The sequence below is a fragment of the Xanthomonas rydalmerensis genome, from assembly GCF_033170385.1.
Classification (GTDB): domain Bacteria; phylum Pseudomonadota; class Gammaproteobacteria; order Xanthomonadales; family Xanthomonadaceae; genus Xanthomonas_A; species Xanthomonas_A rydalmerensis.
Map to the genome: position 1 here is coordinate 112,359 of NZ_CP126170.1, position 42,642 is coordinate 155,000.

The 42,642-nt window shown below is 69.7% G+C and carries 29 protein-coding genes and 1 rRNA gene (2 of these 30 running past the window's edge); 18 read left to right on the forward strand and 12 right to left on the reverse strand.

From position 1 onward, the window contains the following. Window positions 1-87 carry the 5' portion of an MlaE family lipid ABC transporter permease subunit gene (locus QN245_RS00520; protein ID WP_017909945.1) on the reverse strand. 663 nt of this gene lie to the left of the window's left edge, so 87 of the gene's 750 nt are visible here — the first part of the coding sequence; it begins with the start codon at window positions 85-87; its stop codon lies beyond the left edge, outside the window. Beyond that, window positions 87-878, reverse strand: a complete 792-nt coding sequence (locus QN245_RS00525; RefSeq protein ID WP_184450466.1) for an ABC transporter ATP-binding protein — start codon at window positions 876-878, stop codon at window positions 87-89. The genes QN245_RS00520 and QN245_RS00525 overlap by 1 nt, the downstream gene beginning before the upstream one ends. Before the next feature lie 214 nt (window positions 879-1,092). Between QN245_RS00525 and recC the strand changes: the two genes are divergently transcribed. The 3 genes from recC to recD all read left to right on the forward strand — a co-directional run bounded on the left by recC (window position 1,093) and on the right by recD (window position 10,515). Then, window positions 1,093-4,500, forward strand: a complete 3,408-nt coding sequence (recC, locus tag QN245_RS00530; protein WP_317844254.1) for an exodeoxyribonuclease V subunit gamma — start codon at window positions 1,093-1,095, stop codon at window positions 4,498-4,500. Continuing rightward, on the forward strand, window positions 4,497-8,381 hold the full coding sequence (recB, locus tag QN245_RS00535) for an exodeoxyribonuclease V subunit beta (protein WP_317844255.1): 3,885 nt from the start codon (window positions 4,497-4,499) through the stop codon (window positions 8,379-8,381). The genes recC and recB overlap by 4 nt, the downstream gene beginning before the upstream one ends. Before the next feature lie 121 nt (window positions 8,382-8,502). After that, the gene (recD, locus tag QN245_RS00540; RefSeq protein ID WP_317844256.1) at window positions 8,503-10,515 is read left to right on the forward strand and encodes an exodeoxyribonuclease V subunit alpha; all 2,013 of its coding nucleotides are present in this window, start codon (window positions 8,503-8,505) and stop codon (window positions 10,513-10,515) included. A gap of 299 nt (window positions 10,516-10,814) precedes the next feature. On the opposite strand, the gene QN245_RS00545 is transcribed toward recD, so the two are convergent. Beyond that, window positions 10,815-11,558, reverse strand: a complete 744-nt coding sequence (locus QN245_RS00545) for an SDR family NAD(P)-dependent oxidoreductase (RefSeq protein WP_317844257.1) — start codon at window positions 11,556-11,558, stop codon at window positions 10,815-10,817. A gap of 85 nt (window positions 11,559-11,643) precedes the next feature. On the opposite strand from QN245_RS00545, the gene QN245_RS00550 reads away from it, so the two are divergent. Further along, complete coding sequence (locus QN245_RS00550) at window positions 11,644-12,210, forward strand: TetR/AcrR family transcriptional regulator (protein WP_317844258.1); 567 nt, start codon at window positions 11,644-11,646, stop codon at window positions 12,208-12,210. A gap of 227 nt (window positions 12,211-12,437) precedes the next feature. Here QN245_RS00550 and QN245_RS00555 read toward each other — a convergent pair whose 3' ends face one another. Continuing rightward, entirely contained in the window at window positions 12,438-12,770 is a 333-nt protein-coding gene (locus tag QN245_RS00555) for a hypothetical protein (protein ID WP_019797267.1), read from the reverse strand. A 278-nt stretch (window positions 12,771-13,048) separates the two neighbouring features. Here QN245_RS00555 and QN245_RS00560 point away from each other — a divergent pair, with 278 nt between their 5' ends. Then, on the forward strand, window positions 13,049-13,393 hold the full coding sequence (locus tag QN245_RS00560) for a type II toxin-antitoxin system Phd/YefM family antitoxin (protein ID WP_317844259.1): 345 nt from the start codon (window positions 13,049-13,051) through the stop codon (window positions 13,391-13,393). 3 nt (window positions 13,394-13,396) lie between these two features. Further along, window positions 13,397-13,768, forward strand: a complete 372-nt coding sequence (locus QN245_RS00565) for a type II toxin-antitoxin system RelE/ParE family toxin (protein ID WP_317844260.1) — start codon at window positions 13,397-13,399, stop codon at window positions 13,766-13,768. Between the two features lie 207 nt (window positions 13,769-13,975). Here QN245_RS00565 and QN245_RS00570 read toward each other — a convergent pair whose 3' ends face one another. Both QN245_RS00570 and QN245_RS00575 read right to left on the reverse strand, forming a co-directional pair. After that, a complete protein-coding gene (locus QN245_RS00570) occupies window positions 13,976-15,631 on the reverse strand; it encodes an AAA family ATPase (protein WP_209230291.1) in 1,656 nt (551 codons plus the stop codon). A gap of 236 nt (window positions 15,632-15,867) precedes the next feature. Next, window positions 15,868-16,053 carry a hypothetical protein gene (locus QN245_RS00575; RefSeq protein WP_317844261.1) on the reverse strand — a complete coding sequence of 62 codons (186 nt, stop codon included), beginning with the start codon at window positions 16,051-16,053 and terminating at the stop codon, window positions 15,868-15,870. 333 nt (window positions 16,054-16,386) lie between these two features. Here QN245_RS00575 and QN245_RS00580 point away from each other — a divergent pair, with 333 nt between their 5' ends. Then, entirely contained in the window at window positions 16,387-17,088 is a 702-nt protein-coding gene (locus QN245_RS00580) for a DUF2306 domain-containing protein (RefSeq protein ID WP_244663599.1), read from the forward strand. Between the two features lie 308 nt (window positions 17,089-17,396). Here the strand turns inward: QN245_RS00580 and QN245_RS00585 are convergent, their stop codons facing one another. The 4 genes from QN245_RS00585 to QN245_RS00600 form a co-directional block, all read right to left on the reverse strand. After that, window positions 17,397-18,659: an alpha/beta hydrolase gene (locus tag QN245_RS00585; protein ID WP_317844262.1), complete on the reverse strand. Its 1,263-nt coding sequence runs from the start codon at window positions 18,657-18,659 to the stop codon at window positions 17,397-17,399. A gap of 596 nt (window positions 18,660-19,255) precedes the next feature. Continuing rightward, window positions 19,256-19,711: a hypothetical protein gene (locus QN245_RS00590; protein ID WP_160968513.1), complete on the reverse strand. Its 456-nt coding sequence runs from the start codon at window positions 19,709-19,711 to the stop codon at window positions 19,256-19,258. 623 nt (window positions 19,712-20,334) lie between these two features. Beyond that, window positions 20,335-21,240 carry a type II toxin-antitoxin system RelE/ParE family toxin gene (locus QN245_RS00595; protein WP_317844263.1) on the reverse strand — a complete coding sequence of 302 codons (906 nt, stop codon included), beginning with the start codon at window positions 21,238-21,240 and terminating at the stop codon, window positions 20,335-20,337. 232 nt (window positions 21,241-21,472) lie between these two features. Then, complete coding sequence (locus QN245_RS00600; protein ID WP_317844264.1) at window positions 21,473-23,581, reverse strand: methyl-accepting chemotaxis protein; 2,109 nt, start codon at window positions 23,579-23,581, stop codon at window positions 21,473-21,475. Between the two features lie 542 nt (window positions 23,582-24,123). Between QN245_RS00600 and QN245_RS00610 the strand changes: the two genes are divergently transcribed. The 5 genes from QN245_RS00610 (at window position 24,124) to QN245_RS00630 (ending at window position 32,304) form a co-directional block, all read left to right on the forward strand. Continuing rightward, entirely contained in the window at window positions 24,124-25,473 is a 1,350-nt protein-coding gene (locus tag QN245_RS00610; RefSeq protein ID WP_317844265.1) for an MFS transporter, read from the forward strand. Between the two features lie 167 nt (window positions 25,474-25,640). Continuing rightward, window positions 25,641-26,240, forward strand: coding sequence for a GTP cyclohydrolase I FolE (gene folE / locus QN245_RS00615; protein WP_017909619.1), 600 nt, complete (start codon window positions 25,641-25,643; stop codon window positions 26,238-26,240). A 31-nt stretch (window positions 26,241-26,271) separates the two neighbouring features. Continuing rightward, a complete protein-coding gene (locus QN245_RS00620; protein ID WP_317844266.1) occupies window positions 26,272-27,741 on the forward strand; it encodes a DUF3375 domain-containing protein in 1,470 nt (489 codons plus the stop codon). Then, the gene (locus QN245_RS00625) at window positions 27,728-28,411 is read left to right on the forward strand and encodes a DUF4194 domain-containing protein (protein WP_160968503.1); all 684 of its coding nucleotides are present in this window, start codon (window positions 27,728-27,730) and stop codon (window positions 28,409-28,411) included. The genes QN245_RS00620 and QN245_RS00625 overlap by 14 nt, the downstream gene beginning before the upstream one ends. Before the next feature lie 95 nt (window positions 28,412-28,506). Next, entirely contained in the window at window positions 28,507-32,304 is a 3,798-nt protein-coding gene (locus QN245_RS00630; protein ID WP_317844267.1) for an ATP-binding protein, read from the forward strand. Window positions 32,305-32,398: 94 nt separating this feature from the next. Here QN245_RS00630 and QN245_RS00635 read toward each other — a convergent pair whose 3' ends face one another. Then, window positions 32,399-33,172 carry a sulfite exporter TauE/SafE family protein gene (locus QN245_RS00635; RefSeq protein WP_160968499.1) on the reverse strand — a complete coding sequence of 258 codons (774 nt, stop codon included), beginning with the start codon at window positions 33,170-33,172 and terminating at the stop codon, window positions 32,399-32,401. Between the two features lie 96 nt (window positions 33,173-33,268). Here QN245_RS00635 and QN245_RS00640 point away from each other — a divergent pair, with 96 nt between their 5' ends. From QN245_RS00640 to bphP, 5 genes are all read left to right on the forward strand, one after another. Continuing rightward, a complete protein-coding gene (locus tag QN245_RS00640; protein ID WP_184450441.1) occupies window positions 33,269-33,661 on the forward strand; it encodes a YchJ family metal-binding protein in 393 nt (130 codons plus the stop codon). 274 nt (window positions 33,662-33,935) lie between these two features. Then, on the forward strand, window positions 33,936-36,236 hold the full coding sequence (locus QN245_RS00645; RefSeq protein WP_425612975.1) for a lytic murein transglycosylase: 2,301 nt from the start codon (window positions 33,936-33,938) through the stop codon (window positions 36,234-36,236). A 564-nt stretch (window positions 36,237-36,800) separates the two neighbouring features. After that, complete coding sequence (locus QN245_RS00650) at window positions 36,801-38,051, forward strand: TCR/Tet family MFS transporter (RefSeq protein WP_317844269.1); 1,251 nt, start codon at window positions 36,801-36,803, stop codon at window positions 38,049-38,051. A gap of 156 nt (window positions 38,052-38,207) precedes the next feature. Next, window positions 38,208-38,807, forward strand: coding sequence for a biliverdin-producing heme oxygenase (locus QN245_RS00655; protein ID WP_317844270.1), 600 nt, complete (start codon window positions 38,208-38,210; stop codon window positions 38,805-38,807). After that, on the forward strand, window positions 38,804-40,714 hold the full coding sequence (gene bphP, locus QN245_RS00660) for a bacteriophytochrome BphP (protein ID WP_317844271.1): 1,911 nt from the start codon (window positions 38,804-38,806) through the stop codon (window positions 40,712-40,714). The genes QN245_RS00655 and bphP overlap by 4 nt, the downstream gene beginning before the upstream one ends. Window positions 40,715-40,735: 21 nt before the next feature. On the opposite strand, the gene QN245_RS00665 is transcribed toward bphP, so the two are convergent. Next, a complete protein-coding gene (locus QN245_RS00665) occupies window positions 40,736-41,914 on the reverse strand; it encodes a benzoate/H(+) symporter BenE family transporter (protein WP_160968487.1) in 1,179 nt (392 codons plus the stop codon). Between the two features lie 694 nt (window positions 41,915-42,608). Here QN245_RS00665 and QN245_RS00670 point away from each other — a divergent pair. After that, window positions 42,609-42,642 (forward strand): 16S ribosomal RNA (locus QN245_RS00670) (it continues 1,511 nt past the right edge of the window).

Genomic DNA, 42,642 nt, shown 5'->3' on the forward strand with positions numbered 1-42,642 from the left:
GTCGCGGGTCGGCAGCGAACCACGCAGCACGGTCAGGAAGAACAGCCCGGCGCGGCCCAGGGAACGGATCGGGGCAACGATGGCCATCAGGCGGCGCTCCGCGCGCGCTGCGGCGCATCGAACGGGATCGGGCCGTCGGGACGGCCGTGCAGGAACTGCTGCAGCAGCGGGTCGCTGCTGGCCTGCAGGTCCTGCGGGGTGCCGGCGAAGACCACGCCGCCGTTGGCGATGGCCACCGCTTGGTCGCAGATCGGCAGGGTCTCATGGACGTGGTGGCTGACGATGATGCTGGTCAGGCCCAGGGTGTGGTTGAGGCGCTGGATCAGGCTCATGATCACGCCGGAGGCGATCGGGTCCAGGCCGGTCAGGGGTTCGTCGTAGATCATCAGCGGCGGATCCAGGGCCAGGGCCCGCGCCAGCGCCACGCGCCGCGCCATGCCGCCGGATAGCTCGCGCGGCCAGGCATCGGCGGCGGCCAGCAGGCCCACCGCATGCAGCTTTAGCGCCACCAGCCGCTGCAGCACCGGCTCGGGCAGGCGGGTGTGGGCGCGCAACGGCAGCGCCACGTTCTCGGCCACGCTCAGGTCGGTGAGCAGGCCATTGCCCTGCAGCAGCACGCCGATGCTCTTGCGCGTCTCGCGCAGCGCACGGCTGCCGCGCGGCAACGGCTTGCCGAACACCTCCAGCGTGCCAGCCGCGGGCACCAGTTCGCCGGTCAGCGCCGCCAGCAGCGTGGACTTGCCGCTGCCGGAGGGACCCAGCACGGCGGTGATGCTGCCGCGCGGCACGCTCAGCGAGACGTCGCGCAGAATCGCGCGGCCGCCGCGGTCGATGCGCACACCCGACAACTGCACCAGATTGGATTCGGAAGACGCCATTGCGGCCTTTAACGAAAATACAACATAGGATCGATCCGTTCGGCTGAACTTAACCGAACTGGCCCGTCCAGTATTGTGGCACTGCTCACGCCCCTGTGCGCGCCCGGCGCATATGCCCGTCTACGCAACAGCGTGTCGCGTTTGGCGGCCTGTCCGTCACGCCATGCGAGGCGGGCCGGCGCGGGTGGGACGCATCCGGCACAATGCCCGGCACATGCCTGCCCCGTCCGCGCCCGATTTCCGGCTGTATCCGTCCAACGCGCTGGATACCCTGGCCGCCCTGCTCGCCGAAGAACTGCGCCGGCCGCCGCCGGAGCAGCCCTTGCTGGCGCCGGAGGTGGTGCTGATCCCGCAGGTGGCGATGCGGCGCTGGCTGCAGTCGACCCTGGCCGCGGTGCACGGGGTGGCGGCGAACCTGGAATTCCTCACCCCCGGCGAATTCGTCGCGCGCGCGCTGGAGCGCAATCTCGGCGCGGCGGCCGACGATCTGGACATGGCGACCATGCACTGGCGCCTGTACGCCGCGCTGCAGGGCGACCTGGGCACCGATGCGGCGTTGGCGCCGCTGGCCGGGTATCTGGCCGATGGCGATGCGCTCAAGCCGTGGAGCCTGGCCGGCGAGCTGAGCAACGTGTTCGAGAAGTACCAGGCCTGGCGCCGCGACTGGCTGCTGCGCTGGGAAGGCGGCGCCGACCCGGACGATCCGCAGGCACGGCTGTGGCGGCGCATCGCCAGCGGCCGCGCCTACCGCGCGCGGCGCATCGGCCAGTACCTGGACCGCTACGCGCGGCCGGACGGGCCGTTGCCGCAGGGCCTGCCGCGGCGCCTGTTCGCCTTCGCCGTGCTCAACATCTCCCCGGACGTGCTGCGCGTGCTGGCCACGCAGGCGCGCGCCGGCACGCTGCACTTCTACCTGCCGACCCCGGCCCAGGGCTACTGGGGCGATCTGCAGACGCTGTGGCAGCGCCGCCGCGAGGGCGGGGCGGTGGAGCTGTTCGCCGAGCAGGTGCAGGAGAATCCGCTGCTGCAGGCCTGGGGCGCGGCCGGGCGCGACTTCATGGCGCTGATCGGCGACTACGAGGTGGTGCATCCGCTGGCCGAGATCGCGGTCTATGCCGATCCGCTGGAATCGGGCCGGCGCGCGCTGGCCGACGGTGGCCTCGGCGACAGCCTGCTGCGGCGCATGCAGAGCGACCTGTTCCATCGCCGCGCGCCGGCCCGACCGGCGCCGCTGGCCGCGGTGGACCCGCACGATCCCAGCCTGCAGGTGCACGCCTGCCACACCCGCCTGCGCGAACTGCAGGTGCTGCACGACCAGCTGCGCGCGCTGCTGGACGATCCGCGCTTCGAGCCGCCGCTGCAGCCGCGCGAGATCGCGGTGCTGTCGCCGGATATCGACCCCTACGTTCCGTATCTGGATGCGGTGTTCGGCAGCCATGGCGGCGACGACCCCTTGCCCTATGCGCTGGCCGACGCCAGCCCGCTGGCCAGCGAGCCGCTGGCCGAGGTGTTCCTGGCGCTGCTCGGCCTGCCGATCGCGCGGTTCGGCCTGCACGAGATCCTGGACCTGCTCGCCAGCGCGCCGATCGCCGAGGCCGCCGGCCTGGACGAGGCCGGGCTGGAACGCCTGCGCGGCTGGCTGCACGCCGCCGGCGCGCGCTGGGGCCTGGATGCAGCGCACCGGCAGCGTCACCAGGCGCCGGCCGACGACGCCTACACCTGGCGTTTCGCCCTGGACCGGCTGCTGCTCGGCCACGCCAGCGGCGCCGAGGACGACATCGACGGCGTGGCGCCGTGGCCGCAGCTGGAAGGCAGCGCGCTGGCCGCGCTGGACACGCTGCTGCGTCTGTTGCGCGTGCTCGACCGCCACCAGGCCGCGCTGGCCGAGCCGATGCCGCCGGCGCAGTGGCGCGAAGTGCTGCTGGGGCTGCTCGAGGCCTTGTTGCCGCAGAGCCCGTCGGCGCCGCGCCAGCAGCGCGCGCTGGAACGGTTGCGCGCACTGATCGACCAGTTCGCGCGCGACGCCGCCCGCGCCGACTACGCCGACGCGGTGCCGGCCGAGGTGGTGCGCGCGCACTTCGCCGCGGTGCTGGGCGAATCGGACACGCGCGCGCCGCTGCTCACCGGCGGCATCAGCTTCGGCCGCATGGTGCCGATGCGGCTGCTGCCGTTCCGGGTCATCTGCCTGCTGGGCATGAACGACGGCGATTTCCCGCGCCGCGATCCGGCCGCCGGGCTCAACCGCCTCACCGCCGAACTGGGCACCGCGCGCCGCCGCCACGGCGACCGCTCCACCCGCGAGGACGACCGCTTCCTGTTCCTGCAGCTGTTCGCCTCGGCGCAGGAAGTGTTCTACCTCAGCTACCTGGGCGCCGACGCGCGCGACGGCAGCGTGCGGGAACCCTCGCCGCTGGTCGGCGAACTGCTGGCCTGCACCGCGCAGTACCACGCCGATCCGGCCGCGGCCGCAGCGCTGGTGGTGCGGCATCCGCTGCAGCCGTTCGCCGCCGCCGCGTTCGGCGCCACCGGTGCCGAGGATGCCGACCCGCGCCGTTTCAGCTACCGCCGGCAGTGGCGGCCGGCGGTGGACAGCCTGGTCGGCCAGCGCCAGCCGCTGGCGCCGTGGATCGACGCGCTGCCGGCCGCGGCCGACGACGCGCCGCCGGCGCAGTTGTCCATCGACGACCTGCGCCGGCTGCTGGTCGATCCGGCCGGGCAGTTCCTGCGCCAGCGCCTGGGCCTGCGCCTGCCCGATCCGGCGCAGGCCGACAGCGACCTGGAACCGCTGCTGGCAGCCAGCCGCGGGCTCGACCAGTACGGCTTGCAGCAGCAGGTGTTCGAGGCGGTGCTGCGCGAGGATACCGACGCCCTGTACGAGCGCCTGCGCGCCCGCGCGCTGCTGCCGTCCGGGCCGCTGGGCCGGCGCCAGCTCGACGAGCGCGTGCGCCAGTTGCGTCCCTACGCCGAGGCGTTCCGGCAGTGGCGCGGCGCCGCCGCCGCACCGCTGGCGCCGCGGCTGCAGGTGGACCTCGACGGCACCGCGCTGCATGGCCGCCTGCCCGGCTGGTACGCGCCCGGCGTGGCGCGCGTGCAGGTCGGCGCCTTGAGCGGGCGCAGCGCGATTCGCCATGGCCTGGAATGGCTGCTGCTGCGCGCCGCCGGCGAAGCGATGCCCTACGTGCGTTTCTTCGATCACGACGACGGCCTCGGCCCGCATCCGATGGACCGCGAACCGCTGCCCACTGCCCAGGCGCGGCAGGCATTGGGCGAGCTACTGCAGCTGTATCGGCATGGCCGGCAGGCGCCGCTGGCGTTCGCGCCGTACAGCAGCTGGAAGTACTACCAGGCCGCGCGCGCCGGCGATCTCGACAAGGCGATCAAGGACGCCGCCGCGCAATGGCAGGCCGGCTTCGGCTGGAGCGAGGCGGACAGCCCGGAACTGCGCCTGGTCGGCCGTGGCCGCGACCCGTTCGCCGACGCCCAACGCTTCGCCGACTTCGCCGCCACCAGCCAGCGCGTGTTCGGCCTGCTCGAACAGGGCGACGCCGGCCCTGCGCTCGATCCCGAACGGCTGAGCGAAAGCTGGCAGCGCTGGCGCGGCTTGCAGGAGGACGCCGAATGAGCGCCGCGCCCGACCGCGATCCGTACCTGGTCCTGCCGCTGCACGGCGTGCGCCTGATCGAGGCCAGCGCCGGCACCGGCAAGACCTTCACCCTGGCCACCCTGTTCACCCGCCTGGTGGTCGAACGCGGCCTGCGCCTGGGCCAGATCCTCGCCGTCACCTTCACCGAGGCCGCCACCCAGGAGCTGCGCCGGCGCATCCGCGAGCGCCTGGCGCTCGCGGCGACGCTGGTGCCGACGGCCGGAACTGGGTCGGACACGGATCGTGACGCGGTAGGAGCGGCGCTGGTCCCCGGTTCGGGATCGGCCGCGACCGAACGCGCGGACGACCCGTCGCGCTCGCACCAAGACCCGCCCGATGTCGCGTTGACCCGCGCCATCCTGGGCGCGCACCTGGCGACCGGCACCGAAACCGCGACCGCCCTGCGCCGCCGCCTGCAGCAGGCCGCCGAGGACATCGACCTCGCCGCGATCTTCACCATCCACGGCTTCTGCGCGCGCGTGCTGCGCGAGCATGCGCTGGAAAGCGGCCAGGCCTTCGCCGCGCCGCAGTTGCTCACCGATGATCGCGAACTGCTGCGCGATGTCGCCGCCGACCTGTGGCGGCAACGCGCCGCCGATGCGGCGATGGCCGAGGACCTGGTGGCGCTGTGGCCGGGCGGGCCGGACGGCATGGCCATCGATCTGCGCGAACTGGTGCGGCATCCGACCCTGCTGCCGGCCGCGCCGGTCTTCGCCGCCGAAGAAGGCGACGTGCTGCAGCACGCCGCGCAGCGCGCTGGCGTGGCGCTGGCCGAGGCGTTCCGCGCGCACGGCACCGCCTGTTTCGAGGCGATCGTCGCGGCGATCGAGGCCGGCGTGCTGAGCAAGGTCAGCTACAAACCCGACTGGCTGACCGCGCTGTGGCACTGGCTGGACGCGTTCGCCGTGGCGCCGGCGGCGGACGCGCCGCCGCACCCGAAGCTGGTCAAGCTCACCGCCGCCGAGCTGACCGCCGGCACCAACAAGAAGCACGCCGAGCGCACCCCGGCCTCGCCTCTGGGTCATGCCATCGACGGCTACCTGGCCGCGTTGGCGCAGCTGGCGCAGTGGCGCACGCAACGCCGCATCTGCCTGCTGCACGCGCTGCGTGCCGACGCGGCCGAGCGGCTGGCCTATCTCAAGCGCCAGCGCCGCGTGCAGACCTACGACGATCTGGTCGAGGGCGTGGCGCGCGCGCTGGAAGGCCCGCACGGCGACGCATTGGCGCAGCGCCTGCGCGCGCAGTACGCGGTCGCCCTGGTCGACGAATTCCAGGACACCGACGACCGCCAGTGGACGATCTTCCGCAAGGTGTTCGCCCCGGAGACGGTCAATTCCGCTGCGGTGCAGGACGATGCGGCGATCGCGCCATCGCTGCCCGCACCGGACGACGCGCTGCCGCCGTTGCTGGCCCTGATCGGCGATCCCAAGCAGGCCATCTACGGCTTCCGCGGCGGCGACGTGCGCACCTACCTGGCCGCCGCCGCGGACGCCGAACGCGCGCCGCCGCTGGCGCACAACTTCCGCTCGCGCCCGGCGCTGCTGGCGGCGATCGACGCGCTGTACGCGCAGGCCGGCTACGCGGAGGCCTTCCTCACCGACGGCATCGCCTTCCACCCGGTGCAGCCGGGCAGCAAGCGCGTCGATGCCGACCTGCAACGCGACGGCGTGCCGGCCCCGGCGCTGACCGTGTGGCGCGCACCGGAGCCGCCGCCGCCGGCCACCGCCAAGCCGGGCAAGCCCAAGCCATGGAGCGCCGGCCGCGCCCGCGAGCTGTGCACCGCTGCCTGCGTGGCGGCCATCCGCGGCTGGCTGGCCGAGGCCCGCGACGGCAGCGCCAGCTTGCTCGGCCGTCCGGTGCAGGCCGGCGACATCGCGGTGCTGGTGCGCAGTCACGGCGAGGCCACGCGCATCCAGCAGGCGCTGGCCGCGGCCGGCATTCCCGCGGTCGCTGCCGGGCGGCGCAGCCTGTTCGCCACCGACGAGGCACTGGAACTGCTGGCGCTGCTGCAGGCACTGCTCGACCCCGGCGACGACGGCCGCCTGCGCGCGGCGCTGGCCACCGTGCTGATCGGCGAGGACGCCGCGGCCATCGCCGCGCTCGACCACGACGGCGAGCGGCACCGCCGCTGGCAACAACAGGCGCTGGACTGGCGCGAGCGCTGGCAGCGCGGCGGCCCGCTGGCGCTGATCGGCGACCTCGGCGCCGCGCACGGGCAGCGCCTGCTGGCGCTGGTCGACGGCGAGCGCCGCCTCACCAACTACCTGCAGCTGGCCGAACTGCTGCAGGAAGCCGACACCCGCGCGCTCGGCCCGCATGGCCTGGTCGACTGGCTGGCGCGGCGCATCGCCAATGCCGACGACAGCGACGAAGCGCAGCAGCTGCGCCTGGAGTCGGACGCGCGCCGCGTGCAGATCGTCACCCTGCACAAGAGCAAGGGCCTGGAGTATCCGCTGGTGTTCCTGCCGTACGCCGGCATCGGCCGCAGCGAACGCAGCCCCGGGCGCCACTGCGTGGTGCCGGCGCCGCAGGGCGGGCGCCAGTTGCAGTGGAACACCGGCCGCAGCGGCGGCGAATCCGACCCGGCCTGGGACACCGCCGAAGCCGCGTGGAAACAGGAACAGCGCGCCGAGGACGCGCGCCTGCTCTACGTCGGCCTGACCCGCGCCGAGCACGCGCTGTGGATCGCCACCGGCGCCTTCCCGCAGCACGAGCGCACTGCGCTGGCACCGATGCTGCGCGACCTCGACGCCTTGCAGGCCGCTGCCGGCCCAGGCGCCATCGCCCTCGACACCACGCCGCCGCCGGCACAACTGCCGCGGCTGCCGCCCGAGCCGGCGCCGCCGGTGCCGCAGGCACGGGTGCCGCAACGGCGCGTGCTGCCGGAGTGGTGGGTGTACAGCTTCACCCAACTCGCCAATGCCGACGCCGGCAGCGACCCGATGGCCAGCGCCACCGTGCCCAGCAGCGGCGGCAGCGACGAACCCGCCGCCAGCGAGCCGGTCAGCGCCGCGGTGGAGGTGGACATGGTCGACCGCCGCTTCGTCGGCAACCGCTTCGGCGTGGCCATGCACGACGTGTTCGAGCGCTGCGACTTCGCCGCCTGGCGCGGCTGGCGGCCGGGCCAGCCGGCGCCGGCCGGGCAGGTCCCCGCCATCGTCGAAGCGCTGCAGCGCGGCGGCTATGCCGAGGACGAGCTGGAAGACGGCACCGCCATGCTCACCGCCCTGGTCGGCAATACCCTCACCGTGGCGCTGCCCGAAGGCACCTGCCTGGCCGCGGTGCCGGAAGCGCAGCGGCGCAACGAAATGGAATTCCACTTCGCCATGCGCCCGACCCGGGTCGATGCGCTGCTGGCGCTGCTGCACCGCTTCGGCGTGGCCGGCGAGCGCCAGGCGTTCGGCGCGCGGCAGCGCCTGGAGGGACTGATGACCGGCCTGATCGACCTCACCTACCAGCACGACGGTCGCTGGTACGTGCTCGACTACAAGTCCAACCGCCTGCCGGCCTACGACCCCGACGCGCTGGCGCGGGCGATGGCGCACAGCGAATACACCCTGCAGGCGCTGATCTACACCGTGGCCCTGCACCGCTGGCTGCGCTTCCGCCTGGGCGAGGGCTACGACTACGCCCGCGACTTCGGTGGCGTGCGCTACCTGTTCTGCCGCGGCCTCGACGCCGCACGCGACCCGTCGCCAGGCGTGCACGCCTGGCGCTTCGACCCGGACCTGATCGAAGGCGTCGACGCCCTCTTCGCCGGCGCCCCGCTCGAGCCCCTCTTCCCCCGGCGACCGCAGGAAGTCCCCGTGGGAGAGAGGGGCTGGGGTGAGGGTCCGCCCGCCCACGGAGCCCCCCCGTGAGCCAACCCACCCACCTACTGGCCGTCGTGTACCGCACCGGCACCCTGCGCCCGCTCGAGCCCCTCTCCCCCCGGGAGAGGGGTTGGGGTGAGGGTCCGCCCGCCCACGGAGTCCACACCCCGTGAGTCAACCCAACCCTCTCCTCGCCGCCCTCTACCGCCACGGCACCCTGCGCACGCTGGACCACGCCTTCGCGCACAGCCTGGCCCGCCTCGACCCGGACACGCCCGACCTGGTCCTCGCCGGCGCCGCCCTGGCCTCGCTGGCAGTCGCCAGCGGCCACGCCGGCCTGGACCCGGCACGCGCCAGCCTCCTGCTCGACAGCCGCGACGGCGCCCCGCCCGCACTGCCCACCGCGGACGACTGGAGCCGCGCGCTGGCCGCCTCGCGCTGGGTCGCGCAACCCGCCGCCGAGGACGCCGCTAGCGCCGACAGCCCGCTGGTGCTGGAACACGGCCTGCTCTACCTGCGCCGCTACCGCGAGTACGAGCGACGCCTGGCCCAAGGGCTGCGCCGCTTGGCCACGCAGCCGCTGCCACACAGCGACCTGTCGGCCCTCGCACCACTGTTCGCCCAGGTCTTCCCTCTCCCCCCGGGAGAGGGTGCCCGCAGGGCGGGTGAGGGTACGACCACGGGCGATCTCCAATCAGCGGGCGACCCCCACCCCGACCGCCAAGCCCAGGCCGCCGCGCTCGCGCTGCGCCGCGCCCTGCTGCTGGTCACCGGCGGCCCCGGCACCGGCAAGACCACCACCATCGCCCGCCTGCTGCTGCTGCGTCTCGCCCAGGCCCGTGCCACCGGCCTGCCGCCGCCGCGTATCGCGCTGGCCGCGCCCACCGGCCGCGCCGCCGAACGCATGGCCGAGAGCCTGCGCGCCGCGGTGGCGCGCGCACTCGCCGACGGCGTCGACCCGGCCCTGGCCGAAGCACTGCCGGCCGGCGCCAGCACCCTGCATCGCCTGCTCGGCGTCATTCCCGACCTGCCGCGCTTCCGCCACGACGCCGACAACCCGCTGCCGTTCGACCTGATCGTGATCGACGAAGCCTCCATGGTCGACCTGCCGCTGATGTGCAAGCTGGTCGAAGCCGTGGCCGACGGCGCGCAATTGATCCTGCTCGGCGATGCCGACCAGTTGCCGTCGGTGGAAGCCGGCGACGTGCTCGCCGCGATCCTGCAGGCGGCCGGCCCCGGCGACGCGCTGCAGGCCGACGACGCGCGGGCGCTGCAGCCGCTGCTCGGCGACAGCGCGGTCGCGCACGACCATGGCGGCCTGGCCGGGCACCGGGTGCACCTGCTGCGCGGCTACCGTCAGGCCCAGGACTTCGCCCTGGCGCCGCTGGCCGACGCGGTGCGCAGCGGCGATGCCGACGGCACGCTGCGGCTGCTGCGCGACGGCCAGCTCGCCGGCGTGCACTTCCACGACGGCGTCGACGACCCGCTCGCCGCCGGCGGCGATGCCTTGCTTGCGCACTGGCGCGCCCTTGGCGATGCCGACGATCCGGCGCAGGCCCTGCGCGCCGCTGCGCGCCTGCGCCTGCTCACCGCCGTGCGCGCCGGCCCGCAGGGCGCGCGCGGGCTCAACGCACGTATCGAGCAATTGCTGGCCGAGACCGCCAGCGGCGCGCGCCGTCTCGGCGCCGCCGCGCCCTGGTTCCACGGCCGCCTGCTGCTGATCACCGAGAACAGCTACCGCCACGGGCTGTTCAACGGCGACGTCGGCATCTGCCTGCGCGACGCGCAGGGCACCCTGGTCGCCTGGTTCGACGGCGCCGGCGACGGCCAGGTCCGCGGCTTCCACCCGGCCGCGCTGCCCGCGCACGAGAGCGCCTTCGCCATGACCGTACACAAGGCCCAGGGCAGCGAATTCGACGAAGTCTGGCTGCAGCTGCCGACCCGCGACGCCCGCGTGCTCAGCCGCGAACTGGTCTACACCGGCATCACCCGCGCCCGCCGCGCGCTGCACATCGCCGCCAGCGAAGCGGTGCTGCGCGCCGCGCTGGCGCGGCATGCGGCGCGGATCTCGGGATTGGCGTGGCGGTTGGGTGGGGTGGAGTTGAGTGTCGATCCAGCACCACCACCGCCAACGCCTCCAGCGAAGGATGAGCCGGTCCCCAGCCAGGGCTCGTTGTTCTGACTGCTCCGGCGCGTTGCAACGCGCGCCTGGTCTGGTTGCAGCGGACGTCTTTGAAACGCCCGCTTATCACGCGCTGTGCGGCCCGCGCGCCACACTGAACAAGAGCCAGCACCGAAGCGCGCGCAGATCTCTGGCTTGATCGTCCGTGACGCTGTCGGCTTGGCCGACCCTCATCGCGCGCAGGCCTCCATGCCATGCCACGCGCGCCACGCACGATGGGGAGAATGCCGACAACCGCCACGCGCGAGCGATGGAGCAGGCGCGCGTTATCGCCGACCACCACGCGGTCGTGTGCAGGCCTAGATCGCCATGACCCCACCATCGATGAACAGTTCGTGCCCCGCGATGAAGCTGGACGCGTCCGAAGCCAGGAACAGCACCGCCTCGGCGATCTCCTCCGCGTCGCCGAGACGGCCGAACGGGATCATCTGCTTGAACGCCGCCTCGGCCTCTGCATTCGCTTCCAGGTAGGTCTGCATGGCCGGCGTGTGGACCATGCCGGGCGACACCACGTTCACCCGGATGCCGCGGCTTTTCAGGTCGGTCGTCCAGGTGCGCGCGAAGGAGCGGATGGCCGCCTTCGTCGCGCTGTACACCGAGAGCGCGCCGATTCCCTTGCTGCCGGCCACCGAGCCCGCCAGGATCACCGCGCCGCCGGTCGTCATCAGCGGCAGCGCCTTCTGCACGGTGAAGACCGTGCCCTTGATGTTGGTCGCCAGCAGGCGCTCCAGGTGCGCGACGTCGATCTCGCCAAGCGCAGCCGACTCGGACACGCCCGCGTTGGCGAAGACGACATCCAGCCGGCCATGGTCCTGCTGGATGCGCGCATAGAGCCGATCCATGTCCTCGGGAATGCCGACATCGCCCTGCACGCCGATGGCGCCGCCACCGATCTCCACCACGGCGGCGTCCAGCCGGTCCTGCCGCCGCCCGGTGATGTAGACCTGTGCGCCTACCCGCGCAAACGCCCTTGCCGTCACCAGGCCGATGCCGTCGGTGCCGCCGGTGATCGCGACCACCTTGCCCTCGAATCGCTTGTCCATCTCGCTTCCCTTGATAAGTGGAGGATTGCTCCACTTACTATACGGAGGTAGCCTCCGTTTCCACAAGCCACGCCGGAAAGCCCCGTTGACCGCCGACACCCCCCTGCGCGCCGATGCCCAGCGAAACCGCGAACGCCTGCTCGCGGCGGCGGAGGAAGTGTTTCTGGAGCGCGGCGCCGAGGCGTCGATGGAAGACGTCGCCAAGCGCGCCGGCGTGGGCATCGGCACGCTCTATCGGCGCTTCCCCACGCGCGAGTCCTTGTTCGCCGCGGCCTACAGCGGACGCTTCCTGTCGCTCGCCGCGGCCAGCCACGCGCGTGCCGGCACGCTCGATGCGCTGGCCGCGCTGCGCGCGTATCTCGAGGAGTTGGCGCTGCATACCAGCGTCTACCGCGGGCTTGCCGCCTCGCTCGGCGCGGTGCTGCAGAGCGGCACGCCGGGCTGCGAGGCCGTCAGCAAGGAAGGCCAGCAGCTATTGCGGCGCGCGCAGAAGACCGGCGTCGTCCGGCGCGACGTTTCCTTCGACGATCTCGTGGTCGTTGCCACCGCGACCTCGCTGGCCACCGAGCAGCTCGGCTCGCCGAAGACGCGCATCGCGCATCTGATCGGGCTGTTCGTCGACGGCATCGCCGCGCCCGCGCCGCGCACCTAGCCGGCTGTAACGCCGCGGCGCGTAGGCAGGGCCCCGGCGGCGGCGCCGGTGTGATGCGTGAGGTCCATCCGCAAGCCGGCAAGAACCGCAGAGATCCGCGCTCGTGCGCGTCAGACGCTGCCCCGAGTGCAAGCAAGACGACGCTGCGCGCCGCGCTGGCGCAGCACGCAGTGCGGATCTCACGGTGGGCGTAGCGTCATCCGGGACGACGCACGCCGGTGACGCGTTTACTTGGCCGGCACCCGCTGGTACTCGTCGCTGCCGGTGTTGAGGTGCCCATCGGCCTCGTCGATGGCGAAGTTCACCGTCTCGCCGTCGTTGGTCACCTGCAGCACGCCGTCCTTGTAAATGGCCGGGTAGCTCTCGGTCTTGGGCTTGCGGCTGAAGAACCGCGGGGTGGTGTTGCGCACCATGAACGACTCCCCGTTGCGTTCGATGTCCATCGTGTCGTCCTTCGACTCCACGTTGACCCAGTGGCCAACGAACTTCTCGCCCTCCACCCTGGCGCAGCCGGTCACCAGCATCGCCGCGGCCAGCGCCGCCCCCATCCACTTCGTCATGTCCCCGCCTCCGGTGTTGGAATCGGGGCGAGGATGCGGCGGGTTTGATGTATGGGAGGTCAAGATTCCGGGGAAGGACGGAGCCGCAGAAATCCTGTCGGCGGGCTGGAGCGCCTGCAGCGCCCGGGAGGAGGGTGCGGCCTGCGTTGTGCGGCCTTGTCCATCGCCACGCCACGCATTGGGCCTTGTCCGAATGAGCTTCCATGTGCGCTGGCAGCAACACCATGCAGGTGATAGCCTGTACAGAATCCTGTAATCAATAGTGAAAGGAGCTTGCCATGGGCTTTTCCGTCAACGACGTGGTCCCTTTCACCCTGGCGCGCGCCAACCTCTCCGAACTGGCCGACCAGGCGAAGGCCGGCGCCGAGAAGATCATCACCAAGAACGGCGAGAGCTACGTCGCGCTGATCGACGCCGACCGGCTGGATTACTACCACCGGCTCGAGCGCGAGCGCATCCACCTGCTCTTGCTCGACGATGCGAAGCGCGGCTTGGCAGACATCGCCGCCGGCCGCACGGTCGATGCCGATGCCGCTATCAACCAACTGCAGCAGCGGCGCGCGGCCGCCAAGGCGCCCAATCCCGCAGACCCCGGCAAGCGGGCGGCCAAGAAGCGGGGTTGACCGTTGCATCGCGTCGAACTGACGGAGAGCTTCCTGGCGTGCCTCGACGCGATCGAAACGTTCCTGCTGGACGCCGATGCCGCCGCGGCCTTCGATGACCTGCTCGCCGAATTGCGGGCGGCCGTGATCCCGAACCTGCGGCGCTTCCCACGCATCGGCCGGCCCTACCTGGACACCCCACTGCAATCGGTCGAAGCGCTGGCGCAACTGGCCGCATTGCCGGCGGAAGCGCCGGATGCGTTGCGCATCTACCTGCACGGCGACTACGTGATGCTGTACACGGCGGTGGAGGCATCCGCCACCGTGTATCTCCTCTCCATTCGCCACCACCGGCAGCTTTCGTTCGATTTTGCTGGACTGTGGAACCGCGGGTGAGGGGGCAGGTAGTGCACTCCGACCCCTGTTTGACTGTTAGGGTGGGCAGATCATAAATGCACTCTGACTCCAGCTCTGTGGGCGTTGGAAATAAAAAAGCTAACCATTCCCACCATCGGCTTACCTGAATTCATGATCAGTTTGTCGGCGTGACATTTAGAAAGGTTATATTATATCCAGCGCAACATTATCAATAAATTCTAAAAGTCACATCAGAGGCGCTAGTACCGATGCTGCTAGCTCGTTATAGATAGGCATTCCTGGCCTGATAAGGGGTGCTAAATGCTTGATTGAAAAAGCTTCTGCCGAATTTCCATAGCCAACCAATTTGAGCGACTTCCTGATCTGCACATATAGAACATCTATTATTTCTTTTACATCATCATTCGGCTTTCCTCTAAGCGCCAAATTATATAATTGAAGCTGTTTTGTCTGGAGTATCTCTCCGAATGCATCAGGATTATTGAGGCTTTCGCAGAATTTTTTTAGGACACTGTCGTCCCATAGAAAGCTTTCTACGTCCCGCCTTGGCAAAACATAACTGCCTTCACTTTTTAGTTCATTGATTTCATCTTCATTCCGATCATCTCCGTCCAAAACCCTCCACGCCTTGATGCCTGGTGCTAACTTAGTGAGCAGATATTCAAAAGTCTCACCATCGTTCCGCACTTCGTTGCCGCCACCTAATGGGATAAATTCAACGCCTGGATACCACGGACCAAATATTACACTGTAAACGGTCACGTCAAAACTCGGCTTTTTCCCAGACTGCCCGATCCTCCTCCCTTCACAGAACACCACGTAATCTGGCACAACTAACTTTGCGAGATCGTCTAGCGCTGTATTAAACATCTGTTTCCAGAACCGCTTGTCGGGTTGAATCGGCTTTAAATCTATGGCTTTGTCAAAATTCTTCTCATGAAAGTCAATAAAAGCCACTAATCCAGGATTTTCAGCATTAAGTTCGGCTGCTTTGCGTGCCATTCCAATGGAGTGGGTGGAAAGCCAAAGCTGGCAGTTATCAGGGGTAAGTTCGAACATGACTGCAAGCAACTTGGCTTGCAGGCGGGTGTGCATATGAAGCTCAGGTTCATCAATGCAAAAAATGGTGTCGTTGAAATACTTTCGTTTGACAATAAAGTCTAATAGAAGATCAAACGCAGCCTTCTCGCCGCCGGATAGATTTTTATAGTGGAAATTGGATGTTATGCCCTTTGTAAAACGAAAAGTTCCTGAGTCCAATGGGTTTCCTGGGCCTTCAAGAACTAAATCATCAAAGACTTGTAGCATGGCATCTCGAATTTCGCCAATCAACTGCTCAGTGATTTGACCAGCCGTTATGTTCTTTCCGTCGGGATCGTAGAGAAGCTCCAAGCTTCGACCTACTAAACGCTGGTAGTTATTCTGAACTCGAGATTCTGAGAGCATTAATGTCGTGGCTCTACCTGGATCATCCAGTATGTCTTCAAGTTTATTTAATCCATTGATAGTAAAGTCGGGCGAATGCCGGTACGCGGAGCGAATATAAAACGCCTTTCTAAAAATTTCCCTGTTATTTTTTATTTCTTTTGGCTCGTCATAAAAAAATATTTTAATCTTATTAAGGGTTTCTTCCAAAGGGCTGTGGTTGAAAGTGGGTAATAACGGCGTCATAATACTTTCATGTCGCAAATAGTAGTCGCTGTCATAGCTGTAATCGTTTCTTGCGGACTTCATCCAATAATTGAAAGCTTCGAACAACGAAGTTTTACCGCTACCGTTGGGTCCTGTTAATAGGATCAACTTTGCCGTCTTGGGGATTTCAGAAATTTCCAAGTTGGCAAAACGCTTAAAGTCTTTGATGTTTATTTCTTTTATTTTCAAAATTTTTCTCCAGGCTGTTATATCTAACCAGGCCTAAGTGCTGTTAAATAATCGGATGCAATTTGAAACGTGGAAGTTCTTATTATTGGGTCACAGGGACTTCCTGAAGCGCAAATCATCAAGGTCTGCGGGGTAACCAGATTGCTAAAATTTCTGGATAGATTTAGCCAGGCTAGCTAAGCAAGGCAGGTATCCTCCACGCGTGTTGCCTTGCCCGCGATAGCGTGATGCGAGTGTCAGCACGTGGCGGTGCCGCGCATTGAAGAATGAGGTGATCGCCAGAGCAGCAAAAGGATCCATGCCAGGGGAGCGAATGCGCCTTCCGCTTGCTGGGAGATGGCCTGCGACAGCGCGCTGTCGTGGCGGGAGAACCACCAGGGGATGCCGTCGCGAACGGCGAGGAAGCCAGCGATGCCGGCCATGATTCCCACTGGCCACGGCAACGCCGCCAGCGCGCCGAATCCGGTTTTCCCCTGTCTGCGTCCCATGCGACCCCCGTCCCCGGATCGACCATAGTCCTGAGCGCGGCAGATGTCTGTACTGTTAACCCTGTCGTCTACAAATCGAGACGCAGTTTGCGCTAACGGTACGTGCGTTGGCTTCGCGGCCGGTAACCGGATCACTCGCGCTGATGGACGGTGCTGCGTGTGCCGCAGCGCTTCCCGTCTGCCGCCGCCCGTCGCCACCTTCCGTGGCGCCGAGACTTCCATGCTAGCGTCGCGCTGCCGAGGGTCCGACGTAGCACGAGGCAGGGAATGAACAGCGAGCCGACGCGCCGCCACATTGTGGCACCACGCACCACACCAATCGTGCGCCTGGCCTGGTGGCTGCTCTGGCTCGCCCTGGCCCTGTTCGCCGCGGAGTTCGTGCACTCGGTGTATCTGAAGTACGCGTCGCTGCAGTCGCCGGCCTATGCGATGTTCATGACCCGCCGCGGGTGGCTGTGGTGCCATCTCGGTGGCGGGGCGGTCGGCCTGTTGCTGGGGGCGCTGCAGTTCGCGACGCAGCGGTGGCGGCGTTGGCCGCGGCTGCATCGTTGGGTGGGGCGGGTGTACTTCGCGGGGATGGTGGTGGCGATGATCGGAGTGGTGGGGCTGATCGCGACCTCGCCGGCGCCGCCTTCGATCCGGGTGGCATTCGCGGCCACGGCGCTGGCGTGGCTGGTCACCGGGTCGGTCGGGTTGGTGGCCATCTGGCGTGGGCAGGTGCTGCAGCACCAGCGCTGGATGGTGCGGGCCTATCTGGCGACGCTGGCGCCGGTGGCGTTCCGCTTGGCGTTGCCGTCGGCGATCGGCCTGGGCCTGACGCCGTCGCCGGGCTTGATCGCGCTGCTGCTGTGGGCCAGTTGGGTGGTGCCGTTGTCGGTGTATGGCGTGGGACGCGCGGTTGCCGATGCGCGGGGTCGACGAAAGCTGATGTCGATGGTGCCGCGTGGAGCCGGTCTCGGCGCGGGATGATGCCCAGGTGCCCAGGTGCCCAGGTGCCCGGGGACGTGGGCCGGCCTGTGATGACCGCTTCCGGCAGCCACGCCGATCTGCCGTCATTCCTAACCTGAGTCGGGTGCGCCAGCGCTCGCGCACGCGCTGTCGCGCAGCTCCGCACAACGCGCGGCCAACGCCGTCGTCAGCATCGGCATGAGGGGCGTGCCGCACTCGCCCCGCACATAAAACGCTGCCACGCCTGCGCCCAGGCGTGGCAGCCAGCGGGACGGACGATCGCAGGCGCCGGGGGAGGGAATGCGCCTGCGTTGTCGTCCGCCGCGACCTCAGCGAAGCTTGTCGAACAGTTGCTGGCGCACGGCGATGGCGCAGGCGTCTTCGGTCAGCAGGTGCTCCACCGCGCTGTTGTCGCTGGGCTTGCCGGTGCCCAGGTCGAGTACAGTCGCCTGGTTGCTGCCGCGGGCCTTGAACGCGGCGATGGCGGTGGTGGCGTTCTTCAGCGGCACGGTGGCGTCGTTGTCCGAACCGCACAGCAGGGTCGGGGTGCGCGGCGCCCAGTCGAGCAGGTCGTTGCGCTCCAGGTCGCGCAGGAACGGATCGTTGGCGTTGCTGGCGAAGTCCTTGTAGAAGCCGGGCTGGAAGTACTGGCGGATCTTGTCCACGCCCGGCAGGGTGTCGCCGAGCACCAGGTCGGTCAGGCTCTGGTTGCCGGGGAACAGCTTCTCCACCTGCTTGGCCCACGGATCCTGGAACACCTGCGACGGGTCGAGGTAGAGGTTCTTGTAGGTGTGCTGCATGCCGACGATGGCGTAACTGGCCAGGACGATGCCGAAGGTGTTCTCGCCCACGGCGTTGCGGCCGCTCCAGCTGTCGCGGAAGGTCTGGCTGAGCGCGTACGGGCCGGAGATCGGCGCGCTGGCGACCAGGTTGAACTCGTTGGACAGGTGCGCTTCGATCTCGCGCTGGGTGGCCATGGCGGCATGCCCGCCCTGCGAGAAGCCGGTCAGCATCACCTTGCCCGACAGTGGCGTGTTGAGCCGCTGCAGCACCTGGCGCGCGGCGCGCAGGGCGTCGATGGTGGCACTGGCCTCGGACGCGGCGTGCAGGTAGGGGTGGAACGCATAGGTGGACTGGCCGATGCCGAGGTAGTCGCTGCTCACCACCACGTAGCCCTGGGTGGCGAGGTGGGTGACCATGGTGTCGTCACCCTTGTCGTCGCGGATCTCCTTGGCCTGCTCGGCGCGGCGCTGCGACTCGGTGCCCTGGCTGTAGCTCACCAGCGGGAACGGGCCGGGGCACTGGCTGCCGCCCGGCACCAGCAGCGCCGCCGAGGCGGTGGTGGGTTCGCCATCGACGCCGATGGTGGCGTAGGTGAACTCGGCCACGCGCACGTCGCACTTGGCCTGGTCGCTGGACTGGGCGTTGGCCAGCAGCGTGCCGATCGCCTGGCGGGTGTAGCTGGTCAGGACGTTGCTCTTGAGCACGGTGCCGCGCGCCGGCGCCGCCGATACGGCAAGGGGGAGCAATGCGCCTACGACGCCGATGAGGGAAAGTGCGCGCAGCGCCAGCCGATTCCGCTGTGTGGCCATGGAAACATCCTCGTGTTGAATCCCGGTCGCCCGGGGGGTGGGGGAGGTCGCAGACGCTACTATGTCGCCTGCATTATTTTCGCGACACGCGGAGATAATATTTATCTGCGGTATTGATTCGCGTCGCACGCGACGGCATTACGCGACACATCGCGCTGGAAAACCCAGCGATGCATCGATGCGGCGACGTGCGCTACGCCACAGTGGCGACGAGGAAAGGATGAAACATCCGCATGGTTTCGCAGGAATCCAGCCGAATTCGACTGTTTCGGCCGGCTGAACGCACGTTGCGATCATTTGTCTACGTTTCTGAAGCAGACTTTTCAGAAGTTAATAATCTTGATTTTAAGATAATCGGGTCGCGACACGAGATAATCGCCTGTGCTTTGTCGATCGCTGTCCGATGCCGAGGCGAATTGGTTGGTGACAGGACAGAAGCAGGACATGGTCGATGTCGTGCACGACACGGCGGGTCTTGTTCGTTGCCGTGCGGTCGCGACGAGCAACATGTGGCGCAAAAAAAGCCGGCGGACCCTGCGGGGTCGCGCCGGCTACGGTCGATGTTGCTGGCCCTGCACGGGGCCAGCGGAACAGGGTCAGCGCACCTGGTACAGCACGGTGGCACCGGGCTTGGGTTCGAACGCGGGCACCGTTTGCTGCTTCAGCGGCGTGCCCTTGGCGTCCCATACCAGGGTTTCGGACGGGTATTCGTCCTTGCGGGTCATCGCATCGATCTGCTTGACGATCACGCTGGAGCCGGCGGCGACCTCGGGGTTCCAGGCGAATACGCCGAGCCTGCCGTAGAACACGGCCGGCGCGGCGGCGTCCAGGCGCCGGTCGGGGCACATCACCAGGCCGCGGTCGAGCATCACCCGCAGTGCGCCCACCGGCACGGCCTTCACCGTCGGTGAGGTGCGGTCGGTGCTGTGGCCGGGGCAGACGTTGGCCGAGCGGGTCAGCATGTCCTCGGCCACCTGCCGGTCGGACTGGGCCAGCGCGGGCAGGGCGACGGCGGCGAGGGCGAGCGTTGCGAGAGGGAATTTCCAGGGCATGTCGAGACTCCTTCAATGGAGGAAAGACGCCGGGCCTGGCGGTCCCTGCAAGGCGGGGGACCGGCGGCCGCGGCGGCGCGGGCCGACTCTAGCAACGGTGCCGGCGGCGAATGCAAAGCGGGCGTGAGGGTGTGGGCGGTGACTGTTGCGGATGCGGACCCCCCGCCCCGCCTTCGTCTCGCATCGCCTAAGCCGCGGTTAACCCCATTCCTATAGTCGCCGCATCGCCTGATGTCTTGCGCAAGCGCTGGCGGCCTCGCCGAAGGCCGGCAATCCGTTGTAGGAGGGACTTCAGTCCCGACTGCAGTGGGATCGGATAGCCCACTGGCTTCGCTCGTCGCGGCTGAAGCCGCTCCTACAGGGGCAACGCCTGTGTCTCCGGCGAATGCTGACGGCCGCGCTGAAGGCCGGCAATCCCTTGTGGGAGGGACTTCAGTCCCGACTGCAGTGAGTTTGGATCGACCGATGGCTTCGCCCGTCGCGGCTGAAGCCGCTCCTACAGGGACAACGCCTGTGTCTCCGGCAAATGCTGACGGCCGCGCTGAAGGCTGGCCACCCTTGTGGGAGGGACTTCAGTCCCGACTGCAGTCAGGTGGACGCACCGATCGCCCGCGCACACCAGCTCAGCGATACGGCCCCGGCCCACGCCAGACCAGTTCGCCCTGGTGGTAGACCTGCAGCATGGTGATGACCTGGCGGGCGTCGCCGATGCCCTTGAGTTCCGGCGAGTCCGGCGGCAGTGCGCGGCACTTGCCGGAGCCACGGGTCAGGGCGATCTCCAGCGGGCAGACCATGCGGTACTCGGTGCCCGGCAGCAGGATGAAAAGCTCCTTCATGCCCTGTTGCTGCCAGGCGCGCAGTTGGCTCTCGCTGCCCAGGTCGTAATAGACCAGGTAGCCGCCGACCTCCAGGCTGGGCTGGGCCGCGTCCATGTCGTGGCGGTTGCCGCGGCTGCCGGGGCCGGCGGCCAGGCCGCTGTTGTCCGGCGCGGTGTCGGTGTCGAGCGCGCCGGGCGGGCGCCCGGTCCAGGTTTCCGGGCGGCGCTCGGTCGGCGGCGGCGGATTGCTGTCGGCGGTCTGCGCCGGACTCGGAGCCGGGGCGTCCGCGGGCGGGGTGGGCGCCGGCGGTGCCGGGCGCGGCTGCGGCGCCGGGGCGGTCCGCGGGGTGTCGGCCGCTTTCGGCGTGTCGGCGCGATCGGGCGGCGGCACCGGGTCGTCGGACTGCGCGACCAGGGTGGATTGCACGGTGGTGGTGGCGTGGCGACGCTTGGGCGTGGCGGAGGCCGGTGGCGGGGTCGGCTTCGGTGGCAGCGGCTTCGCCGGTTTGTCGCTTTCGCCGAGGAAGTCCACGCGGATCCGGCTGCCGCCGGCCGCGCCCTGCGGCGTGGACATGGTGGGTTTGGCCGCATATAGCAGGGCGAGCGCCATCAGCACGTGCAGCAGCGCGCTGAGCACCCAGGCGATCCAGCGCTGCCAGCGCTCGCTGCGGGTCTCGGCGGCGACGGGCGCGCGGTGCGACGCGCGGCTCATGCCGTCGCGGCGCCGTCGGGGAGGCCAGCCTTCATGCGGTTCCGGGGAGGGGGCGAACGTGGGAGACCGCCATCGTACCGCCTGCGCCGGCAACGGCCATGGCAGCCGATGCGACGGCCGGCATCGGCCGACACCTGCCGTTCACGCGCTGGGTCGCTGCCGGCCCGCGGCCGCCGCGGGTCGCCCGCGCCGTGAACCGGCGTGGGAAACGCGGCGGCGCGGCCCCCGCAGGTCAGACGTAGGCGCCGACCTTGAACACTTCCACCGCCTGGGTGAGCTGCGCCGACTGCTCTTCCAGCGAGCGCGCCGCGGTGCTGGCTTCTTCCACCAGCGCCACGTTCTGCTGGGTGGTCTCGTCCATGCGCGCGATGGTCTGGTTGACCTGCGCGATGCCGTTGGCCTGCTCGTGCGAGGCGGCGGAGATCTGCCCCATGAGGTCGGTGACGTGCTGCACGCTGGCCACCACCTGGTCCATGGTGGCGCCGGCCTGGTGCACCAGCGTGGCGCCGTGGGCGACGCGCTGCACCGAGTCGTCGATCAGGGTCTTGATCTCCTTGGCGGCGCCGGCCGAACGATGCGCGAGCGTGCCGACCTCCGCGGCCACCACCGCGAACCCCTTGCCCTGCTCGCCGGCGCGCGCGGCTTCCACTGCGGCGTTGAGGGCGAGGATGTTGGTCTGGAAGGCGATGCCGTCGATCACCGCGATGATGTCGGCGATGCGCTTGGAGGCGGCCTGGATGCCATCCATGGTCTCCACCACCTGGCCCACCACGTCGCGGCCTTCGCTGGCCACGCCGGCCGCGCCCAGTGCCAGTTGGTTGGCGCGCTGGGCGTGCTCGGCGTTCTGCTTCACGGTGGAGGTCAGTTCCTCCATCGAGGCGGCGGTCTCTTCCAGGCTGGCGGCCTGCTGCTCGCTGCGCTTGGCCAGCTCCTGGTTGCCGCTGGCGATGTCCTCGGCGGCGAAGCCGATGCTGTTGGTGGTGCGCTGGATGTGCGCGACGATGTCGGTCAGGCGGTGCACGGTGCTGTTGGCGTCGTCGCGCATGGCGGCGAACACGCCGTGGAAGTTGCCGCTCATGCGCACGGTGAGGTCGCCGTCGGCGATGCAGCGCAGCAGCGCGGAGAACTTGGCCAGGTTGGCGTCGGCGGTGGCCATCATGGTGTCGAGGTTCTCGACCATGGTGCGGAAGGCGTGCTCGAACTTCTCCGGCTGGCCGCGGTGGGCGAAATTGCCGGCGCAGGCGGCCTCGGCCAGGGTCTGGATCTGCACGTTGATGGCGTGCAGGTTCTGCTTGACCTGCTGCATCGCCGCGGTGATCGCGGCTTTCTCGCCGGGATAGTGGGCGATGTCCTGGCTGAGGTCGCCGATGGCGTAGCGGCCCATCACCTCGGTGATGCGCAACTGGGTCTGCACGTGCGCATCGACCAGGGCATTGGTGTCGGCGACCATGCGCCCGTACTCGCCGGGGAAGCGCTGCGCATCCATGCGGTAGCTGATGGCGCCGGCGTCGTGGCGCGCGGCCATCTCGCGCTGTGCGGAAATCACCGCGTGCAGGCGCCGCTGCATCTGCTGCATGGCGCGCAGCAACTGCCCGGCCTCGTCGTGGGTGGTGGCGGTGTCCGGGCTGCTCAGGTCGCCGGCGCCGATGCGCTCGGCCAGGCCCAGCGCCTGCCGCAGCGGGCGCACCACGCGGCGGGTGAGCAACAGGGCGATCAGCGAGCCCAGCAGCAGCGCCAGCACGGTGCAGCCGATCATCAGCAGGGCGAAGCCGCGCGCGGTGGCCATCGCCTCCTTGGCGGCCTGGCGGTTCTTGGCTTCCTGCAGGTCGATGAAGGCGTTGATGCTGGCCAGCCAGTCGACGAAGGCCGGGCGCGCCTGCTGCAGCAGCAGCGCCTGCGCCTGCACGGTGTCGCCGGCATCGCGCAGCCGCCGGACCTGCGCGATCAGCGGCATGGTGCGCTGTTCGATGCCCTGGATGCGCTGCAGGATGGCTTTCTCCTGGGCGTCGGTAGAGGCGGCCAGAAGGGCGTCGAGCGGCTGCGCGGCGCGCGCGTAGTCGCCGGCCAGCTTGTCGATGGTCTGCTCGGTCGCCTGCCGGCTGGCGGCATCGTCCAGCAGCACCACGTCGCGCAAGGCGATGGCGCGGTCGTGGACGCTGCCGCGGAAGTTGATCGCGTAGCGCTGCTTGACGCTGTTGACCTCGTTGATCGCGGTGAGCCGCCGGTCGATGCTGTGCACGCGCTGGATGCCGACCACGGTGAGCAGGACCATCAGCACGATGAGGGTGAGGAAGCCGAGCGCGAGGCGCTGGCCGATGCGCAGATTCGAAAGGGCGTGCATGGGATCGGGGGAATGGGGGAAGGAAGAGGGATGACGGTAGGTGACGGCGGACGGGCAGGCAGGTTGCCTGCGCCCGCGTGACGCGCGCAGGGCGCTGGTCCCCGGGCCGGCGCATGGATAGCGGCGTTACCCGGTCGAACTGAAGGGATGTGGCCTGGGCGCCGGCGGCGCAGTGCGGGGAACGTGATGGGGTGCCTGTCTACGTGGCGATGGCCGCCGGCCACGTCAGGCCGTGCGCGGCGCGGCGGTGACCGGCACGGCCCGGCTCGCGCCGCCTGGAACATATCGACCGCCGTGGCGCGGTGTTCTGGATCGTCGCGGCAAGCAGGCGCAGACACAGGTCAAGCGCATCTCCAGCACTTGCGACATGCTTGCCGCGGGCAAGCGCCAGGTCTGCTGCTCCGATCGCTCGGGCAGGTACGGCAAGGCATTCGCTGCGCCGCAGGCACAATGAGGCGCGCGCCTGGCACACGCGCTGCCGCGACAGGATCCTCGCACGTGTGTGCCTATACTCCGTGACGTCCATCCACGAGGCCCGCCGCATGAGTGCATCCACCTCTTCGTCCGCCGCCGCCGCACCGGGCAGCCTGCGCCGCTCGGTGTCCAACACGCTCAAGGGCTCGGCCGGCAATCTGGTGGAGTGGTACGACGTCTATGTCTATTCGGTGTTCGCCACCTACTTCGAGTCGCAGTTCTTCTCCAAGGAGGACAAGAACGCCACGTTGTACGTGTGGGCGATCTTCGCGGTGACCTTCCTGATGCGGCCGATCGGCGCCTGGTACTTCGGCCGCTTCGCCGACCGCTACGGTCGCCGCCTGGCGCTGACGGTGTCGGTGTCGGTGATGGCCGCCTGTTCGTTCCTGATCGCGGTGACGCCCACCGTGGCCAGCATCGGCGGCGGCGCGGCGGTGCTGCTGCTGCTGGCGCGGCTGCTGCAGGGTTTCGCCACCGGCGGCGAATACGGCACCAGCGCCACCTACATGTCCGAGGCGGCGATTCCCGGGCGGCGCGGCTTTCTGTCCTCGTTCCACTACGTCACCCTGGTCGGTGGCCACGTGCTGGCGCAGGCGGTGCTGCTGGGAATGCTGCATTTCTTCGACAAGGGCCAGGTCTCCGAATGGGGCTGGCGCGTGGCCTTCGGCCTGGGCGGTATCGGCGCGCTGGTGGTGTTCTGGCTGCGCCGCACGATGGACGAGTCGCTGACGGCCGAGTCCATCGCCGCGGCCAAGCGCGGCGGCGCCAACGCCTCCGGCTCGCTGCGCGAGCTGTTCGTGCACCAGTGGCGCCCGCTGCTGCTGTGCTTCCTGATCACCGCCGGTGGCACCGTGGCGTTCTACACCTATTCGGTGACCGGGCCGAAGATGATCCAGACCGCCTTCGCCGGCGACGACCTGATGGCCGGCACCATCATCAACCTGGTCGCGCTGATCGTGCTGATGCTGATGCAGCCGGTGGGCGGTTGGCTGTCGGACATCATCGGGCGCAAGACCCTGCTGGTGTTCTTCGGCATCGGCGGCGTGCTCTATACCTGGTTCCTGGTGCTGGAACTGCCCAAGCAGAGCGACTGGTTGAGCGCGTTCGCGATCCTCACCGCCGGCTTCGTCATCCTCACCGGCTACACCTCGATCAACGCGGTGGTGAAGGCCGAGCTGTTCCCCACCCACATCCGCGCGCTGGGCGTGGGCCTGGGCTATGCGCTGGCCAATTCGGCCTTCGGCGGCACCGCGCCGCTGCTGTACCAGGCCTCGCTGAAGACCGGCCATGTCACCAGCTTCGTCTGGTACGCCACGGCGGTGATCGCGGTGTCGCTGGTGGTGTACATGTTCTTCCTGACCAACAAGGGGTCCAACTGGCTCGACCACGAGGGCGAGATGCGGACGCGTTCGCGCTGACCGGCGCGGCGTCTGCCCGGGCGGTGCGCGCGCCGCCCGGGCGCTGAGCAGATGGACGCTGAACGGCGCACCCGGTCGCGGCCGGGTCGCCCCGCCACGCGGGGGCCGCCATGCGGCGGCTGCCGGGCGACTCGGGTACCATGCAGCCCCCTCACGGGCGTTCCCCCATGGCCGATTCCGACAATAGCTCCACTCCCCCGGTGACCCAGGCGCAGGCCGAAGACGCAGTGCGCACCTTGTTGCGCTGGGCCGGCGAAGACCCCACCCGCGAGGGCTTGCTGGACACCCCGCGGCGCGTGGCCGAAGCCTATGGCGACTGGTTCAGCGGCTACCGCGCCGACCCGCGCGAGTACCTGCTGCGCACCTTCGAGGAAGTGGCCGGCTACGACGAACTGATCGTGTTGCGCGACATCGAGTACGAAAGCCACTGCGAACACCACATGGCGCCGATCATCGGCAAGGTCCACGTCGGCTACCTGCCGCGCGGCAAGGTGGTGGGCATCAGCAAGCTGGCGCGCGTGGTCGAGGCCTATGCGCGGCGCTTCCAGGTGCAGGAGAAGATGACCGCTCAGATCGCCCAGTGCATCCAGGACGTGCTGCAGCCGCTGGGCGTGGGCGTGGTGGTGGAAGGCGCGCACGAGTGCATGACCACCCGCGGCATCCACAAGCGCGGCGTCAGCATGGTCACCTCGAAGATGCTCGGCACCTTCCGCGAGGACGCGCGTACCCGCGCCGAGTTCCTGCGCTTCATCGAGCGCGTGCGCTGAGTCTGCGGATGCGGTGGCGGTCGGTTCCTGCATGAAGCCGCATGTCCGGATCGCCGGCTATCGCCAGTTGCGCGAACAGCCGTTGTGGAAGCTGCTCGCCGCCGACCATGCCCCGGAGCTGATCGGCCTGCTGCAGACCCTGCTCGGCGACGCCCAGCGGCGGCTGCCGGCCGACGTGCTGCACGAGCGCCTGCAGCGCCAGCTCGATGTGCTGAAGGACGACGAGCTGTCGCGCGAACTGCCGCGCACCGCGCAGGCCTACGTGGCGCACTGGCTGGCGCAGGGCTGGCTGGAGCGGCGCCTGCCCGAGGGCGATGCGCAGGAAGAATATGAACTGTCGCGGCAGGCGGCGCAGGCGATCCGCTTCATCGCTGGCGTGCGCGACAGCGCCAGCGTGGCCACCGAGAGCCGGCTGTCGCTGGTGATCCAGCAACTGGTGCAACTGGCCGGGCAGACCGAGACCGATCCGGACGCGCGCCTGGCGGCGCTGCGCGCCGAGCGCGAGCGCCTGGACGCGGAGATCGAGCGCGTGGCCGCCGGCAAGCTGGCCGCGCTGGACGGCAAGCGCGCGCTGGAACGCACCCGCGACATCATCCGCCTGTCCGACGACCTGACCGAGGATTTCCGCCGCGTCCGCGACGATTTCGAACGGCTCAACCGCGAGTTCCGCGAGCGCATCATCGACGACGAGGGCGCGCGCGGCGACGTGCTGGAGAAGCTGTTCGCCGGCATCGACGTGATCGGCGAGAGCGAGGCCGGGCGCAGTTTCCAGGCGTTCTGGAGCCTGCTCAACGACGCCGAGCAGAGCGTGCAGCTGGACGCGGCGCTGGAGGCGCTGCTGGCGCGCGGCTTCGCCCGCCGCCTGGATCGCCACGAACGCGCCTTCCTGCGCGGGCTCACCGGCACCCTGCTCGAACGCGGCGGCCAGGTGCACGAGGTGATGCAGCATTTCGCGCGCAGCCTGCGCGGGTTCGTACAGAGCCGCGGCTACCTCGAACAGCGCCGGCTCAACCAGTTGCTGAAGCAGGCGCAGGGCGAGGCACTGCAGCTGCGCGACCACCTGCACGCCACCGCCGCCACCGGCTACGTGCTGCCGCTGAGCAGCGCGCGGCTGCGCTCGCTGTCGCAGTGGCGCCTGCACGACCCGCGCAGCCAACAGGTGGACGGGCGGGTGCAGGCGGCCGAGGCGGCGACGATCTCGCTGGACAGCGTCGGCGACCTGGTGGCGCAGTCGGAGATCGATCTGCGCGGCCTGCGCAACGACCTGCACGACCTGCTCGGCCGGCAGCCGCAGCTGAGCATCGGCGAGGCGCTGCGGCAGCGCCCGGCGGCGCAGGGCCTGGGCAGCGTGATCGGCTACCTGGCGCTGGGCACCCGTCACGGCGTGGTCGTCGATGGCGAATGGGAAGCGGTGCAATGGGAGGGCGGCGACGGCCAGGTGCGGCGCGCGCGCATCCCGCTGGTGTGGTTCACCAAGGAAAAACGCAATGAACTGGTCTGACGAATTCCACGGCCACCAGGCCGATGCCGGCGATGTTGCGACGGCCGCCGCCACCGCCGCCGAGGCCGGCACTACGCTGTTCGCCGGCGACAGCGGCAGCCTGCCGCTGGAAGCACGCCGCGCGCTGTGCCAGTTGCTGTCCGGCCCCAGCGTCGATGCCTACCGGCACGGCCCGCTATGGCAGGCGTTGCTGCGCCATGAGGTGGCGATCCGCCGCGTGCTGAGCGAGCTGTTCCTGGAGTTGGTGCTGGACCGCGACGGCGGCGTGGCATTCGCGCGCCAGGCCGACACCGGCGAGCTGGAGACCCCGGCGCTGCTGCGCACCGCGCCGCTGACCTTTATCGAGTCGGTGCTGTTGCTGTTCCTGCGCCAGCAACTGGCCGAGGCCGACACCCGCGGCGAGCGCGCGGTGGTCGACGAGGCGCAACTGCTGGAAGTGCTGACGGTGTACGAGAAGAACGTGTCCACCGACCGCGCCGGCTTCGCCCGGCGGGTGCTGGCGGCGATCGCCAAGATGCGCGACAACCACCTGCTGTCCAAGCTGCGCGGCAGCGAGGACCGCTACGAAGTCTCGCCCGCGCTGAAGCTGCTGTTCTCGGCCGAGGACGTGCAGGCGCTGGCGGCGGCCTACCGCGGCCTGCGCGACGGCGCGGCCGAGACGGCGCCATGACAGGCCTGCGCCCGCGCGTCGCCCGCGCCTAGCGTCGCCCCGGCGCCGTGCGCTGGCCGCCATGGCGGCCGTCCCCGTTTTCCGATGAGTTCCCGATGACGTCCCTGTCCGAATCGTCCACCGTCCCCGTCGCTCCGTCCCTGTTCGCCGAGACCCTGGCCGAGCAACGCGCGCAGCAGTACCGCATGCGCCGCCTGCAGGTGCACAACTGGGGCACCTTCAACGGCCTCACCGACGTGCCGATCGCCGAGAAGGGTTTCCTGTTCGTCGGCCGCTCCGGTTCGGGCAAGTCGACCCTGCTCGATGCGATGTCGGCCCTGCTGACGCCACCGAGCATCGTCGACTTCAACGCCGCCGCGCGCGAGGCCGAACGCAGCGGACGCGACCGCAGCCTGGTCTCCTACGTGCGCGGCGCCTGGGCCGACCAGCAGGACAGCGCCTCCGGCGAGATCGCCACCCAGTACCTGCGCAAGGGCGCGACCTGGTCGGCGCTGGCGCTGGAGTACCGCAACGCGCACGGCCAGGCGGTGAGCCTGGTGCGGCTGTTCTGGATCGCCGGCAGCGGCACCGCCGCGGCCGACGTGCGCAAGCACTACATGGTGGTGCCGCGCGGCTTCGACGTGGCCGCCGAACTGGACGGCTTCGACCTGGACCTGCGCCGACTCAAGCTGCGCCTGGGCGAGGACGTGCACCATTTCGACAGCTTCGCCGGCTACGCCGAGCGCTTCCGCCACCTGCTCGGCATCGGCAACGAGATGGCGCTGCGGTTGCTGCACAAGACCCAGTCGGCGAAGAACCTGGGCGATCTCAACGCCTTCCTGCGCAGCTTCATGCTCGACGAGCCGCGCACCTTCGAGGCGGCCGACCGCCTGGTCGAGGACTTCGCCGAACTCGACGGCGCGCACCACGCGGTGGTCACCGCGCGGCGCCAGGTGGAGACCCTGACCCCGGCGCGCGACTACCACGCCGAACTGCTGGCGCTGCGGCGCGGCGTTGGCGAGCTGCGCGAGCTGCAGCTGGGCATCGACGGCTACCGCGAGCAGCGCCGCCTGGCGCTGCTGGACGCGCGCCTGCAGGAACTGGACACCCAGGACCGCGGCCTGGCCGGCGAGGAAGGGCAGCGCCGCGAAGCACTGGACAACCACGAGCAGACCCTGGCCGAGCTGGAGACGCAGCAACGCGCGCAGGGCGGCGAGCAGGTCGAGGCGCTGGAGCGCGAGCACGGCCGTGTCGAACGCGAGCGTGACGAGCGCATGCGCCGCCGCAGTCAGGTCGAACAGGCCTGCCGCCAACTCGGCATGGGCCTGGCCGGCAGCGCCAGCGGCTTCGCCGAGCAGGTGGCGCAGGCCCGCGCGCTGCGCGACGGCGTCGCCGGCGAGGCCAGCAGCCTGGACGAGGCGATCGCCGAGCGCATGGCCGAGCGCCGCGAGGACGAACGCCGCTTCGCGGTCATCCGCGCCGAGATCGAGGCGCTGCTGAAGGCGCCCTCGAGCATTCCCGCGCCGATGCAGGCGCTGCGCGCGCGGCTGTGCGCGGAGACCGGCCTGTCCGAAGCGGCCCTGCCGTTCGTCGGCGAACTGGTGCAGGTGGAGGCCGACCAGGCCGCCTGGCGCGGCGCGATCGAGCGCGTGCTGCACGGCTTCGCGCAGTCGCTGCTGGTCGACGAACGCCACTACGCCAGCGTCGCCGACTGGGTCAACAAGACCCAGCTCGGCACCCGCCTGGTGTATTTCCGGGTACGCCACAACGCGCCGCTGCAGCACCGCGAGCCCGATGCCAAGTCGCTGCTGCGCAAGCTGGAGTTGCGCGATCACGCCTACGCGCCGTGGCTGCGCCAGGAACTGGCGCGGCGCTTCGACTACGCCTGCGTGGACACCGTGGCGCAACTGCGCGACGCCGAGCGCGCGATCACCCGCGAAGGCCAGGTCAAGCATCCGGGCGACCGTTACGAGAAGGACGACCGCCACGCCGTCGGCGACCGCAAGCGCTGGCTGCTCGGCTACGACAACCGCGACAAGCTCAAGGTCTTCGAGCGCGAGGGCCAGACCCTGGCGCAGCGCATCGCCGCCTGCGATGCCGACGTCGCCGCCCTGCGCAAGCAGCGCGAGCAGGACCAGGGACGGCAACTGGCCGCGCACACCCTGGCCGAGCGCGAGTGGGACGAAATCGACGTCGCGCCCAAGCTGCAGCGCCTGAGCGACATCGCCGAGCAACTGCTGCAGCTGCGCGAGGGCGACACCGCGCTGCGCGCGCTGGGCGAGCAGATCGCCACCGTCCGCGCGCGCCGCGACCAGGCCCGCCGCACCTACGAGGACGTGCGCCTGGAGCGCGCGCAGGTGAGCCGCGAGCGCGCGCGCCTGGAAGCGCAGCGCGAGACCTGCGCGGCGCGCGTGGCCACCGCGGTGATCGGCCCGGCGCAGGTGGCGGGGCTGGACGCGCGGCTGGCGGCGCTGCCGCCGTTGAGCCTGGACAACCTGGAAGCGCATCTGCGCAGCGTCGAGCGCGGCCTCGGCGAACAGCTGGCGCAGAGCCAGGCGCAGGACGCGCGGCTGAGCCAGCAGGTGTTGGACTGCTTCCGCCGCTACTGCCAGCAGTGGCCGGAGGACAGTGGCGACTTCACCGTCAGCCTGGCCAGCGCCGACGATTTCCTGGCGCGCCTGCAGCGGCTGGAGAGCGACGGCCTGCCGCGCCACGAAGGCCGCTTCTTCGACCTGCTGCAGACCCAGAGCAAGAACAACCTGCTGGCCCTGCAGCGCTACACCGCCGAAGCGCACAAGGCGATCAAGCAGCGCATGGACGAGGTCAACGCCAGCCTGGAGCAGGTGCCGTTCAACCGCGGCACCCTGTTGACCATCGAGGTCAGCGACCGGCGCCTGCTCGAGGTGCAGGAGTTCCAGCAGCAGTTGCGCGCGGTGCTCGGCCATCAGCAGACGGAGGACCGCGCGCTGGCCGAGGCGCAGTTCGCCATGTTGCGCGGCCTGGTGCAGCGGCTCGGCGCGCAGGAGCCGGAGCTGCGGCGCTGGCGCGAACAGGTGCTGGACGTGCGCCAGCACGTGGAGTTCGTCGGCGTGGAACTGGATGCCGACAGCCGCACGCAGGTGGAGATCTACCGCAGCGGCGCCGGCAAGTCCGGCGGCCAGCGCCAGAAGCTGGCCACCACCTGCCTGGCCGCGGCGCTGCGCTACCAGCTCGGCGGCGAGGACGGCGAACTGCCGCGCTACGCCGCGGTGGTGCTGGACGAGGCCTTCGACAAGGCCGACAACGAGTTCACCGCGCTGGCGATGAACATCTTCGAGAACTTCGGCTTCCAGATGGTGGTGGCCACGCCGCTGAAATCGGTGATGACGCTGGAGCCGTTCATCGGCGGCGCCTGTTTCGTCGAGATCAGCGGCCGCCACAACTCCGGCGTGCTGCTGATCGAATACGACGAGCAGGCGCACCGGTTGAAGTTGCCCGAGCGCAGCCGTAACGAGGCGACGACACCTGCGGTGGAATCGGCCGAGGTGGTGGACCAGGCCGGCGCCGATCTGCCGCCGCCGCCGGCTGCTGCCGCAACCGCGGATCCCGTCGCAGACGTCGCCGCGCCGGCGCGCGCGTCCGGCAAGGCGCGCGCTGGCCGCGATAGCGCCGCCAAGCCACCGACCACGCGCAAGGCGCCGCCAGCGATGCCCGGCAAACGCGCCCGCACCGCTGCCGCGACACCTGCGGCCAAGGCCCCGAAGGCATCACGTAAGGCCGCCGCGGCCGTGGCACCTGCGTCCACGGCCACCCGGCCGGCCACGCGGTCGGCGTCGGCGAAGACCGCGAAAGCCGTCACAGGCAGCACACCTGCGAAGCCGGCCAAGGCGGCGCCCAAGGTGCCCCCCGCGAGCGCCAAACGCCGCGGCGGCTGAGCGGCGCTGGCGCCGCGCGTGCCCATCGGGCGTGCGCTCGCCGGCACGGCGGCAGGGCAGGGACGCGGCGATCGTACAGCGCCGCGCGCGGCACTCAGTGCAGCAAATCCCAGCCCATCTTGCCGATCAGCACCACTACCAGCACCAGGAACAACTGCCGGATCAGCGGCGTGCCGCCACGCAGCGCCAGCCGCGTGCCGGTCACCGCACCGGCCACGTTGGCCACGGCCATCGGCACCGCCGCGGCCAGCAGGATCTTGCCGCTGGGCACGAAGAAGCACAGCGCCGCCAGGTTGGTGGCCAGGTTGACCACCTTCGACGCGGCCGAAGCGCGCAGGAAATCCAGGCCGAAGAAGCGGATGAACAGGAAGATCAGGAAGCTGCCGGTGCCCGGGCCGAAGAAGCCGTCGTAGAAGCCGATCGCCGCGCCGATCGCCAGCGCGATCGCCAGTTCGCGGCGGCCGACATGGCGCGGGCGGTGCAGCGCGCCGAAGTCCTTCTTGACCAGCGTGTAGCCCAGCATCGCGATCAGCAGCACCAGGATCAGCGGCCGCACCGCCTGTTTCGGCAGCAGGCTCACCGCGGTGGCGCCGAGGAAAGCGAACACGAACGCGGCGGCGGTCGCGTACAGCACCGGCCGCCACGGCAGGCGCACATGGCGCGCATAGCGCCAGGCGGAGACGCCGGTGCCGGCCATGGAACTGAACTTGTTGGTGCCCAACACCACCGCCGGCGCCTGTTGCGGCAAGGTCGCGAACAACCCGGGCAACTGGATCAAGCCGCCGCCGCCCACCGCCGCGTCCACCAGCCCGGCGACGAAGGCGATGCACAGCAGCCAGGGCAGTTCGGTGGGGATCGACTCGAGCACGCCGGCGCTCCGCGCAAGGGGCCGCAAGCATAGCCGCCACCGGCCGCGGCGCGTGCGCGGCGTGCGCTGGGTCGCCGCAGCCGGCACAATCGGCACATGCCCCCGTCCGCCCCGCGCCTTGCCGATCCCTGCCCCTGCGGCCGTCCGCGCGACTATGCGCAGTGCTGCGGGCCGTACCATGCCGGCGCCGCCGCGCCCGATGCCGAAAGCCTGATGCGCTCGCGCTACAGCGCCTACGTGCGCCGCGATGCCGATTACCTGCGCGCGAGCTGGCATCCGTCGACCTGCCCGCCGCAGGTGGAGATCGACCCGCGCACGGTCTGGCTCGGCCTCACCGTGCAGCGCGTGCTGCAGACCGGCGCGGACAGCGCTGAGGTCGCCTTCCTGGCGCGCTATCGCATCGGCGGCGGCAGCGCCGTGCGCATGACCGAGCACAGCCGTTTCGTGCGCGAGGACGGGCGCTGGTACTACCTCGACGCGCTGGACTGAATCCGCACATGTAGCGCTGGCAGTGCGCACCCGCACACTGCCGTTGGTGGCTGAAGCAGGCGTCGGCCCTGCTTGCGCTTGGAAGCACGTGTCGCAGATGCCGAACGCCGTGCGTGTCCTGGCCGTGGCTTCGCGTTGCGCGATCTGCCAACCACGCCACGCTCGGAACACGTTGCCGGTCGCGCGCCGCCAGCCGCCCGCGTCGCGTGAGCGGGGTGCACACGCGGCGGTTGTTTATGATGTCGGCCCTGCCGTCGGCGAGGAAGTTTCGATGATGCGTTTCGCCTGGATCCTGCTGCTGGCCGCGCCCTGCGCGCTCGCGCAGACCCCGCCCGCGGCGGCGCCGTCCACGCCCGATCCGGCCTTCGCCACCTGCGCGGCCGGCCTGCGTACGGCTGCGGCGAAGGCGGGCGTCGCCGAGGCGTCCTTCGACCGCTTCACCGCCGGCCTGCAGCCGGACCCGAGCGTGCTGCCGCTGCTCGACGCCCAGCCCGAGTTCACCACGCCGATCTGGGACTACCTGGCCGGCCTGGTCGACAGCCAGCGCATCGACGACGGCCGCGCCATGCTGACCACGCACCGCGACCTGCTCGCGCAGGTGGCGCAGAAATATGGCGTGGACCCGGAGACGGTGGTCGCGGTGTGGGGCGTGGAGAGCGACTACGGCCGCATCTCCGGCAAGCGTCCGCTGCTGGTGTCGCTGCTGACCCTGTCCTGCGAAGGCCGCCGCCAGCCGTTCTTCCGCAGCGAACTGTTCGCGCTGCTGAAGCTGCTGCAGTCCGGTGACCTGCGGCCCGAGGGCCTGACCGGGTCCTGGGCCGGCGCCTTCGGCCACACCCAGTTCATGCCCAGCACCTATGCCCGCGTCGCCGTGGACGGCGATGGCGACGGCCGCCGTGATCTGGTCGCCAGCATCCCCGATGCGCTGGCGTCCACCGCCAACTATCTCAAGCTGGCCGGCTGGCAGAGTGGCCAGCCGTGGGGGCTGGAAGTGAAGCTGCCGGCGGGCTTCGACCCGGCGTTGGCCGGACGCACCCAGCGCCGGCCGCTGTCGGACTGGCGCGCGCGCGGCCTCACCGCCGCCGATGGCAGCGCACTGCCGGCGCTGGCCGCGCAGACGCCGGCGGCGGTGCTGATCCCGGCCGGAGTGCATGGCCCGGCGTTCCTGGTGTTCCGCAACTACGACGCGATCTACGCCTACAACGCCGCCGAAAGCTACGCGCTGGCGATCGCGCTGTTGTCCGACCGGCTGCGCGGCAAGCCCGGGCTGGTCGCCGCCTGGCCGACCGACGACCCCGGCCTGGGCCGCCCCGAGCGGCGCGAACTGCAGACCCTGCTGCTGGCGCGCGGTCACGCCATCGGCCAGGCCGACGGCGCCATCGGCACCGCCACCCGTCGCGCGATCCAGGCCGAGCAGCAGCGCCTGGGCCTGCAGCCGGCCGACGGCCGCGCCGGGCAACGCATCCTCGACGCGCTGCGCCGCGAGGCCGGCGGCGCGCCCGCGACACCCGCGCCGACACCGGCCACGCCGCCGCAGTCGCAGCCGCCTGCACCGGCCTCTTCGCCCGCACCCGCACCCGCATCGACGCCGGCACCCACGCCCCCGCCCGTAACCACGCCGTTCGGCGGCACGCCGCCCACCGCGTTCCGGCTGCCGGCCGCCTACCCGGCCTTCGCCCAATCCCCCGCGCCACGGAGCATCCACCCCATGTCCGACGTCCCCGGCCTGAGCACAGGCGACTTCCACGGCTACCCCTCGCTGCTGGTGGAGACCCCGCAGTCCACCGCCGCGATCAGCCTGTTCGGCGGCCAGGTGCTGTCGTTCGTGCCCAAGGGCGGCACCGACGCGCTGTGGCTGTCGCCGAGCGCGCAGCCCACGCCGACCCCGATCCGCGGCGGCACCCCGGTGTGCTGGCCGTACTTCGGTCGCCAGGGCCAGAGCGACGCCGTGCCCGCGCACGGCTTCGTGCGCACCGTGCCCTGGCAATTGCAGGACGCGCGGCGCGAGGCCGACGGCAGCCTGGTCCTGACTCTGGCGCCGCCCGACTTCGACGACCTGCCGCTGCGCCTGCGCATGCAACTGCGCATCGGCGCCACCCTGGAGCAGCGCCTGGTCACCGACAACGTCGGTACCGCACCGGCCCGCTTCACCCAGGCGCTGCACAACTATTTCCGTGTCGCCGACGCCACCCAGGTGCGCGTGCAGGGCCTGGACGGCCTGGACTACCTGGACAAGTTCGAGAACTACGCCACGCCGCATCGCCAGCACGGCGACTGGAGCCTGCAGGATCCGCGCGATCCCGGCCGCAGCGACCGCATCTACACCGAGGCCGGCGGCCGCTACACCCTGCTGGACCCGGGCCTGCAGCGCCGCATCGAGATCGCCACCACCGGCAGCCGCACGTTGGTGGCGTGGAACCCGGGCGAGGCCGGCGCGCAGAAGATGGCCGACGTCGGCCCGCATTGGCGCCAGTTCGTGTGCCTGGAAGCGGCCAATGCCGGGCCCGAGGTGATCGAACTGGCGCCCGGTGCCCAGCACGTGCTGCAGCAGACCATCTCCGTCGCGGCGTTGTGATCCCTGGCGGATGGCGGCGGCGGCGCCTGCTGCGGCTCGGTGGATGGACGACTGCCACGGCCCGCTGCTGACAGCGCCACTGGCTGGTGCGCGGTGGCCGATGTCGCCGCGGCCGTACTCACCCCTGTCGCTGGGGCCGGACCCTCACCCCCAACCCCTCTCCCGGCGGGAGAGGGGAGTCGCTTGGTGCAGGGTGAAGTGCAGTCCCGATGCAATCAGCCAGCCCAGACGCTTTTTTGTGGGAGGGACTTCAGTCCCGACGCCTTGACCCTTCAGGCCGCGGTCGAAAGCGCTCCTACGACAAGCGACCGAGCCGCACCGGTGGTGCATAAATGGCTTGAGTCCCGACTCGCAATCAGCCAGCCCCGAGCTTCTGTGGGAGGGACTTCAGTCCCGACGCGATGATCCCCACCGGCCGCAGTTGAAACTGCTCTCGCGACAACCGCCAAGCCACCACGGTGTGGCAGACACCACACCCGGTCCACTCCCGCACCTCCGACACCCGCCGGTGCGCCGCTGACCAGGTGCGCCGATTACACTGCCGCGTCCGCCAGGAGGCCTGCCGTGCACGCTCCGACTCCCGCCGTCCGCGCGCGCCGCGCCGCGGTCGCCTTCATCTTCGTCACCCTGCTGATCGACGTGCTGTCCTTCGGCGTCATCATTCCGGTGCTGCCTTCGCTGGTGCGCGGCTTCACCGGTGGCGACTTCGCCGCCGCCGCCAGGTGGGTCGGCTGGTTCGGCTTCCTGTTCGCCGCACTGCAGTTCGTCAGCTCGCCGCTGCAAGGCGCCTTGTCCGACCGCTACGGCCGGCGCCCGGTGATCCTGGCCTCCTGCCTGGGGCTGGGTGTGGACTTCATGGTGATGGCATTGGCGCAGAGCCTGCCGGTGCTGCTGCTGGCGCGCATGGTCTCCGGCGTGTTCTCGGCCAGCTTCAGCTCGGCCAACGCCTACATCGCCGACATCACCCCGGCCGACAAGCGCGCCCAGGCCTACGGCATCATCGGCGCCGCGTTCGGCGTGGGCTTCGTGGTCGGTCCGCTGCTCGGCGGCTGGCTCGGCAGCCTGCACCTGCGCGCGCCGTTCTGGTTCGCCGCCGGGTTGGCCCTGCTCAACTTCCTCTACGGCCTGTGGGTGCTGCCCGAATCACTGGCGCCGGAGCGGCGCACCGCGCGGGTGGACTGGGCGCACGCCAATCCGTTCGGCGCGCTGCGCCTGCTGCGCCGCTATCCGCAGGTGTTCGCGCTGGCCGCGGTGATCTTCCTGGCCAACCTGGCGCACTACGTCTACCCGAGCATCTTCGTGCTGTTCGCCGACTACCGCTTCGGCTGGGGGCCGAAGCAGGTCAGCTGGGTGCTGGCCCTGGTCGGGGTGTGCAGCATCGTGGTCAACGCCGTGCTGGTGGCGCGGGTGGTGCGCCGCTTCGGCGAGCGTGGGGCGCTGCTGTTCGGCCTGGGCTGCGGCGTGATCGGCTTCGCCATCTACAGCGTGGCCGGCAGCGGCGCGCTGTTCCTGCTCGGGGTGCCGATCAGCGCGCTGTGGGCGGTGGCCGGGCCGGCGGCGCAGGCGATCGTCACCCGCCACGTCGGCGCCGACGCGCAAGGCCGCGTCCAGGGCGCGCTGATGAGCCTGGTCAGCCTGGCCGGGGTGATCGGGCCGCTGCTCTACGCGTGGGTGTTCGCCGCCTTCATCGGCCCGCGCGCGCTGCTGCACTTTCCCGGTGCGCCCTGGCTGCTGGCGGCGCTGTTGCTGGGCGGCGGCTGGATCGTGGCCTGGCGGCGCGCGCGCGTGCCGGCCGCCGCGGTTCCCGGTCGCTGAGGGCGGCACGGACAGCGCGAACGGAATGAACGACTCAGTTTGCGCGGGCACCGACGGCATGGACCATGCGGCCTCGCCTGGCACCGCGCGGTCGCGATTGTTACGCTGTGCCCTCTCTTTCGTCGCGGCCGGCCGGCTGCTGTACCAGTCGCCTGCATGATGTCTCCTCCCGACGGAACCGCCCTGCCGTTGACCGCTGCGCGCCTGCTGCGCGAGTCCACTGCGCACCAGCATCAGGCCGTGGAAGACCTGCCGGCGATGCGCACGCTGATGGACCCGGCGCTGTCGCTGGCCGACTACGTGCAGGTGCTGCGTCGCCATCACGCGGTGCTGGCCGGCTGGGAGCAGCGCGAAGCGGCCTGGCTGCGTGACTGCGGCGATGCGCAGTGGCAGTACCAGCCACGCACGCCGTTGCTGGCGCAGGATCTGCACGCGCTGCAGGCATCCCCGCCGGCGCCGCAACCGCTGCCGGCGGCAGCCGAGGCCGGTACCCGCTGGGGCATGCTCTATGTCGTCGAGGGCTCGCGCCTGGGCGGGCGGGTGATCGCCCGGCAACTGCGCCAGACCCTCCCCGCGGCCGCGCCGGCGCTGTCCTATTTCGAACTCGGCCATGCCGATCCGGCCGCCTGGCGGCATTTCCAGCAGCGCCTGGAGCGGGCCTTGCCGAGTGCGCCGCTGCGCCAGGCCGCGGTCGACGGCGCCCGTGCCATGTTCGCGCACTTCCATACCCATTTCGCCCTGGAGATCGCCGCATGAGCGACATCGTCGTGCCCCTGGACATGGACGCATGCGCGCGCGAGCCGATCCATATCCCCGGCTCGGTACAGCCGCACGGTGTCCTGCTGGTGATCGAGCCGCAGGACGGTTGCATCGTCCAGGCCAGCGCCAGTGCCGCCGACCTGTTCGGCCGGCCGCTGGACGAACTGCTCGGACAGCGCTACGACGCCCTGCTCGTGCTGGAGGATCCGCGCATGCGGCGGCTGTCGGATGGAGCAGAGCGCAGCGACCTGGCCTATGTCGAAATCGGACTCAAGGTCACCGCCGCGGCCTCGACGCAGCGTTGGGTCGGCGCCTGGCATCTGTATCCGGAGCAGTGGCTGCTGGAACTGGAGCCGCGCGACGCGCCGCTGGCCGACGCCACCTTGCGCGAAGCGCTGCCGGTGCTGCGCCGGCTGGAGACAGAACACAGCATCGAGGATGCCTGCCACCGCGCCGCCAAGAGCCTGCGCAGCCTGATCGGCTACGACCGGGTGATGATCTACCGCTTCGACGACGACTGGAACGGCGATGTGGTCGCCGAGGCGCGCGCGAAGGAACTGGAGCCGTATCTCGGCCTGCACTATCCGGCCAGCGACATTCCCGCGCAGGCCCGCGCGCTGTACCTGCGCAACCGCGTGCGGCAGATCGCCAACGTCGGCTACGTGCCGTCGCCGATCCAGCCCACCCTGCATCCGCGCCTGCGCGCGCCGGTGGACCTGAGCGACGTCAGCCTGCGCAGCGTCTCGCCGGTGCACCTGGAATACCTGGCCAACATGGGCGTCACCGCCACCCTGGTGGCTTCGATCGTGGTCAACGACGCGCTGTGGGGGCTGATCGCCTGCCACCACTACCGCCCGTACTTCTGCAACCACGAAATGCGCGATGTCGCCGACGCATTGAGCCGGGCGCTGGCCGGGCGCATCGGCGCGATCACCGCGGTGGCGCGCGCGCGCACCGAGTCGGTGCTGCTGACCGTGCGCGAGAAGCTGATCACCAACTTCAACGACGCCGAGATGCTGACCGCGCCGATGCTCGACGAGATGGCCTCGGACCTGCTCGACGTGGTCGATGCCGACGGCGTGGCGGTGTTCCACGGCGATCACGTCACCCGCCACGGCATGCTGCCGGCGACCGAGGATCTGGCGCGGATCCGCGAGCAGATCGAGTCCACCCATCACGAAGCGCTGCGCCACGACGCGGTCGGCGCCCTGCACTCGGACCAGATCGGCGAAACCTTCCCGGCGCTGGCCGATCTGGCCCCGCTGGCGGCCGGCTTCATCTTCGTGCCGCTGATGCCGCAGGCGCGCAGCGCCTTGCTGTGGACCCGTCGCGAACAGGTACGCACGGTCAACTGGGCGGGCAATCCGCAGTTGGCCAAGCTGCAGGACATCGCCGGCTCGCGGCTGTCGCCGCGCAAGAGCTTCGACCTGTGGCAGGAGACCGTGCGCGGGCGCGCGCAGCCCTGGTCGCCGATCAGCCTGGAATCGGCACGCAGCCTGCGGGTGCTGATCGAGCTGATGGAACGCAAGCGCTTCCAGCAGGATTTCGCGCTGCTGGAGACGTCGCTGTCGCGGCTGCGCGAACCGGTGGCGATCGTCGAGCGCGGCGAGGGCCCGCGGCGCAGCCGCCTGGCCTTCGTCAACGAGGCCTTCGCCGCGCTGTTCGAGCGCGAGGTCGCCGAGCTGATCGGCTGCGATCTGGAGCGGCTGTACGCCAGCGACGCGGTACTGGCGGAGACCCAGCGCATCGATACCTTGCTGCGGCAGGGACGTGCGGCCTACGTCACCCTGCCGCTGCGGGTGGACGGCGCCATCGCGGTGCACCGTCAGTTCGACTTCGAACCGCTGCCCGATCCCTCCGGCGTGCCCAGCCACTGGCTGCTGCAGTTGCGCGACCCGCGCTGAGTCCGGTCCGGCAGCGCAGCCTCAGCGGCTGCGCCGCCACAGCGCCAGTGTCGCCGCCCCGGCCAGCAGGCCCCACAACGCCGCGCCGATGCCGAACAGCGACAGTCCCGAGGCGGTCACCAGGAACGCGATCAGCGCCGGTTCGCGCTCGTGTTCCTCGCGCAAGGCCGACGCCAGGCTGTTGCCAATGGTGCCGAACAAGGCGATGCCGGCGATCGCCATCACCAGTTCCTTCGGGAAGGCAGCGAACAGCGCGGCCACGGTGGCGCCGAACACGCCGATCAATAGATAGAACACCCCGGCGAACACCGCGGCCATGTAGCGGCGCTGCGGATCCTCCTGCGCCTCGCGGCCCATGCAGATCGCGGCGGTGATCGCCGCCAGGTTCAGCCCGTAGGCGCCGAACGGCGCCAGCACCGTGTTGACCACGCCGATCCAGCCGATGGTGGGCGAGATCGGCACCGCATAGCCGGACGCGCGGATCGCAGCCACGCCCGGCAGGTTCTGCGAGGTCATCGTCACCACGAACAGCGGCAGTGCGATCCCGAACAGCGCCTGCCACGACAGCGTCGGCCACACCAGCACCGGCTGTGCCAGGCGCAGCTGCGCCGCCTCCAGATGCAGCGCACCGTTGCCCGCGGCCACCGCGATGCCGACCAGCAGCGTGGCGATCACCGCATAGCGCGGGAAGGCGCGGCGTCCGAGCAGGTAGGTGGCGAACATCGCCAGCGCCATGCCGAGCTGGTGCTGCATCGCCACGAATACGTCGAGGCCGAAGCGCAGCAGCACGCCGGCCAGCATCGCCGAAGCCAGCGACAGCGGAATGCGCCGCAGCAGGCGTTCGAACAGCCCGGAGAAGCCGGCGAGCGTGGACAACACCGCCACCACCACGAAGGCACCGATCGCATCGGACAACGGCAGTCCGCCGCCGCTGCCGATCAGCAGCGCGGCACCGGGCGTGGACCAAGCCGTGACCACCGGCATCCGGTAGCGCAGCGACAGCCCGATGCAGGTCAGGCCCATGCCCAGCCCCAACGCCCACATCCACGAGGCGATCTGTGCCTGCGACGCGCCGACGCTGCGCGCGGCCTCGAACACGATCGCCGCCGAACTGGTGAAGCCGACCAGGACGGTGACGAAGCCGGCGATCAGCGCGGGCAGCGAAGCGTCGCGCCAGAGCGAGCGTGCAGCAGCGGTCATGCGGAACCCTGTGGTGGAGCGCAGGCTGCATTCTCGGCCAAATGCCGGCGGTCGGCCGTGCCAAGTCCGCACTAATAGAGAGAGGAGCGCGGCAGGGACGCGGCGCTGCACGGCAGCCGCAAAAAAACGGTTGACCTTTTTTCCCCTGCCATTAAACTGCGCGGCCCGCTACGCAACTGCCGAGCTTCGGCACGACAGAGGCAGGCGGGGCCGGAAACACCTAGCGAACATCGGGTGTTGACAGCGTGAAAAAGTCGGCTAATATGGCCGGCTCGCTTCGAGGAAAAGCCTACGGGTTTGGACGAAGAAGCGGCGTCAAGGCCTTGATCAACAAGGTGTTGACGGCAAGAAAAAAGCCGCTATGATGGGCGGCTCGGTTCGACGAAAAGCCTTCGGGTTTGAAGACGAACCAGCGTCAACCACCTCGAAATGAGGTGTTGACGGAAACAAAAAGCCCGCTATAATGGGCGGCTCACTCGGACGGAAACGTCGGGGCGAAAAGGGAAAGGCGCTGAGGCCGGCCCCGAAGTTCTTTGACAGTGTGCGCAGGTAACTTGTGAGGACGCCTGCAGGTGGAAGTATGTCCATCTTGCAGACGTTCGAATCAAGAGCAACAAATCAATTGCTTTGCAAGCGATACGTAGCTTGGTTTGAACTCTGCATATCAAAGTATTGGCCTTCGGGCCTGTAATTTTAAGTGAAGAGTTTGATCCTGGCTCAGAGTGAAC

Bases quoted from the DNA above. Each gene is read 5' to 3' on its own strand.
- QN245_RS00600 (WP_317844264.1), bottom strand. From the start codon at position 23,581: ATGCACGCCCTTTCGAATCTGCGCATCGGCCAGCGCCTCGCGCTCGGC.
- QN245_RS00525 (WP_184450466.1), bottom strand. From the start codon at position 878: ATGGCGTCTTCCGAATCCAATCTGGTGCAGTTGTCGGGTGTGCGCATC.
- QN245_RS00665 (WP_160968487.1), bottom strand. From the start codon at position 41,914: ATGACCGCTGCTGCACGCTCGCTCTGGCGCGACGCTTCGCTGCCCGCG.
- QN245_RS00630 (WP_317844267.1), top strand. From the start codon at position 28,507: ATGACGTCCCTGTCCGAATCGTCCACCGTCCCCGTCGCTCCGTCCCTG.
- QN245_RS00590 (WP_160968513.1), bottom strand. From the start codon at position 19,711: ATGCCCTGGAAATTCCCTCTCGCAACGCTCGCCCTCGCCGCCGTCGCC.
- QN245_RS00555 (WP_019797267.1), bottom strand. From the start codon at position 12,770: ATGACGAAGTGGATGGGGGCGGCGCTGGCCGCGGCGATGCTGGTGACC.
- QN245_RS00620 (WP_317844266.1), top strand. From the start codon at position 26,272: ATGAAGCCGCATGTCCGGATCGCCGGCTATCGCCAGTTGCGCGAACAG.
- QN245_RS00560 (WP_317844259.1), top strand. From the start codon at position 13,049: ATGGGCTTTTCCGTCAACGACGTGGTCCCTTTCACCCTGGCGCGCGCC.
- QN245_RS00655 (WP_317844270.1), top strand. From the start codon at position 38,208: ATGATGTCTCCTCCCGACGGAACCGCCCTGCCGTTGACCGCTGCGCGC.
- QN245_RS00625 (WP_160968503.1), top strand. From the start codon at position 27,728: ATGAACTGGTCTGACGAATTCCACGGCCACCAGGCCGATGCCGGCGAT.
- QN245_RS00545 (WP_317844257.1), bottom strand. From the start codon at position 11,558: ATGGACAAGCGATTCGAGGGCAAGGTGGTCGCGATCACCGGCGGCACC.
- folE (WP_017909619.1), top strand. From the start codon at position 25,641: ATGGCCGATTCCGACAATAGCTCCACTCCCCCGGTGACCCAGGCGCAG.
- recB (WP_317844255.1), top strand. From the start codon at position 4,497: ATGAGCGCCGCGCCCGACCGCGATCCGTACCTGGTCCTGCCGCTGCAC.
- bphP (WP_317844271.1), top strand. From the start codon at position 38,804: ATGAGCGACATCGTCGTGCCCCTGGACATGGACGCATGCGCGCGCGAG.
- QN245_RS00645 (WP_425612975.1), top strand. From the start codon at position 33,936: ATGCGTTTCGCCTGGATCCTGCTGCTGGCCGCGCCCTGCGCGCTCGCG.
- QN245_RS00585 (WP_317844262.1), bottom strand. From the start codon at position 18,659: ATGGCCACACAGCGGAATCGGCTGGCGCTGCGCGCACTTTCCCTCATC.
- recC (WP_317844254.1), top strand. From the start codon at position 1,093: ATGCCTGCCCCGTCCGCGCCCGATTTCCGGCTGTATCCGTCCAACGCG.
- QN245_RS00610 (WP_317844265.1), top strand. From the start codon at position 24,124: ATGAGTGCATCCACCTCTTCGTCCGCCGCCGCCGCACCGGGCAGCCTG.
- QN245_RS00575 (WP_317844261.1), bottom strand. From the start codon at position 16,053: ATGGCCGGCATCGCTGGCTTCCTCGCCGTTCGCGACGGCATCCCCTGG.
- QN245_RS00595 (WP_317844263.1), bottom strand. From the start codon at position 21,240: ATGAGCCGCGCGTCGCACCGCGCGCCCGTCGCCGCCGAGACCCGCAGC.
- QN245_RS00580 (WP_244663599.1), top strand. From the start codon at position 16,387: ATGAACAGCGAGCCGACGCGCCGCCACATTGTGGCACCACGCACCACA.
- QN245_RS00640 (WP_184450441.1), top strand. From the start codon at position 33,269: ATGCCCCCGTCCGCCCCGCGCCTTGCCGATCCCTGCCCCTGCGGCCGT.